We start from the raw sequence: 53,298 nt of genomic DNA on the forward strand, positions 1-53,298 counted from the left end.
CGTGTAAATGCCTTCAAGAACCATGCGAGTCTTCCTTTGCTTTCCATGGCTCGCGATCGACGCCGGGCAAGGTTCATGCCTTCGGGCGCAGCGACACGATCAGCTTGGCGATCATGCCGAACAGGGTCAGCAGGATCAGCGCCACCGAGATCGCCGCGATGACGGGATCGACGTTGTCTCGCAGCCCGGCCCAGATCATGCGCGGCAGGGTTACGATCTTGACCGAGGTGACGAACAGCGTGACCGCGATTTCCTCCCATGACCTCACGAAGGACAGGAAGGCTGCGGTCAGCACGCCGAAGCGGATATTGGGCAGGACCACCCAGAAGGTCGTCTGCCAGATCGAGGCGCCGAGGTTGCGCACGGCAAGTTCGATCCGGCGGTCGACCTGGCTCCGCGTGACCAGGAGCGCCACCACGGCATAGGGCACCGACATCACCGCATGCGAGATCACCACCCCCGGCAACGTGTCGAAGGTGTTGGTGGGGTGACGAGGAAATAGAGCGCCAGCGCCGAGATGATCGGCGGCACCGCCAGGGGCGCCAGCACGATGCCGATGAAAGCCGCGCCGTAGCGCGATTTCGCATACCCGATCCCAATGCAGAACAGCGTCGCGAAGACGGTCGCCAGCCCTGCGGCGAGCAGCGCCACCAAGGCGCTGGTCAGGATGCCGTCGTGCCATTGCGCGCTGGACATCAGCTCTTGGTAATGGCGCAGCGACCAGTCGCCGTCCGGCATCGACAGGAAATGCTTGGGCGTGAACGAGATCGGGATCACCGCCAGCAGCGGCGCGATCAGAAACAGCATCGCCGCATAAACGCAAAGGGTGCTGATCCGGCCGGGTTGATCGTTGCGCATGGTGGCTCTTTCTGGCTGGAAGCGACGGGGAATGGATCAGAGCAGCCGATCGAGCCGGACGATCCGCGACAGGATCCAGATCAGGCCGACGACCAGCACCAGCAACACCGCCGCCAGCGCCGAGCCGAGGCCTTCGAGCGCATCCACCGCTCGAACCTGATCGGCATGGGCATCCTGCCGCTGCGCCTGCCTGCGGGAACGACGCCGCAGTCGCTGGCGCTGACGGTCGCGGACCGGGTCGGGATCACGCTCGATCCATCGCGGCTGGAACCGCGCGGGCCTGTCCGCGTGGCGATCCACCGCGCCTCGGGCAGGGTCGAGGCGTTCGAGGCGAGCCGCCATCGAGACGAGCCTTGAGGTCGAGACCTGGCGAAAGGCGGGCTCATGCCGCTGATCCTCGACCGCGCGACCCGCGCCGAGGCGGCGAACCTTACCGCCGAATAGCTGCCGCTCATCGAAAGCGGAAGGGCGGGGTGTTCGAAGCCCTGGGCCCGACCGGGGCAGTCATCCCAGGGTACACGGATGCAGCCAGGGCCAGGATCAGGGCCGCAGACCGCACAGCGGCGCAGCACGGGGACGAGGTCCAGCGCCACGGCCGCCCCGACCCCCGGCGCCAGGGGTTGGGTTTATGGAATGTATACCGCCCTGAAGTCATTGACATTGGTCAGGGTCGGCCCGGTCTTGACCAGATCGCCGAGCCGCGCGAACAGGCTATAGCTGTCATGGCCCGCCAGCACCGCCGCCGGGTCCAGCCCGGCCGCGCGGGCGCGGGGCAGCGTGTCGGGGGCGATGATCGCGCCCGCCGCATCCTCGGTCCCGTCGATGCCGTCGGTGTCGCAGGCCAGCGCGTGGATCGAGCTGCCGTCCAACGCCAGCGCCATGGCCAGCAGGAACTCGGTATTGCGCCCGCCGCGGCCGGGCCTGGCCGCGCCGATGGTGACGGTGGTCTCGCCGCCCGACAGCAGCACGGCCGGGCCCCGGATCGGCTGGCCATGCAGCGCGGCGGATCGGGCGATGCCGGCCATGACCTGGCCCGCCGCGGCTGCCTCGCCCTCGATGGCGTCGCCGAGGATCAGGGGCGTCGCCCCCTCGGCGCGGGCGCGGGCCGCCGCCGCCTCAAGCGCCAGCATCGGGGTCGAGATCAGTCGGTAATCCGCCCCGAATGCCGGCAGGGGCTCGGGCGCTTCCAGCAGCAGGCGACGCGCCGGCTCGGGCAGGTCGGGGCCAAGCATCCGCACCACCTCGGACAGGTCCGCCCCCGCATCCGGGTCATGCACCGTCGGTCCCGAGGCGATGGCCAGCGGATCGTCCCCCGGCACGTCCGAGATCGCCAGCGTCACCACCCGCGCCGGCGCCGCCGCCAGCGCCAGCCGCCCGCCCTTGATGGCCGATAGCCGCCGCCGCACCCGGTTCATCACCGAAATCGGCGCCCCGGAGGCCAGAAGCAGGCGGTTCACCCGCATCTTGTCGTCCAGCGTCAGCCCCGGCGCAGGCGCGGTCATCAGCGCCGAGCCGCCGCCCGAGATCAGCGCCAGCACCAGATCCTCGGGGCCGAGCCCGCCGACGGCATCCAGGATGCGCCGCGCCGCCTGGGCGCCGTTCCGGTCGGGAACGGGATGCGCGGCCTCGATCACCTCGATCCGGCGGGTCGGCACGGCATGGCCGTAGCGGGTGACGACCACCCCCGACAGGTCCACGCCGGGCCAGGCCTCCTCGACCGCGCGGGCCATGGCGGCGGCGGACTTGCCCGCCCCCACCACGACGACCCGGCCGCGCGGCGGGTCCGGCAGATGGCGCGCGACCGTCTTCGCCGGATCGGCGCTGTCCACCGCCGCGGAAAACAGGCGCAGCAGGAAATCCCTGGGGTCGCGAGCCATCGCCTTGCCTCAGATATTGGCGCCGCGGATGGCCGCGCAGACGGCATCCGTGACCTGCTGCGTGGTGGCCGTCCCGCCCACGTCGGGGGTCATCACGCCATCGGCGCAGACCTGCTCGACCGCCGTCATCAGGCGCCTGGCCGCATCAGCCTCGCCCAGATGCTCCAGCATCTGCGCCGCGGTCCAGAAGGTCGCGACCGGGTTGGCGATGCCCTTGCCGGTGATGTCGAAGGCCGAGCCGTGGATCGGCTCGAACATCGACGGATAGCGCCGTTCCGGGTCGATATTGCCGGTGGGCGCCACGCCCAGGCTGCCGGCCAGCGCGCCCGCCAGATCCGACAGGATGTCCGCGTGCAGGTTCGTCGCGACGATGGTGTCGAGGCTTTGCGGGTTCTTGACCATGCGCACGGTCATCGCATCGACCAGCATCTTGTCCCAGGTCACGTCGGGGAATTCCCGCGAGACCTCGGCCGCGATCTCGTCCCACATCACCATGCCATGGCGCTGCGCATTGGACTTGGTGACCACCGTCAACAGCTTGCGCGGCCGGGACTGCGCCAGCTTGAAGGCATAGCGCATGATCCGGGTGACGCCGACGCGGGTGAAGATCGCGACCTCGGTGCCGACCTCTTCGGGCAGGCCCTTGTGGGCGCGGCCGCCATGGCCGGAATATTCCCCCTCGGAGTTCTCGCGCACGATCACCCAGTCCAGGTCGCCGGGGCCGACGCTTTCCAGCGGCGACCGGATGCCGGGCAGGATCTTGGTCGGGCGCACGTTGGCATATTGGTCGAAACCCTGGCAGATCGGCAGGCGCAGGCCCCAAAGCGTGATATGGTCGGGCACGTCCGGCGCACCCACCGCGCCGAAGAAGATGGCGTCGAAGGCCCGCAACTGCTCCGGCCCGTCCTCGGGCATCAGCGCGCCGGTCCTCTTGTAGCGGCCAGAGCCCCAGTCGAACTCGGTCACGTCAAAGCGGAAGGTGCCGTCGCGCCTGGCCAGCGCCTCCAGCGCTTGCAGGCCGGCGGCGATGACCTCGGGGCCGATCCCGTCGGCGGGAATGGCGGCAATGCGATAGGTGCGGGATTCGGTGGTCAGCTCTGACGCTTTCTGTGCAATGGTCATGGGGTTCAGCCTTTCTGGATGGCGTTGGACGAAAGGGCGGCCGAGCGGCGCGCCGTGCCGGCGATGATCAGGGTGACGACGGCCGACAGGATCAGCAGGCCGGCGACGAAATAGAGGCCCCATTCGAAGCTGCCGGTCGCCTGCTTGATCAGGCCGATGACATAGGGGCCGACGAAACCGCCAAGGTTGCCCAGCGAGTTGATCGTGGCGATGCCGGTGGCCGCGGCCGAGCCGGACAGGAACATGGTCGGCATCGACCACAGCGGCGGCTTGGCGGCGCTGACGCCGGCATTCACCACCACCAGCGCCAGGACGACGGCGGCCAGCGAGACGGCGAAGCCAGCAAAGAACAGGCCCACCCCGGCGGCGATGCAGGCCAGCGTCACATGCCAGGTGCGCTCGCCGGTGCGGTCGGAATGGCGCGACCACAGATACATGGCGACGACGGCAAAGATCGGCGGGATGGCGTTGACAAGGCCGGTCTGGAACGAGGTCAGGCCCAGCCCGTGCAGCATCTGCGGCGCCCAGATCCCCAGCGTGTAAAGCCCGGCCGAGGTGCCGAAATAGACCAGCGCCAGCGCCAGGACGCGCGGATCGGTCAGCCCCTTCAGGATCGAATGGCTGGCCCCGGCCTTGTCCTTGGCCGCGCGCTCGGCGTTCATGGTGCTGGCCAGCCATGCGCGTTCGTCGGCTGCCAGCCATTTCGCCTTTTCCGGCCGGTCGGTCAGGTAGAACAGCACCACGACACCCAGGATCAGCGCCGGCGCCGCCTCGAGCACGAACATCCACTGCCAGCCGTGCCAGCCCATCAGCCCCTCCATCTCCAGCAGCGCGCCCGAGATCGGCGAACCGAGCGCGACCGAGATCGGCGCCGCGGCCATGAACAGCGCCGTCACCTGCGCGCGGCTTTTCGCGGGGAACCAGTAGCTGAGATACAGGATGATGCCCGGAAAGAAGCCAGCCTCGGCCGCGCCCAGCAGGAAGCGCAGGATATAGAAGCTGGTCGGTCCCTGCACGAAGGCCATGGCGCCCGAGATCAGGCCCCAGGTCAGCATGACGCGGGCGATCCAGATCCGCGCGCCGAACCTTTCCAGCGCCAGGTTCGAGGGCACCTCGAACAGGAAATAGCCGATGAAGAACAGCCCGGCGCCGAAACCGAAGATGGCGGGCGACAGGCCCAGATCCTCGTTCATGTGGATGGCCGCGAAGCCCACGTTCACGCGGTCGAGGAACGCGATGAAATAAAGCAGCATGATGAAGGGTATGATGCGCCACGAGATCTTCCTCATGACGCGCTTTTCGAGCGCATCGCCCATCTGATCCTCCCCGATGTGACCGGTAAAGGCGCACTCCTCCGCGCCTCGGGAGAAATTACGGGCGTGGGGGCGCTGTTCTCAATCGTTCGTTGATTATATAATAAAATGGAACAATTAGGATGAGGCCGGCATGGAGCTTCGACAGTTGCGCTGCGCCGCCGCGGTGGCGGACGAGATGCATTTCGGGCGCGCCGCCGCCCGGCTCGAGATGCTGCCGGCCGCGCTTGGCCGCGCCGTGCGCCAGCTCGAGGACAGCCTGGGCGTGCAGATCTTCGAGCGCACGACGCGCTCGGTCGTCATCACCGCGGAAGGCATGCGCATCATCAAGGAGGCGCGCGCCCTGCTGGCCGAGGCGGACGCGGCCCAGGCACGCTGGCGCAGGCTGGGCCGCAAGGGCGGCCAGGTCCTGCGGCTGGGGGCCATCGACACCGCCGCCAGCGGCCTGGTGCCCGGCCTGCTCCAGGCGGTGCATGCCATCCTGCCGGACCTGAGGATCCAGCTGGTCGAGGAACGCTCGATCAAGCTGATCCCGCGGCTGCTGGCGGGCAATCTGGATCTGGCGCTGGTGCGGCCGGGGCTGAAGCCATTTCACCGCCGGCTGCGCGGGCATTTCCTGCTTAACGAATCCTCGGTCGTCGTCTTGCCGCCCGGCCATCCGCTTTCGGCCCGGCAGGAGGTCGATATTCCCAGCCTGCGCGACGTGCCGCTGATCGTGCCGGATCGCCGCTCGCGCCCGCATAGCCACGATCTGGTCCTGGCGCTTTTCGAGCATGCCGGGGTCGAGCCCCGCATCGTCCAGAACGCGGACGAGAAGCAGACGATGATGAACATGGTCGCCGCGGGGATCGGCGCGGCGATCGTGCCGCGCTGGTGGTCCGGGTTCGTGCCGCGCGACGTTCATGTCTGCGCGCTGGCCCTGCCCGACGACAGCCTGCGGCTGAAATTGCCGCTGCATGTGGTCTGGGCGCGGGATGTCCGCGATCCCACCAGGGACGCGGTGGTCGAGACCCTGCTTTCGCTGGTGGACCGTTACGCCGGGAAGGCATAGGCGAATTTCGCCGGCAGGCTCGCTTTCGAATGCACCATGCGGCGGCAAAGACATATACCGGGAAGCGGGTAGCGCTTCTCGGTATGGGGTGCAGGTCAATATGGATCGCAGGGCTTGCCCGAAAGGGACCATGCCAGAATGATTTTCCGACAGGGTCCGGGCAACCGATTATGGATGATGGCGTTCCTTCAAGCCGCCGGTATGGGGGTCTATTTCCTCAAAATGGCCATGCACTTCGATATCGTCCAACAGCCCCTTCCACAGCGATGCGCAAAGCCCGACCATGACCACGAGAAATGGCGCGGCCGCGATGATGGAGGCGGTCTGGAGGCCGCCCAGCCCGCCGACGACCAGCAGGATCGAGGCCGAGGCGCCGGCCAGCAATCCCCAAAGCACGACAATGCCGGCACGCGGATGGATCGTCCCGAACGAGGACAGCATTCCCATCACGACCGAAGCGGCATCGGCGCCCGATACGAAGAAGATGGCGACAAGGAACATCGCCACGGAAGAGGTAAAGGCATGCAGCGGATATTGCTCGAGCAAGGCAAAAAGGGAAACCTGCTCGCCTTTTCCGGCAATGGCCTCGACCAGCCCGCCCGGTCCGGTCAGTTCCGAGAAAAGCGCGCTGCCGCCCATGACGGTGAACCAGACGAAGGTCACGGCGCTGGGAATCAACAGAACCCCGACCACGAATTCCCGGATGGTGCGGCCGCGAGAAATCCGGGCGATGAATACGCCGACAAAAGGCGCCCAGGAAACCCACCAGGCCCAGTAGAAAATCGTCCAGCTTGCAAGCCATTTGCTGTCGCTGAAGGCCGAGGTTCGAAAGGACATGGAAACCAGATCGCTCATGTAAAGGCCCATTGCCTCGATCAGCGTATCCAGGATAAAGACCGTCGGCCCCAGCACAGCCAGGAACAGCAGCAACATAAGGGCCGCAACCATGTTGATATTGCTGAGAAACTGGATGCCTCGGCCCACGCCGGAGACCGCGGACAGGATGAACAGCACGGAAAGGACCGCGATGATGGTCAGCGCAATGGTCGGGGATTCTCCGGTATTCCAGAGATAGTTCATTCCGCTGTTGATCTGCTGCGCGCCAAGGCCAAGGGATGTCGCGGTTCCGAACAAGGTGGCGATGATCGCCAATATGTCGATCATGCGCCCGATCGGCCCATGGATGCGGTCCCCCAGCAAGGGGTGGAAAGCGCTGGAAACCAGCGTGGGAAGGTCGCGGCGATAGCTGAAATACGCCATTGCCAATCCAGCCATCGCATAGATTGCCCAAGGGTGCAGGGCCCAATGGAAATAGGCATATTGCATGGCCACCAGCGCGGCTTCCTGGGTCTGGGGCTCGGCCAGGCCGTGCGGGGGCGTGCCGAAATGGCTGATCGGCTCGGCCACGCCCCAGAACATGAGGCCGATGCCCATTCCGACGCTGAACATCATGCAAACCCATGACCGGGTGGAGAATTCGGGCTTTTCGTCATCGTGGCCCAGCTTGATCCGGCCAAATCGGCTGAATGCCAGGAATATCGCAAAGGCAAGGAAAAACGCCGTGGAAATCACGAAACTCCAGCCGAAAACCCGGATGATCCAATTCAATGTGGCAGATGCGACGGCAGCCAGGCTGTCTGGACCCAGGAATCCCCACGTCACGAATCCTCCCGCGACGGCCAACGCTGGCCAGAACACGCCAGGGTTTATCCTTCGTGATCCACTTGGTTGCATAGCTTCCTCCTCCAGAACTGAGCAACGATTTCTTGCCCACCCCCACTTCCTGAACGAAAATCGATAAATTTTCCTGCCTTACCGGCCGTTTCGTCGCAGTTTTACGGCTGTTGCGTCGCACCTATTTGGGCGATCCAAGGTCTTGGATTTCGCCCTCTCTCTCGCTTGAACTCGTTTCATGGCTGCAAGGCGATATGGACATGAAAAGGCTGCGCTTCGCTTATGGAAACGCAGCCTCCTTCAATTTTATTCAGCCGTCAGGCCGCTTTCAGCATGTCATGCGGATCAAGGACAAACTTGACGGCCGCGCCCTGATCGAAGGTTTCATAGCCCTGGGCCGCATCCTCCAGGGAAATGATCTTCGCATTGACGATATCGGCAATCGGCAGGCGGTCATGCAGGATCGCCTGCATCAGCTGGCGATTGTATTTCAGCACCGGGGTCTGCCCGGTATGGAACGACTGCGCCTTGGCCCAGCCCAGCCCGAAGCGGAGCGACAGGCTGCCCTGCCTGGCGGCGCTATCGACCGCGCCCGGATCCTCGGTCACATAGAGGCCGGGGATGCCGATCGAGCCGGCGGCGCGGGTGATCTCCATCATCTGGTTCAGCACGATGGCCGGCTGCTCGCCGCCGGAATGGCCGCGCGCCTCGAAGCCCACCGCGTCGATGGCGCTGTCCACCTCGTTCGTGCCGACCACATTCGCGATCAGGTCGCCCAGGCGGTCGCTTTTGCCCAGGTCGATCGGCTCGAAGCCCACCTTGGCGGCATGGGCCAGGCGGTCGGGGTTGAAATCGCCGATCATCACAACCGCCGCGCCAAGGATCCGGGCCGAGGCCGCCGCGGCCAGCCCGACCGGACCGGCACCGGCCACATAGACCACCGAGCCCACGCCGACGCCGGCCTTGACCGCACCGTGGAAGCCGGTGGGAAGGATGTCCGACAGCATCGTCAGGTCGCGGATCTTGGCCATCGCCCGGTCGCGATCGGGCAGCTTCAGCAGGTTGAAGTCCGCATAGGGCACCATCACGTAGCGGGCCTGCCCGCCGATCCAGCCGCCCATGTCCACATAGCCATAGGCGCCGCCGGCGCGCTCGGGGTTCACCGTCAGGCAGACACCCGTGTCCTGCGACTTGTAGGTGCGGCAGCGACCGCAGGCGACGTTGAAGGGAACCGAGACGATGTCGCCGATCTCCAGCATCTCGACATCGCTGCCCTTCTCGATCACCTCGCCGGTGATCTCATGGCCCAGCACCAGGCCCGGTTCGGCGGTGGTGCGGCCGCGCACCATATGCTGGTCCGAGCCGCAGATATTGGTCGAGATGACCTTCAGGATCACGCCATGCTCGATGCGGCGGCCGCTGGGTGCCTCCAGCCTTGGGTCCGCAATGTCCTGAACCTCGACCTTGCCGGGTTCCATGTAAACGACACCCCGATTTCTGCTCATGATCGCCCACTCCTCCATTGATCCAGGGTTGCGGCGGCACCTCTCCTCGCGCAGCGTCAGGCCACGCCCGCCAAGGCCGGGAAATGCGCGCGCCGAATGTCGTTACGTGACCACAGTCCGCGGGCCGGCGGCTATCACGATAGCGAAGTCGAATTTCGCGAATCTGGAATTCTCGCGCTGCCGGCGATCCCTTGCGCAGCCGCCGCATGTTCGCCCGCGCCGCCACGAAGCACGGGCCGGAACCCATCCGGCGACCTTCGGCGCGGCAGGGGCCACCTTCACGCCTCGACCTCAAGCTTTCCAAGCGGCCGCGAGCAGCAGGCAAGGATGTAGCCTTCCTCGATTTCCTCGTCGAGGATCCCGCCGTTGTGGTTTATTTCCACCTCGCCCGAGAGCTTCAGGATCTTGCAGGTTCCGCAAAGGCCGGATTCGCAAGCGGCGGGGATGCGCACCCCCGCCGCGCGCGCGGCCTGAAGAACGGTCTGCCCCGGAAGGCATTCGCCCTCGACCCCGGACATGGTGAAGCTGACCGCGGTGACGCCCGTGCCCTCGACGCCATCCACGCCATCGGGCGTGAAGACAACCGGCTCGGTGGGGGCCTCCTTGGGCGGCTCGCCGAAGCTTTCCTGGTGATAATGCGCCATGCCGAAACCGGCATCGCGCAGCAGATCCCGGATATCCTGCATGAAGGGTTCCGGGCCGCAGCAGAACACCTCGCGCTCAAGCAGGTCGGGCGCGAAAAGCGGCAGGCGGACCGCGTCGATCCGGCCCAGGTGCCCGGCCCAGCTTTTGTGAAGCGACCGCTCATGCACGATGAAGCCAAGCGACAGGGCGGGCATGCGATGGCTGAGCAGCTCAAGCTCCTGCCGGAAGATCAGCTCCTCGGGCCGCCGGGCGCAATTGACGAAGGCGACGTCGGTGCCCGGCGCGCAATCGGAAAGCCAGCGCAGCATGGACATCATCGGCGTGATGCCCGAACCGGCCGAGATGAACAGGTATTTCGAGGCGGAATGCGCGAAATGCGTGAAATGCCCCGCCGGCCCATAGGCCTTGACCAGGCTGCCGGGCTTGAGGTTCTGGAACATCCAGCGCGTGCCGATGCTGGTCGGCTGCGCCTTGACCGTGACCGAAATCGAAAACGGCCGCGAGGGCGTGGACGACAAGGTGTAGGTCCGCATCAGCGGACCGTCGTCGGCGGGCAGATCAAGGGTGATGAACTGTCCCGGCTTGTATTTGAACCAGGTCTGCGCATCGGACCGGAAGGTGAAGGTCTTCACCTCCGGCGCCTCGTCGGTGACGCTGACCACCTCCAGAACCTGGAGGCGGTCGTTCCACGGCGTCATCTCGTCGAGATGGCGATAGACGTGGTGATCCGTCGGTTGGCCTGCCTGCATCACGTTATGCGACACTCTTCAGGGACCTCGGGTCGCTGCCTTCCAGACGCGATCCCATGAAGGTCTTGTACCATTCGACGAACTGGATGACGCCGCCCTCGTGCAATTCGGAATAGGGGCCCGGCTCATAGGCGGGGGATTCGATGCCGCGGGCGTTTTCCTCGACGATCTGGCGGTCCTGGTCGTTGGTGTAGGTCCAGACATGGGTCAGGCGTTCGACGTCGTAGTCCACCCCCTCGACGGCATCCTTGTGGACCAGCCACTTGGTCGTGACCGCGGTCTGGTTCGGGCCGATCGGGGTGACGCGGAACGTCACCGCATGGTCCATCAGGACATGGTTCCAGGTGGTCGGATAATGAAACAGCATCAGCGCGCCGATATGGTCGGCCCGGACATCCGACAGCGTGCGGCCGACGGCGGGCTTGCCGTCCATGGTATAGCTGACCGCATCGCGCAGCAGCGGCGACCGGATCGCCCGGAACTGGCCGCTTTCATGCATGTGGAAACGCGCGGGCAGCCCCGCGGCCTCGCATTTGTCCCAATGCGCGGCCATTTCCGGGTCATCGGCGCCGCCGGATACGCCGGTGACGTTCGGCGCCTCGGGATAGGTGCGGCAAAGCTCAGGGTGGTTGGCCGCGCAATGATAGCATTCGCGGTTGTTTTCCCACACAAGCTTCCAGTTGCCTTCCTCGATGATGGTCGTCTCATGCGCGACCTTCGCCTCCAGCAGGTTGTGGGGGGCGAAGTAGGGCTCCATCAACGCGCGGAACGGCTGGAAGTCGGCCGGCTCCTTGGCAAGGCAGATGAAGATGTAGCCGGCCACGGTCTCGCAGGCGACCGGCTTGAGCGAATGCGCCGAGGTATCGAAGCCTTCCGCCATCTGGCGCGCGAAAAGCAGCTTGCCGTCCAGGTCGTAGGTCCATTGGTGATAGGGGCAGACCAGCTTGGCCGCAGTCCCCTTGGCCTGGGTGCAGACGCGGCTGCCGCGGTGGCGGCAGGCGTTGTGGAATGCACGGATGTCGCCGTTGCGGTCGCGCACGACGACGACCGGATAAGACCCGATCTGCAGGGTGAAATAATTGCCGGGCTTGGGAATTTCGCAGTTATGGCCGGCAAACAGCCAGTCACGATACCAGATCATCTCAAGATCGATCTGGAAAAACCCAGGATCCTTGTAAAAGGCCTGGGGCAAGGAATACCCGAATTGGTGCATTCGGATCATGTTCAGCATTTCACTTCGTATATCCATATCGTGGCTTCTCCCTGCACGACCATTCCCGCAAGCGCATGCAATGGGTAAATCCCGACACGAGCTTGCATTCCCCCGAGCGGCGCGGTTCATTCGCTGGCTGCTGGAAGGGAACTTACCCGATACGGAATCGGCAGGTTGGCATCTTAACGACGCAAGTCCGGCGCAAACATATCAGCGCGCCTTATCCGCCCCGGCCGCGATTCGCCGAAAGCGCGCGGCAGCAAGGCGGCGCGGCTAGAGCCCCTTGGGAACATGCGCGGGACCGTCCCCCTCGGGTGCCTCGCCCAGGCCCATGCTGCGCACGTCCTGGGGCGTGCAACCGTAGAGGCGGCGGAACATGCGGCTGAGGTGCGAGGAATCGCAAAAGCCGCATTCGACCGAGATCATGGCGATCGTCTTGTTGCTGGACACCAGCAGGTGCCGGGCCAGCGCCAGCCTGAGGCCCATGAACGCAGCCTGGGGCGAGGTGTCCAGCGCCGCGCGGAAATGCCGTTCCAGCCGGCGCTTGCTGTGCCCCATGCGCTGCGCGATCTCGGACACGGAAAGCGGCGTGTCGATGTGCTGCTGCATGATCAGCAGCGCGCGCTGGACCAGCGGATCATCGGTCCGCAGGCCGATGGGGATGCCCGGCTGGGGCTTGTCCGCCTGCAGGACGCCGTCGATGATCATGATGTGCAGGCTCTTGTTCGCCTGCGAGCGGCCGACGTGCTTTTCCACCAGATAGGCCGCAAGATGGGCGGAACTGGCCCCACCGGAACAGGTCAGCCTGTCGCGATCCACCACGAAGATCTGGTCCGAGACGTGATCCAGGCCCTGGAACTGTTCAAGGAAATCCGCGCTGTGGAACCAGCTCACGCAGCATTTGTAGCCATCGAGCAATCCCGCCCGGTGCAGCACGAAGGCGCCCGAGCAGACCCCGATCAGCGGCACGCCGGCGGCGGCCGCCCGGTGCAGATAGGTCTTGTAGGCATGGCTGACGTTCTCGAGCCCGTCGGTCAGGCCGCCGACCACGGCGATATAGTCGAATCGCGTCGGGTCGCCCAGCTTCTCGTGCGGCTGCACGGCGACGCCGCAACTGGACATCACCACGTCCATCGTGTCCGAAAGCACCGACCAGCGGCACAGGATGGGACGGCTGCGGTCCCCCTCGTCTGCGGCCAGCCGCAGCACGTCGACGAAGTTCGCAAAGGCGCATAGCGTGAACTGCCGGGTCAGGAGGAAGCCAACCGAAAGCCGGGGGCCAGCCTCCCTTGGCCGCAGGGATCCCTTGGCGACAGGGTAGGAACGGGAATGCCCTTCTCTCACGCCGACACCCATCTTCGATCTCCGATGATGCGCCCCATGGTTGGGTTTGTCGTAGCCATCTTGCTTGACCGGCGCAATTGTTCTTCTCGATCCCCGTTTTCGTCGCAATAGTCCGACGAACATTGCCGGGAACGCCACGGCCGCCACAGGGGATTCTGCACGAAAGGCAGGCCCGGCCGGCGACGGGGTGCCGCTTAGCTTCCGAAGCCGTCGGGAAGCAAGGGGAATCCGCGGCGGTCGGGAATGCGCAGCAAAGGGGGAACACTTGCGCTACAGGCTTCTACCCTATCCCGTGGCCGGGTCGTCCGGGCCGGCGGCCGCCGCCGCGGGGCCGGCCAGGCTTGCCGCAAGGGGCGCCTGCCCCGCCCTCCTCTGCCTCAACATCTGGGAAAGGACCGCAAGATGAAAGTATTGGTGCCCGTCAAGCGGGTGGTCGACTTCAACGTCAAGATCCGGGTCAAGGCCGATGGGACCGGGGTCGATCTGTCGAACGTGAAGATGTCGATGAACCCCTTCGACGAAATCGCCGTGGAAGAGGCGATCCGCCTGAAAGAGGCGGGCAAGGCCGAAGAGGTCGTCGTGGTCTCGATCGGCCCGGCGCAAGCCCAGGAGACGCTGCGCACGGCCCTGGCCATGGGCGCGGATCGCGCCATCCTGATCAAGGTCGAGGACATGGTCGAGCCCCTGGCCGTCGCCAAGCTGCTGAAGGCCGTGGCGGATGCCGAAGGCCCGCGGCTGGTCGTCCTGGGCAAGCAGGCCATCGACGACGACGCCAACCAGACCGGGCAGATGCTGTCGGCCCTGCTGGGCTGGTCGCAGGCGACCTTCGCCTCGGCGGTCGCGCTTGACGGCGACAAGGCCCGCGTCACGCGCGAGGTCGACGGCGGCCTGCAGGTGATCGAGGTCGCCCTGCCCGCGGTCGTCACCGCCGACCTGCGCCTGAACGAGCCGCGCTATGCCAGCCTGCCCAATATCATGAAGGCGAAGAAGAAGCCGCTCGAGGAAAAGACCCCGGCGGATTACGGCGTGAACGTCGACGCGCGCCTGAAGGTGCTGAAAACCGAGGAGCCGGGCACCCGCAAGGCCGGCGTCAAGGTCGCCAGCATCGCCGAGTTGCTGGACAAGCTGAAGAACGAAGCCGGCGTTCTGCAATTCTGATCGGAGAGAAATCCCATGGCCATCCTGCTTTTCGCCGAACACGACAACGCCGCCCTGTCCGACCAGACCGCGCGCACGCTGACCGCCGCCCGCCGGATCGGCGGCGAGATCGACATCCTGGTGGCCGGCAAGGGCGCCGCCGCCGTGGCCCAGGCCGCCTCGGCCTTCCAGGGGGTCCGCAAGATCCTGCTGGCCGAAGCCGATGCGCTGGAGCATCGCCTGGCCGAGCCCGCCGCCGCGCTGATCGTTTCGCTGGCCGGCGACTACGACACCGTGATCGCCCCGGCGACCACCACCGGCAAGAACGTCCTGCCGCGCGTGGCCGCGCTTCTGGACGTGATGCAGGTTTCGGAAATCGTCGAAGTCGTCTCGGCCGACACGTTCAAGCGGCCGATCTATGCCGGCAACGCCATCCAGACGGTGCAGGCGACCGACGGCAAGAAGATCATCACCGTGCGGACCTCGGGCTTCGAGGCGGCGCAGGCCGAGGGGGGCAGCGCCCCGGTCGAAACCATTGGCGAGACCGCCGACCCGCGTCTGTCCGGCTTTGTCGAAAACCGCCTCTCGGAAAGCGAGCGCCCCGAGCTGGCCTCGGCCCGCATCATCGTCTCGGGCGGCCGCGCCCTGGGCTCGGAAGAAAGGTTCCGCCAGGTGATCCTGCCTGTCGCCGACAAGCTCGGCGCCGCGGTCGGCGCCTCGCGCGCGGCTGTGGACGCGGGCTATGCCCCGAACGACTGGCAGGTCGGCCAGACCGGCAAGGTGGTCGCGCCCGAGCTTTACGTCGCCTGCGGCATTTCCGGCGCCATCCAGCACCTGGCCGGGATGAAGGACAGCAAGGTCATCGTCGCCATCAACAAGGACGAGGACGCCCCGATCTTCCAGGTTGCCGATTACGGCCTGGTCGCCGACATCTTCGATGCGCTGCCGAAGTTGGAGCGCGCGCTCTGACCCCGCCGGATCGCTTGGCACGAGGAGGATGCCCATGACGGCACAGACAATCGACGGGAAGGCCCACGCCGACGGCCTTGGCGCCCGGATCAGCGGCGCCATCCCCTCCTTTCGGGAACAGACGGGCCGGCCGCCGGGCCTTGCCGTGGTCCTGGTCGGCACCGATCCGGCCAGCGAGGTCTATGTCAGCAGCAAGGGCCGCATGGCCCGCAAGCTGGGCATGGCAAGCTTCGAGCATATCCTGCCCGAAGCCACCACCCAGCAACAGCTTCTGGACCTGATCGCGCAGTTGAACGCCGATGACAGCGTCGATGGCATCCTGGTCCAGTTGCCACTGCCCGCGCACCTGGATTCCCTGCCGGTGATCGAGGCGATCGATCCCGCCAAGGACGTGGACGGGCTGCACCCGTCCAGCGCGGGCCGCCTGGTGTCGGGGCTGCCCGGCCTCGTCTCATGCACGCCGCTGGGATGCCTGATGCTGCTCCGGTCGCAGCTTGGCAACCTTTCGGGGCTGGATGCCGTGGTGGTGGGCCGCTCGATCCTGGTGGGCAAGCCGATGGCGCAGCTGCTGCTGGCCGAGAACTGCACCGTGAGCATGGCCCATTCCCGCACCCGCGACCTGCCGGGAAAGATCCGCCAGGCCGACATCGTGGTCGCGGCCGCGGGCCAGGCCGAGATGATCAAGGGCGACTGGATCAAGCCGGGGGCGACGGTGATCGATGTCGGCACCAGCCGCATCGTCCGCGACGGCCGGAAGACGCTGGTGGGCGATGTCGAGTTCGCCTCGGCCCGCAGGGTCGCGGGGGCGATCACCCCGGTTCCCGGCGGCGTCGGCCCGATGACGATCATGTGCCTGATGCACAATACGCTGCTTGCCGCCTGTCGGCGCAAGGCGCTGGCCGAGCCACGGCTATGGTAGCGGCCCTGACGGCACATGCATCGACAACTGGACAAGGCATGACCCGCTTTGCGGGCCATGCCGTCGCATTTGGGCAGCCCGGCTGCGCCTGCTGGCGGTCACGGGAACCCTTTCGTCACAATCTCCCTTCAGACATCGAGAGGACAGAACATGTCGGGATTTCCTGATAGAGCGCGGGTGGTCATCGTCGGCCTTGGCGGCATCGTGGGCGCCTCGGTCGCGCATCACCTGATCGAGCGCGGCTGGGACGATATCGTCGGCATCGACAAGTCGGGCATCCCGACCGATATCGGCTCGACCGCGCATGCGTCGGATTTCTGCTTTGCGACCAGCCACGATTTCCTCAGCACCTGGACCACGCTCTATTCCATCGATTTCTTCGAGAAGATGGGCCATTACGCCAAGGTCGGCGGGATCGAGGTCGCGCGGGTGGGCGACGAGACGCGCATGAACGAACTCAAGCGCAAGGTCGCCTCGGGCAAGGCCTTCGGCACGCGGGCGACGATGATCAGCCCCGCCGAGGTCAAGGCGAAATTCCCGCTGGTCGAGGAAGACCAGATCCAGGGCGCGCTGTGGGATCCCGACGCGGGGCTGGTGGTGCCGCGCTCGCAGACCGTGGCGGGCAAGCTGGTCGACCAGGGCGTGGCCTCGGGCAAGCTGCGGGCCTTCGCCAATTGCCCGGCCACCTCGCTGGTGATCGAGGACGGGCGCATCCGGGGCGTCGTCACCCCGCGCGGCACCATCATGGCCGACCTGGTCATCGTCTGCGCCGGCCTCTGGGGCCGCCTGATCGCCGAGATGGCGGGCGAGGATCTGCCGGTCTTTCCGGTCGACCATCCGCTGACCTTCTTCGGGCCCTACGACGAGTTCGAGAATACCGGCAAGGAGATCGGCTATCCGCTGCTGCGCGATCAGGGCAACTCGGCCTATCTGCGCGATACGGGCGACCCCAAGACCACCGAGGGCGGCCAGATCGAATGGGGCTATTACTACGAATCGGACCCACGCCTCTGCCATCCTCGCGACATCCTGGAAAAGGAATACGCCCGCCTGTCGCCCTCGCAGCGCGACCTGGAGCTGGACGATGTGCTGTCGCCGCTGGAACGCGCCATCGAGCTGACCCCGATCCTGGGCGAGCTGGGCTATAACGAAAGCCATTCCTTCAACGGGCTGTTGCAGACCACCACCGACGGCGGGCCGTCCATCGGCGAAAGCCAGAAGGTGCGCGGACTGTGGTATGCCGTGGCGATCTGGGTCAAGGACGCGCCCGGCATGGCCAAGCTGGTGGTGGACTGGATCACCGACGGGCGCACCGGCATCGACCATGCCAGCATCGACTATTCCCGCTTCAACCCATTCGCATTGCAGGAAAAGTTCATCGAGGAACGCTGCATCGAGACGGCGGCCAAGATCTACAACCCGCCGGTCCACCCGCGCGAACCCTTCGCCGGCGGCCGCGGCATCCGCCGCTCGCCCTTCTACGAGCGCGAGGTGGAGCTGGGCGGCTACTTCATGGAGCTGGGCGGCTGGGAACGCGCCCATGGCTATGCCGCGAACGAACACCTGCTGGAGAAATACGCCGACCAGGTGCCGGTGCGCCAGCATGAATGGGACAACCGCCATTTCTGGCGCGTCTCGAATGCCGAGCATCTGGAGATGAGCGCGGATTGCGGCATCATCAACCTGTCGCATTTCCACATGACCGACATTGCCGGCCCCGATCACGTCGAACTGCTGGAATGGCTCTGCGCCGCCAAGATCGGCGGCGAGGGCAATATCGGCAAGGGGATCTACACGCATTTCCTCGATGACGAGGGCAATGTGCGCGCCGATTTCACCGTGTTCCGCCTGGCCGACCGCTGCCGGCTGGTCAACGGCGCCGATGCCGGGCCGCGCGACCTGAACTACATGCGCCGCGTGGCGCAGGACCGGGGCCTGGACGTCGCCATCGCCGACGTGACCGAGCAGTTCATCACCATCGGCATCTGGGGTCCGAACGCGCGGGTGAACCTGCAAAAGGTGGTCGAGGATCCGGCGGGGCTGGAAAAGGACGCCTTCCCCTTCGCCGCCATCAAGCCGATCCGCATCGCCGGCCGCGACGTGACCGCCTTCCGCATCTCCTATGTCGGCGAGCAGGGCTGGGAGCTGCACATGGCCTATGAGGACGGGCTGGCGGTCTGGGACGCCTTGCGGTCCACGGGCGTGATCGCGGTGGGGGTCGAGACCTACGCCAACTCGCGCCGGCTCGAAAAAAGCCTGCGGCTGCAGAACGCCGACCTGCGCACGGAATACAACCTCTACGAGGCCGACCTGGCCCGTCCCAAGGTCAAGGAGGCCGATTTCCGCGGCAAGGCCAAGCACCTGGAATATCGCGCCCGCGACCACCAGCCGGCGATGCTCTGCACCCTGGTCATGACCGACAACGTGGACAGCAACGGCATCGCCCGCTACCCGGTCGGCATCCTGCCGGTGCAGGATGCCGAGACGGGCGAGGTTCTGGTCGACACCCTGGGCCGGCGGTCCTGGACCAGCTCGATCGTCTACGGCCCGACCATCGGCAGGAACATCGCGCTGGCCTACCTGCCTTGGTCGCATTGCCAGGAAGGCCGCAAGCTGACGGTCGAATACATGGGCGAAACCTTCCCGGTCGAGGTCGCCGCCGTCGGCTACAAGCCCCTCTACGACCCCGAGAACCTGAAGCCCAGAAGCTGATACGCGCCAAGCAGAAGGACCGGGCGAATGCCCGGTCCCCTGATCGCCCGGCCCCTATTCGGCGCGAATGGGTAAAAGAAAATCTGCCGGGTCAGGATATCGGACGAACCCAAGACCGCATGACGAAAACCGGCCCGGCGCATTGCGCACCGGGCCGGTTTTTCATCTGGTCCTGAGCCCCGCGTTTGATTTCTTGCGCAAGCCGGGCGCTGGACGGAACCGTCAAGGCCAGAGAAACGAGCGGATCATCCCGCGTCGCTCCCTGGCCCTTTTCGTCATTATCCCATGCGCTCCGAGGCATATTCGCCCGGCGATGCGGGAAAGACGACGGTCTTGTTTCCGTTCAGGAAAACCCGGTGATGAATATGGGCATGAACCGCCCGAGCCAGCACCTGCGCCTCGACGTCGCGGCCAAGGCTGACATAATCGGCGGCGCTTTGGGCATGGGTGACGCGGATGATGTCCTGTTCGATGATCGGCCCCTCGTCCAGGTCGGCGGTCACGTAATGCGCCGTCGCCCCGATCAGCCGGACCCCGCACTCATAAGCCTGCTTGTAGGGGTTGGCGCCCTTGAAGCTGGGCAGGAAGGAATGGTGGATATTGATGATCCGGCCCGACATTTCGCGGCACATCTGGTCCGACAGCACCTGCATATAGCGCGCCAGCACGATCAGCTCGGCCCCGGTGTCGCGCACCACCTGCATGATGGCAGCCTCGGCCTCGGGCTTGGTTTCAGGCGTGACGCGGATGCAGTGAAACGGGATGTCCTCGTTCACCACCTGCCTCTGGTAATCGGTATGGTTCGAGATCACCGCAACGATTTCGACCGGCAGCGCCCCGATGCGCGAACGATACAGAAGGTCGTTGAGGCAATGGCCGAAACGCGACACCATCAGGACGACCCTGGCTTTTTGCGACAGGTCGCGGATTTCGCAATCCATCTGGAATTCGTGCGCCGTGGCGGCAAAGCCCTGCGCCAGCCCTTCGCCGTCCCGATCCGACTGAAAGCGCAGCCGCATGAAGAACCGGCCGTTTTCCTGATCGGTGAATTGCGAACTGTCCTGGATGTCGCAGCCGGCAGCGGCCAGATAGCCCGATACGCCGGCAACGATGCCCGCGCGCGTCGGACAGGAAACTTTCATCACGTGATTGGTCATATCTTTTCTCTCCCCCCGGAAATCAAGAGCCGGGCAAATCCACGGGAATGCCGCCCTGCTTGATTTCGAAGCATTTCAAGATCGTGCTGCGTCGGTTTCGCCCCAGGCCGCGGCGCAAGCCGCGCGACGCCATGAAGCAAGGCATGAAATGCTTCGAAACATGGCATGTCGCGACCCGGTGGTTATGGCGTGTCCGAAATGGTTACGGCCTGTCCGAATTTCGCGAAAGAACAACTGCGTCATCGAAACGTAACATTGCGCCGCGCTTTTGCGCGATATGGGCGGAAATGCCCTTGCCGCTTTGCCCCGCCGAACCGTGATTGCTATCCGGTTCGGCACGTCCCAAAATTACCGGCACGCCGTCGCAGATGTTATTGGACCCGCGCCGCCGTTAAATTACCTCCCTTGTCCTGGCTGACCCGGCATCTGCATATGCGGGGGTTGCCGTGGCCACGGGGCAACGTTTCACATGAACAAGTTGGCTAATAAAGAGAAAGCGTTCATATTCCTGCTCATGCCGGAATTCACGCTGCTTGCCTTTTCATCCGCCGTGGAAGCCCTGCGCATGGCGAATGCCGCCATCGGATACGATGTCTATACCTGGAAGGTCGTCGCGCCCCAAGGGGACGAGGTCCAGTCCAGTTGCGGCGTGCAAATCCATTGCGACAGCTCGGTCGCGGCTTTGCGTCGCTCGGTGAATGCCTCGATCCGCGATTCGACGGTCATCGTCTGCGGCGGCCTGAATATCCAGACCCATTCCGACAGGGCGACGGAGTCCTGGTTGCGCGAATGCAAGCAGAGCGGCTGCATGATCGGCAGCCTTTGCACCGGCGCATATATCCTGGGCCAGGCCAAGCTTCTGGGCGAAAGGAAATGCGTCATCCATTGGGAAAATGCCGCCAGCTTCGGCGAGCAATTCCATGACGCCTCGGTCCGTGCCGCCCTGTTCGAGATCGACAACGGGATCGCGACCTGCGCCGGTGGGATGGCCGCGTTCGACATGATGCTCTACCTGATCCAGCAGGAACATGGCGAGGAAATCGTCGCCGCGATCTGCGAGCGCGCGATTGTCGACCGCATCCGCAATCCGGGGGACCGGCAAAGATCCATTCTCACGTCGCATGTCAACAGGCAAAACCAGGTCGTGACAACCTTGATCGAGCGAATGCAGGAATCGCTGACCGATCCGATTCCCGTCAAGGACATATTGTCGGGCATCGGGTTGACGCGCCGCCAGGTCGAAAGGATCTTTCAGCAGGAGCTGCATATTTCCCCCGCCAAATATTACATGAAGCTCAGGCTGGAACGCGCCAGGCTTCTGCTGCACCAGACGAATACCCCGATCGTGGACATCGCCATGGCAAGCGGGTTTTCCTCGGCCTCGCATTTTTCCAAGGCCTATCGGGATTTTTACGGCCATTCGCCCCACAGGGCCCGCAAGGGCGCCGGGATCAGGAAGAATGAGCCGGACGGGTTCACGCCTGCCCGCCGGAAAGGGACGCCCTGACCGAAAGCCCGATCGACAGGAATACCATCGCCACGCCCAATCCCTGCTGCGCGTCCAGCGTCTCGTGCATGAGGCCGATGCCCAGAAGCAATGCCACCACCGGGCTAAGGAATGCCAGCACCGACACCCGGCTGCCCAGCCGCTGCACGCCGCCGACCCAGAGCCAATAGCCCAGGGCGGTCGCGAACAGCACCAGATAGCCCAGGCCCAGGCTGTTGCGCATGTCCCAATGCGCGGGCAGGCCCTCGACCAGCAGGGCAATGGGCAGGATCAGGGCGCCCCCGATCAGCAATTGCCATGCCGTCATCTGCACCGGCGGCGCAAGATCGCGCCAGCGCTCCATCAGCACGATGCCGAGCGCCATGGACAATGCCGCGCCGATACCCGCCAGGACGCCGGCCGGGTCGAAGGCGAGGCCGCCGTTCAGCACCATCAGCCCGACGCCGGCCATGCCCAGCACCGCCAGCGCGATCTGGCCCATCCCCGGCCGCCGCCCCAGCAACGGCCATGCCAGGAACGCGACCAGCAAGGGCTGGCAGGCGGCCAGCGTGGCGGTGATCCCGCCCGGCAGCCGGGCCGCGCTGATCAGCAGCAAGGCGAAGAACAGGCCGATATTGGTCAGCGCCAGCACGGTGACGGGAAACAGGATGCGGCGCGGCGGCAGGCGCCGGACCATAAGCAGCAGCAAGAGCCCCGCCGGCAACGCCCGCAGCGCCGAGATCAGCACCGGGTGATCCGTCGGCAATGTCCCGACGAAGACGACATAGGTCGTGCCCCAAAGCATCGGCCCGATGGCGGTGCCGATGAAGCGGCCGGCATTGTGGTCAGCCATGCCAATCCTCGCGGTCGGGATGATCCTTGCCGGCGCGCCGGTCAGCGCGCCAGTTCCGGCGTCCAGTCGCCGGGCTCGGGCTGGCGGGTCAGGTAGCTGATCACCATGTCGACCAGATGCGCCTGCCGATGCTCGATATTCTCGGGCGCGCTCAGCTTTCGGTTGAACAGCATCGACAGCGTGTGCTGGTTCGACAGGTAGAAATAGCCCAGGCCCGAGATCGAGATATACAGCTCGACCGGATCGACGCCCTTGCGGAACACGCCCTGCTCTTCCCCGGCCCGCAGGATCTCGCGCAGGTTTTCCGACAGCCGGTCATACATGCTGCGGATGATCGTGGACTTGGCGATATGCCGGGCACGATAGAGGTTTTCCGTGTTCAGCATCACGATCACGTCCGGCTCTTCGACGAAGACCCGGAAGGTGTTCTCGCAAAGCCGGATCATCGCGCTGAGCGGGTCGAGCCCGTTCACCGGAACGTCGCTCTGCCGGCGGCGAAGCGTCTCGTAGGTGCGTTCGAGGATGCGGATATACAGATCCTCCTTGCCGCGGAAATAGTGGTAGAGCAGGTTCTTGCTGACCTTGGCCCGCGCCACGATGGCGTCCACACGCGCGCCGTCATAGCCGCGGCGCGCGAATTCGGCCTGCGCCGCCGCGAGGATCTTTTCCTGCGTCCGTATCGCATCCCGGATAGCGGGTTTCTCCGCCATCTGCCCTCCTACCCCTTCCGGCACAGGGCCGTTCAGCACGGCACCTTCTGCCTTTCCCTCACAAAGGGCGCGCAACGCTCGACCGAAACGGCGACCGTTTCGTTGCCGTCGCGCAACCACCAGTCGAACTTCGAGAACAGCTCGATCTCGAAGGGACCGTCATAGCCGATCTCGTCGAGAAGCGCCTTGCACCCCGCGAAGTCGACCACGCCGTCGCCGATCATGCCCCTGTCATGGTATAGATCGCGGGTCGGCACAAGCCAGTCGCACAGATGGAAGGTCAGGATGTTTTCCGGCCCCGCCTGGCGCAGCCCCGGCAGGAAACCGGCGTCCCACCAGCAATGATAAGTGTCGGCGACGATGCCCGCACCGTCGCCCAGGCTGCGGCAAAGATCCAGGCAATGCGCAAAGCTGTTGAGACAGCTGCGATCGGCGGCATACATCGGATGCAGGGGCTCGAGGCCCAGCTTGACCCCGACCTGCCGGGCATGGGGCAAAAGCTCTTCCAGCGCGCCGATCACCCGCGACCGCGCCGCCGCCAGATCCTTTTCCCCCGTGGCCAGCCCGCCCGGCACCACGACCAGGCAGGGCGCGCCGATCTCGGCCGCCGCGTCCAGGCGACGGCGGTTTTCGGCAAGAGCGGCGGCAAAGCCGGCCTTGTCCGCGATATTGACCCAGGCGCTGGTGCAAAGGCAGGGCACGAACAGCCCGGCATCGCGGATCAGCCGGGCGCCCCGCCCGACCCCGGCGGCGTCCAGATAATCCATCCAGACCCCGATCCCGGCCACCCCCTGGCGGGCATAGCCATCGACCGCCTGTTCAAGGGTCCAGTCGCGCGTGGTGATCTGGTTGATCGCAAAGCGGCGCAGATCGGGCATCAGGCCATCTCCGGTTGCAGATTGCGCAGTTCGGCCGTCGCCTTTTCGTCGATCCGGTCCTCCTCGATCACGACGCGGTAATGCTCGCGGGCGAAGGCCGGGGTGATCTTGCCGTCCAGCGCATCCTCCAGCACCTGCTCCAGCGGGCGCTGCAACGGGTCGCCATAGCCGCCACCGCCGGCCTGTTCGTGGCGGATCACGTCGCCCCTGGTGACATTGCGCGTGACCTTGCTGTCCAGCAGCTCGAACGCGCCGCCGTTCAGGCTCAGCAGGTTGCGCGAGGACGCGGCCGGATTGCCGCCGAAGAGGCCATAGGGCCGATGCTGGTAACGGTCGGCACGCAGTTGCAGCACCGCATCCTCGGCCAGCAGGCGGTATTGCCGCACCACGCCCAGGCCGCCGCGCTGCCTGCCTGCACCGCAGGAATCGGTGCGCAGCGAATATTCCTCGATGCGGATCGGATAGGTCGATTCCATCAGCTCGACCGGCATGTTCGACATGTTCTGCGACGGGTTGGTGATCGCGTCGATGCCATCCTTGGTGGCACGCGCGCCCAGGGCGCCGTTGATCATGTCGACCATGACGAAGGGCTGGCGGGTTTGCCTGTCATAGCCGCCCAGGCAGACCACCGAATTGCCGCCCTCGCCCGCCGCCGCGACGCGGGTCGGCACGATCTTGGACAGCGCGCCCAGCACGGTATCGACCACGCGATAGCCGGTCAGGGCGCGCGCCGCGACCGGCGCCGGGAAATGCGGGTTCAGGAAGCAGCCCTTCGGCGCCGCGATGTCGATGGCGCGATACATGCCCGAATTGTTCGGCACCTCGCTGTCCAGCGTGCAGCGGATCGCCAGGTAGGTCGCCGATTTCACGAAGGACAGGGTCGAGTTGATGGCGCCCTTGACCTGGGGCGAGCTGCCGGTGAAGTCCACCTCCAGATGGTCGCCCTTGACGGAGATCGTCACCTTGATCGGGATCGGCGCCGGGTCGAAGCCGTCGCCGTCGATGTAATCGGTGAACTCGTAGCTGCCATCGGGCCACTTGGCGATCTCGTTGCGGGTCAGCCGCTCGCCATAGTCCAGGAAGTCGGCAAGGAACTGGTTGAAGACGGGCGCGCCGTATTTGTCGACGATGCGCAGCAATTCGCGCTCGCCAAGCGCACAGGTCGCCAGCTGCGCCTCGATGTCGCCGATGACCAGGTCCGGCAGGCGCACGTTGCGGCCGATGATGTCGAAAACGATGTCGTTGCGGACCCCGCGATCATAAAGCTTCAGCGGCGGCAGGCGCAGCCCCTCCTGGAATATCTCGGTCGAGTCGCTGGCGTTCGAGCCGGGCACGCGGCCGCCCACGTCGCAATGGTGGCAGATCACCACCGAGAAGCCGAGGTGTTCGTCGCCATGGAAGATCGGCTTGAACATGAAGATGTCGGGCAGGTGCATGCCGCCTTCATAGGGATCGTTGAAGATGATGACGTCGCCGGGGTGCAGGTCGCCCTGGAACCGCGCCAGCAGCGCCTCCATCGCGTCGGGCACGGCGCCCAGGTGCAGCGCCACGGTCTTGGCCTGCGCCAGGATGCGGCCCTTGGCGTCGCACATGGTGGTGGAATAATCCAGCACGTCGCGGACGATGGGCGAACGCGCGGTCCGCATCACCGTATAGGCCATGTCGTCGACGATGGATTCGACGGCGCTTTTCAGCACGGCGAAGGTGATCGGGTCGTTGGCGGAAATCTCGGCCATGACGGCGCTCCTTACGAAAGGCGGATGTGAAGGTTCAGGAAGTCGTCGCGCTCGACCGTGGCATCCGGCGGAACGACCACGGTCGAGTCGTTCGATTCCAGGACGACCGGGCCGGTCAGCTTGCGCGGCGAGCGGGTGCGGTCATAGACCGGGGTTTCGATCCAGCCGGCATCCTTGCCGAAATAGACCTTGCGCCGCGAGACCGGCCCCGCCTCTTCGTGATCCGGCGCCGAGAGCTTGCGGAAATCCAGCCGCCCCTGGCGCAGCCCGCGGCCGGTCATGCGGATGCCGACCACCTCGACCGCGTCGGACGACACATAGCTGTAGATCGAGCGATAGGTTTCCAGGAAATCCTCGCGCACGCGGGCCGGATCGAAGGGTTCGGCAAAGGGGATCGCCAGCGACATTTCCTGGCCGCGAAAGCGCATGTTCGCCTCGGGCAGCAGTTCCATCGCCTCCTCGGGGATGCCCTCCTCGCGCAGGTTGGCGATGGCCTGCCGGCGCAGATCCGCGGTCGCGGCGGCAAGGTCTTGCAGGTCCACATCCTCGACCACCCGACCGATGGGGGCGGTGAAATAGCGCTCGATGTCGCCCGAAAGCATGCCCATGGCGGTAAAGACGCCGGGCGTGGCCGGGATCAGCAGCTTGTCCATCGACAGAAGCGAGGCGATGGCGGCGGCATGCACGGGGCCCGAGCCGCCGATGGCGACCAGGGTGAAGTCGCGCGGGTCCACGCCGCGTTCGACGGTCACGGCGCGGATGGCGCGGGCCATGTTGGCGTTCACCACCTCGCGGATGCCATGGGCGGCCTCGGTCGCCTCAAGGCCAAGCGCGTCGCCGAGCCGGGCGGCGATGGCGGCCTCGGACGCGGCCTTGTCCAGGTGGCGCGCACCGCCGGCCAGTTCCTCGGGCAGGTAGCCCAGCACCAGGTTCGCGTCCGTCACCGTCGGCGCCTCGCCGCCAAGGCCGTAGCAGACCGGCCCCGGATCCGCCCCGGCCGAAAGCGGGCCGACCCGGATCAGCCCGGCGCTGTCCAGCGCCGCGATCGAGCCCGCGCCGCTGCCCACCTCGGCCACGTCGACGGTCGGCACGCTCATCATGTAGCCGCCGGCCTTGATGAAGCGCGAAGGCGTCGAGATCCCGGCGCGGAACTCGTATTCGCTGACCCGGCTCAACTCGCCGCCATTGACCAGCGTGGCCGAGGCGGTGGTGCCGCCCATGTCGAAGATGACCAGGTTTTCCTGGGCCAACGCCTCGCCCAGGCGGGCGCCGCCGACGGCGCCGGCCGCCCGTCCCGACGAGATGAAGAACACCGGCTTCTCGCAGGCCGTCTCGGCCGAGGCCAGCGCGCCGTTCGAGTTGCTGACCAGCAGCGGCGCATTCACGCCCAGCCTTCTGATGCCGGTCTGCAGGCGCTGCAGATAGGCGGCCAGGACCGGCCCGACATAGGCGTTCACCACCGTGGTGCTGGTGCGCTCGTATTCCTTGGCCTCGGGCAGGACCGAGACCGAGGTGGTGATCTGGACCTTGGGGAAGCGCGCGCGGATCAGTTCCTCGGCGCGCTGTTCATGGACGGGATTGCGATAGCTGTTCAGGAAGCAGACGGCGATGGAGTCCACCCCCGCCTCGACCAGGGCGGCGGCGGCGGCGATGACGCTTGCCTCGTCCAGCGGCGTGATGACGGTGCCGTCGGCGGCGATGCGCTCCTGCGCCTCCAGCCGGTGCCGGCGCGGGATCAGCGGCGCGGGCTTGTCCCATTGCAGGTCGAACATGTTCGGCGTGCGCAGCCGGCCGATCTCCAGCACGTCGCGGAATCCGGCCGTGGTGATCAGGCCGGCCCGCGCGCCGACCTTTTGCAGCAGCGTGTTCGAGCCGACGGTGGTGCCATGCACGATCTCGCGCACATCGGCGACCGAGATGCCCGAATCCCGCACCAGGTCCGAGATGCCGGCGATCACCGCCTCCTCGGGCGCCGCGGGGGTCGAGGGCACCTTGGCATGATAGAGCCGCCCGTCGCCCTCGATCATCACGAGATCGGTGAAGGTGCCGCCGATGTCGACGCCGATTCGCGCAGTTCTGGTCGTTGAAACCGTCATGATTCCCATCCTTGTTGGACTAGTTGGTTAGTTTAGTAACACGCAGGTTTCCGAACCGACAAGCGATTTTTTATTCTATATATTCCAGTATTTTACTGATGTTTTTCGCCGGATGCGCTAAAGAAACTTGATTACAATTGGACTAGTAGTGCTATTAATCATCTTGGAAACAAGAACACCCGCGGGCGATTCGCCGCAGGCCGCACAACAGGAGAGGACGAATGAGAAAGATGCAGATCTTGCCGCCAGCCGCCGCCGCTGCGCTGCTGATCCTGGCCGGGCCCGGCCTGGCGCAGGACAGGCTGACCGTGCGGCTGGACTTCTCGCCATGGGGCAGCCATGCCGCCATGCACCTGGCCCAGCAGCAGGGCTGGTTCAAGGAAGCCGGGCTGGATGTGGACGTGCAGGACGGGCGCGGCTCGGGCAATACCTTGCAGCTGGTCAACGCCGGCCAGGTCGATGTCGGCCAGATCCAGCTGGGCCTGGTCCCGGCGGCGCGCCAGGGCGGCGCCAAGGTCAAGGGCATCGCCGGCTGGGACCGCCGCACCGATCTTTGCGTGCTGGTCGACAAGGATGCGCCGGTCGAGCAGATCGCGGATCTCAAGGGCAAGAAGATCGTCGTCTTCGCCGCCAGCCCCTGGGCGCCCTATATCGACACCTTCCTGGCCGCCGGCGGGCTGGATCGCAACAACACCCCCATCGAGTTCGTCGATGCCTCGGCCTTGTGGGGCACCTATACCTCGGGGCGGGCGGACGGGATGATGTCCACCGTCGCCTCGGCCCTGCCGTTGGCCGAGGCGCAGCGGCCGTCGAAATGCCTGACCTCGGATTCGGCCGACCTGTTCTTTCCCAGCTACGGCCTGGTCGCCTCGGACGACACGATCGCCAACCGGGCGGAGGCGCTGGAGAAGCTGGTCGCGGTCCAGCAGCGCGCCTGGGCGGAAATCGCCAAAAATCCCGACCTGGGCGTCGAGGCGATGCAGGCCCAGCGTCCCGATGCCATGCTGAACCCGGACGTCCTGCGCGAGCAGATCCGCCTGACCGTGGAATATTTCGACACGCCCGCGACCCAGGGCAAGCCGCTGGGCTGGCAGGCGGACGAGGATTGGGAAGCCGCGCTGAAGGGCATGGAGCGTGCCGGCGTGGTCAATCCCGGCTGGCAGGTCGCCGACTATTTCACCAACGACCTGATCCCGGAATGAGGCGGTGGGCATGAACATGATGGCCGGCACCACCCCCGACACCTATCTGCGCATCAAGGGGGCGGGCAAGACCTACCCCTCGCAGCACGGGCCCGTCGTCGCGCTCAGCGACATCAACCTGGACGTGCGTCCGGGCGAGTTCCTCAGCATCGTCGGGCCCAGCGGCTGCGGCAAGAGCACGCTGCTGAAATGCCTTGCCGGGCTGGAAGACATCACCTCGGGCGGCATCACCGTTTCCGGCAAGCCGCTGGCCGGGCCGCCGGACCGCATGGGCGTGGTGTTCCAGCGCGACGTCCTGCTGGACTGGCGCACCATCCTGGACAACGTGCTGTTGCAGGCCGAATTCCTAGGCCACCCGCGCGAGCAATACCGCGACCGCGCCTTGCAGCTGCTGGAACGTTTCGGGCTCAAGGGCTATGAAAAGCGCCATCCTTGGGAGCTGTCGGGCGGCATGCGGCAGCGCGCCTCGATCTGCCGGGCGCTGCTGTGCGATCCCGACCTGCTGCTGATGGACGAGCCCTTCGGCGCGCTGGACGCGATGACCCGCGACGACCTGAACGTCGAACTGGCCCGCATGTGGCAAGAGACCAGCAAGACGGTGATCTTCATCACCCATTCGATCTCCGAGGCGGTCTTTCTGGCCGACCGCGTGGTGATGATGTCGCGCGGGCCGGGCCGCATCGTCGATGTCTTCGACGTGGACCTGCCCCGGCCGCGCCCGCTGTCGGTGCGCGAATCCGATGCCTTCGGCGTCTATGCCCAGCGTATCCGCCATCATTTCGCCGAATTGGGAGTGCTCAAGGAATGAAAGACAGCCTCATCGCGAAAATCATGCGGGACAATCGCTCGCTCGACATCGTCCTGGTGCTGCTGGGAACGATCCTGCTGTGGGAACTGGGGGTGCGGCTGTTCAATCCGCCGGCCATCATCCTGCCCGCGCCCTCGGCGATCTGGGCGGCCTTCATGCAAAGCCCCTGGGTGTTCATCCGCAACATGCTTTATACGCTGATGACCACGGGCCTGGCCTTCGTCATCTCGGTGGTGCTGGGCGTGATCATGGCCGTCGGCATCGTGCAGTCGAAATTCCTCGAGCGCACGGTCTACACCCTGCTCATCGCCATCAACTCGGTGCCCAAGGTGGCGCTGGCGCCGCTGTTCGTTATCTGGCTGGGCACCGGCGTATCCTCGCAACTGGCGGTGGCGGTGATGCTGGCGATCTTTCCCATCGTCATCAACACCGTCCTGGGCCTGCGCTCGGTCGATCCCGACATGCTGAACCTCGCCAAGGCGACGCGGGCCTCGAAATTCGACATCATCTACAAGATCCGGGTGCCGAACGCCCTGCCCTCGCTGTTCTCGGGCATGAAAGTGGGCATCTCCTTCGCGCTGGTCGGCGCCATCGTCGGAGAATTCGTCGCCGGCGGCCGCGGCCTGGGCTTCTTGGTGCTGACCGCGCAGGGCCAGTTCGACACCACGCGCGTCTTCGTCTCGCTGGTGCTGCTCGGGGTGATGGGCACGATCCTGTTCTATGCCGTCGACGTGATGGAGCGGATCGCCCTGCCCTGGCACAGCTCGCAACGCCAGCCCAATGCCTGAGCCAGGGGGCCGTCCAGCCCCCTTTTCCCAGCCGATCCGAAAGACATCCCATGTCCTCAACCAATCTGCTATGCGCCGGCGGCCTTGCCACGCCGTTCCGCTCGATCCCCGCCGACGAGGCGCTGGCGGTGCTGGAGACGCATTACGGCCTGACCGGCACCCTGCAACGCCTGGACACCGAAAAGGACGACACCTTCCGGCTGGCCACGCCCAGGGGGGAACGCTTCATCGCCAAGTTCTCGAACCCCGACGAGGATCCGGCCGAGTTGTCGCTGCAAACCGACCTGCTGGACCATCTGGCGCGCGTCGATCCCGGCCTGCCGGTGCCGCGCGTGGTGCGCAGCCGCGACGGCCTGGGCTTCTTCACCGTCACCGACAGCCACGGCCAGCCGCGCATGGTGCGGATGCTGACCTATCTGGAGGGCACGCCGCTGGACCGGATCGATCCCACCCCGGAGGAGCGCTTTCGGCTGGGTGCCACGCTTGCCCGGCTGCGGTTGGCCATGGCCGGATTTTCGCATCCGCACGAGGCGCGTGAGATCGCATGGGATGTCCAGCACCTGCCGAAGCTCGCCTTCCTGCTGGACGGCGTGACCGATCCCGACCACCGCGCCATGCTGGCCGAAGGGATGGCGCGCTTTCGCCAGATCGAAGGCAGGCTGCGGACCTGCCGGCGCCAGGTGCTGCACAACGATTTCAATCGCTCGAACGTGGTCGTGGACCGCAGCGACCCGGCTTTCGTCACCGGGGTGATCGACTTCGGCGATGCCGTGCGCACCCATATCGTCATCGACCTCTCGACCGCGCTGCTGGCCTATCTCGAACCCGAGGGCGGGCCGGCGATGTTCGACCGCGGCCGCGACCTGCTGGCCGGCTATCTCTCGGTCGCCGACCTGACCCCGGACGAGCTGGAAGTCCTGCCGCATCTGGTCATGGCCCGCGTCATCGCCCGCGCGCTGATCACGACATGGCGGGCCCGTCAGTTCCCGGATAATGAGCCCTATATCATGCGAAACACCCATCAGGGCTGGCAGCAGCTTCGGCAGTTCCTCAGCCTGCCGCCGGACCAGATCAGCCGGACATTCGCCCCAGGCGCCGCAAGCCAGGCGGCCCGCAAGACAGAGGAAGCACGGATATGAATGCGCAGGACAAGCCCCTGATCAACGTGGGCATGGTGAACGGCTTCGACCCGGACGACATGAACAGGCTCGATCCGGCGATGCAGGATCTGATCCGCCGGCGCCGCAGCCTGCTGGGCCCGGCCTATCGCCTGATGTATGCCGATCCGGTGCAGATCAGCCGCGCCCTGGGCACGAAGATGTGGGACCGCGACGGCAAGGAATATCTGGACGCCTACAACAACGTCGTCTCGGTCGGCCATTGCAACCCGCGCGTGGTCGAGGCGGTGCATCGGCAGATGCAGACGCTCTGCACCCATACCCGCTACGTGCAGGACGGCATCCTGGAATTCGCCGAGCAGATCGTGCCGACCTTTGGCGCACCGATCGAACATGTCATGTTCACCTGCACCGGCTCCGAGGCGAACGACCTGGCGCTGCGCATCGCCATGCACCAGACCGGGCGCAAGGGCATCGTCATCACCTCGGAAGCCTATACCGGCAACTCGCACCTGACGGCGGGCCTGTCGCCCTCGCTGGGCAGGAAAAGCCCGCTGGGGCAATGGGTGCGCCGCATTCCCGCGCCCGATTCCTATCGCATGGAGCCCTCCGAGATCGGCGCCTTCCTGGCCCGCCGGGTCCGGCACGAGATCGACGAGCTGGAACGTCGCGGCGAAGGCATCGCCGCCTTCATCGCGGATTCGCTGTTCTCCTCGGACGGGATCTATGCCCATCCGACCGACATCCTCCAGCAGATCGCCGAGGCCGTCCATGCCGCCGGCGGCGTCGTGATCGCCGACGAGGTGCAGGCGGGCTTCGGCCGCTCGGGCGACCGGCTCTGGGGGTTCCAGCGCCACGGCCAGCACCCCGACATCGTCACCATGGGCAAGCCGATGGGTAACGGCTTCCCGGTCGCGGCAGTCGCCGTGCGCAGCGAGGCGGTCGAGCGTTTCGGCAGCGAGATGCGCTATTTCAACACCTTCGGCGGCAATACCGTGGCCATCGCCGCGGCGCAGGCGACCTTCGACGTGATCCGCGACGACAGGCTGCAGGAAAACGCCGCCCGCATCGGCGCGATGATCCAGGACGGCTTGCGCGAGATCGCCCAAGAGGACGGGCGCATCGGCGACGTGCGCGGCGCGGGCCTTTATATCGGGGTCGAATTCGTCAAGGACCGGGACGGCAAGGAACCGGATTCGGCCACGGCCCTGGCGGTCGTGGACGGGCTGCGGCAGCGGCGGGTGCTGATCTCGGCCACCGGCCATCACGCCAATACGCTGAAGATCCGTCCGCCGCTGGTATTCTCGGAAAGCGACGTGGACCGGCTGCTGACCGAGACGCGCAACACGCTGGCCGCGATCTGACGAAGCGCCGCAGACGGCAGGACGAACCCAAGGGAACAGGACAGATGATCACCGGCAACACCCGGATCTTCTTCATGCTTGCAGACCCGATCCACCATGTCCGCACCCCCGAAGTCCTGAACCCCTTGTTCAGGGCGCGGGGCATCGACGCGGTCATGGTGCCGGTCCATCATGCGCCTGCGGATTTCGCCGCCGCCTGGCAGGCGATGAAGCGGATGCGCAACCTGGGCGGTATGGTGGTCAGCGTGCCGCTGAAGGAACAGGCGCTTGAACTGGCCGATCGCGTCGGCGCCGAGGCGCAGGAGCTGGGGGCCGCGAATACCGTCCGCCGCGAAGCAGACGGAACCATGGTGGCCGAGAATTTCGACGGCCGCGGCTTCCTGCAGGGGCTGCTGGGCGGCGGCGCCGATGCCCAGGGGCGCGAGGCGTTGCTTCTGGGCGCCGGCGGCGCCGGGCGGGCCATCGCCTTCGGCCTTGCCCGCAGCGGCGTGGCCTCGTTGCGCGTGCATGACCCCGACGCGGCCCGCGCGCAATCGCTGGCCGACAGGATCGCCGCCGGCTATCCGCAGCTGCGCGTCAGCGCAGGGCCGAACGACCTGGACGGGGTCGACCTGCTGGTCAATGCCTCGCCCTGCGGGCTGCACCCCGAAACCGACCCGGCGCCGGTCGACCTGTCCCGGTTGCGCCCCGAGATCCTGGTCGCCGACATCATCATGAAGCCGCGCGAAACCCCGCTGCTGCGCGCCGCGCAGGACAAGGGCTGCCAGGTCCGCCATGGCGCGCCGATGCTGGACTGCCAGCTTGAGCTGATGCTGGAGTTCTTCGGGCTCTAAGCCGGCCTCTGCGGCATCAAAGCCCCCCGCCAGGCGTCACCCCCGGCCGAACGGCTATTTCCCGACGAAGGAGAAGTTCTGCGAATAGTTTTCCTTCATGAACTCGATGAAGTTGTCGCGGAATTGCCGGGTATGGGCATGGGCCAGCGCATCCGCCCGCTCGACGTCCCGCGCCCGGATCGCCTCCAGCATCTCGCTATGCTCGTCCGTCAGCAAATAGCTGTCGTTGCTGCGCTCGATATAGTCGAAATGCAGGTGCAGCATGCGGCGGCCCTGGTTCAGCAGCCGCTCGTAGAAGGCGGCCAGATAGGGGTTCCGGCCGGCGCTGGCGATGGCCATGTGGAACTGCTTGTTCGCCTCGGACATCAGCAGGTGGTTGCCGTTCTTGACCGCCGCCTCGAACTCGGCCTGGCGCGCGGCAATGGCCTTCAGGTCGGCCTCGCTGCGCAGCTCGGCGGCCAGGCGCGTGTTCATGCGCTGCGCCACGTCCAGCGCCTCGACATATTTCGGAAAGCTCAGCACGTCGATCGGCGCCACGATGGTCGAGCGGTTGGACAGCGTCACCACCAGGTCGTCGCCCGACAGCCGGATCAGCGCCTCGCGGATGGGCGAGCGGGACATGCCGAATCGCTCGGCCAAGGTCGTCTCGTCCAGAAGCGCCCCCGGCTCCAGGACCAGGGACAGGATTTCGTCGTGCAAGGTCTGGTAGACAAAGCGCCAGCCCGTCCCCTTGGCATGCCTGATCTCAGCTTCGTCGGCCAAACGCGTTCTCCTGCCGGTGTTTTCTGCACCCGATGATAGGGCCAGGCGAAAGCCGATGTCGACACAAAGTTTTTGTTGACGTGTCGTCATTGTGTCGCCATGCTGGATTCATGTCGGCACAATGTTGACAAAAAGAATGCCGCAGAGACGACAAGCCAAAGACCAACACACCGGGAGACTGACATGCTGATGAAGAAAATCTCGAAACCTGCGACAATCATGGCCCTGGCGGTCGCGCTCTCGGCGGGCGCCGCCCCTGCCCAGGAGGCGGGCGGCTATTGGCAGAAGGTTCAAAGTGCCGGCAAGCTGCGTTGCGGCGCCGCCGTCGCCCCGCCCTATGTGATGCGCGACCCGGCGACGGGCGAATATTCCGGCTTCTATGCCGATCTCTGCCGCGAATTCGCCGCCGTGCTGGAGGTGCAGCCCGAGTTCGTCGACACCACCTGGGACAATATCGTGGCCGGGCTTCAGGCCGGGAAATGGGACATGTCGCTGGCGCTGAACCGCACGCCGGTGCGCGCCATGGCGGTGCAGTTCTCGATCCCGGCGATGGAATACCAGATCTCGCTCGTCTACAACAAGGACAACCCCAAGATCCCCGCGAACCCGGTTTCGGTCGCCGATGTCGACGTGGCCGACGTCACCATGGCGGTCATGTCCGGCACCGCCCAGGACAAGGCGATCTCGGCGGCGGTCAAGAACGCGACGATCCTGCGCCTTCCCTCGGCCGACGAGACGCGCCTGGCCGTGCAGTCGCGCCGCGCCGACATCATCGTGGATGCCTCGGACACCAACCTGCTGTTCACCCAGGCGAACCCGGACTGGGCGGTCGCCCTGAACCCCGAACCGGCGCTGGCCAAGCAGGGCGTGTCCTTCGGCCTGCCGCTGAACCTGCGCGCCTCGGACGTGGCGGTCGTGGACATCTTCCTGGAGGAAAGGGTCGCCACCGGCGCCGTCGATGCGCTGATCTCGAAGGCGGCCGACGAGGTCCTGGCCGCGGCCGGGAACTAAGACCTGCCCCACACGACAAGAACTGCTCAACGAACCGGCGCGGGAGGCGGCGGTTCGCGGAAAAGCCATATTCGGGAGTAAGGCTTATGGCGGATATGCGGGACGGGTCTGCGCTGGTCGAGATCCGCGACCTTCACAAGAGCTATGGTCCGAACATCCAGGTTCTCAAGGGCCTGGACATCCAGATGATGCCGGGCGAGCGGGTGGTGGTGATCGGCCCCTCGGGCGGCGGCAAGTCGACCCTGCTGCGCGTGGTCATGGGGCTGGAGCAGATCCAGGGCGGCTCGGTCCGCTTCGGCGGCAAGCCCTATATCTCGGCCAAGGGCGACAAGACCGTCATCGACACCGAGCTGCGCAAGCAGATCGGCATGGTCTTCCAGCACTACACCCTGTTCCCGCACCTCAGCATCATGGAGAACCTGATCCTCGCCCCGCGCAAGGTCCACGGTGAAAGCCGCGCCTCGGCCCGCGAACGCGGCCAGAAGATCCTGGAACGCTTCGGCCTGGGCGCCAAGGCCGACGCCTATCCCAGCCAGCTGTCCGGCGGCCAGAAGCAGCGCGTCGCCATTGCCCGCGCGCTGATGCTGGACCCCAAGCTGATGCTGTTCGACGAAGTGACCTCGGCGCTCGACCCGGAACTGGTGGCCGAGGTCGAGGCGGTGATCCTGCAACTCGCGGAAAGCGGCATGCCGATGATGATGGTCACGCATGACATGTGGTTCGCCAGGAATGTCGCCAGCCGGGTGATCTTCTGCGCCGGCGGCGTGGTGGTCGAGGACGGCCCGCCCGAACAGGTGCTGGGCGACCCGCGCGAAGAGCGCACCCGCGAGTTCATCAACCGCGTCTTCCACATCAAGGCCTGAGGCGCGCCATGGATTACACACTCGACTTGGGGGCGGTGACCCGGAACATGGGCCCGCTGATGGACGGGCTTTGGGTGACGCTGCAACTGACGCTGGCCGCCAATGCCATCGGCGTCGTCGCCGGTTTCGCGCTGGCCCTGCTGACCACCAGCAAGCTCGCCGTCCTGCGGCTTCCCGCGATGCTGTTCGTGGAGTTCTTCCGCTGCACCCCGGCCATCGTCCAGATCGTCTGGTTCTTCTATTGCGTGCCGATGATCTTCAACGTGTTCTGGGGCCCGGTCTTCATGGGCATCATCGCCCTGGGCCTGAACCTGACCGCCTTCAATGCCGAAGCCTATCGCGCCTCGATCCAGGCGGTGCCGCGCGAGCATCTGGACGCCGGCATCGCGCTGGGTCTGTCGCCGACGCAGCGGATCCTGAACATCGTGCTGCCGCAGGCCCTGCGCAATTCGGTGCCGGTGCTCTTGACCAACGGCATCGGCATCTTCCAGCAAAGCGCGCTGGTCGCCATCGTCGGCGTCGCCGACCTGATGTATCAGGGCAAGACGCTGGCCACGGCCACCTATCGCCCGATCGAGACCTTCACGGTCGTCGCCCTGATCTATCTCGCCATCTCCTACCCGGTCGGCCAGTTCGTGAACTGGCTCGAGCGCCGGCAGAGCTATTCCTAAGGGGGACGGGTCATGGGTATGACACTGGATTTCTCGATCCTGCTGCGCTTTACCGACGCGCTGGCGCTGGGGCTGTGGACGACGCTCAGGCTGACCTTGCTGTGCATCGTCCTGGGCACCACGCTGGGCTTCGTCATCGGGTTGCTGCGCAGCAGCGGCAATGCCGTCGTCCGCGGCCTGCTGGGCCTTTATGTCGAACTGTTCCGCGGCACGCCGGTGCTGATCCAGCTGTTCTGGATCTTCTTCTGCCTGCCGCTGATCCTGGGGGTCGAGTTCTCGAACTTCGTCTCGGCCACCATCGCGCTGACGCTCTACATGGGCGCGATCACCTCCGAGACCTTCCGCGCCTCGCTGCGTTCGGTGGGCCGCGAGCAGATGGATGCCTGCGTGGCGCTTGGCCTGCCGCGCCGGGCGCAGATCGTCAACGTGATCCTGCCGCAGGCGGTGCTGCGCGCCGTGCCGACGCTGCTGTCGAACGCCGTCTCGCTGTTCAAGGAAAGCGCGCTGGTCTCGGCAGTGGGCATGGCCGACCTGATGTTCATCGGCCAGAACATCTCGAACAACACCGCCCATCCGGTCGAGGTGCTGACCGTGGTCGCCGCCATCTACTTCGTCATCGCCTTCCCCCTGACACGGGCCGTCACCGTGGTCGAGCAGAAGCTGCTTCGCAAATTTTCTGCATAATTATCTGGAAAGAAAGGAAACACCATGAAACTGCAAGGTGTCATGCCCGCGCTGGTCACGCCCTTCGATGCGGCCGGCAAGATCGACTTCGCCGCTTTCGAAAAACTGCTGACCAACCTGCGCGAAGCCGGCGTCTCGGGCTGGGTGCCCTGCGGCTCGTCGGGCGAATACAACTTCATGTCGGATGAGGAACGCGACAGCGTGCTGCAATTCGTGAAGAATTTCGCCAAGCCGGGCGAGATCCTGATCGCCGGCACCAACGCCCCCTCGACCGCCGGCGTCATCGCCAATACGCTGCGCGCCAAGGAAATGGGCTATGATGCCGTGCTGCTGGCAACGCCCTTCTACACCAAGCCGACCCAGGCCGAGCTGATCCGGCATTTCCAGGCGGTGCTGGACGCCACCGACATGCCCATCGTGCTTTACAGCTATCCCGACAAGGACGGCATCGAGCTGGGCTGGGAGGTGCTGGACGCGCTGGCCGACGATCCGCGCGTCATCGGCATCAAGGAAAGCTCGGGCTCGCTGCAGCGCGCCATCGGCATCGCCACCCGCTACAAGGACCGCATCCAGCTGGTCTCGGGCTCGGACGACATCGCGCTGGACTTCATGCTCTGGGGCGCCGACGCCTGGATCTGTGGCCCGGCCAACTGCATGGCCAGGGCGGTCTGCGACCTGGACCGCAGCTATCGCTCGGGCGATCTCGACAAGGCGCTCGAACAGATGGCGACGCTTTATACTGCCATGAACATCCTGGAATCGGGCAAGTTCGTGCAGAAGCTGAAATACGGCTGCGAGATCCAGGGGATGCCGGTCGGCGAATGCCGCGCGCCGCTGGGTCCGCTGACCGACCAGGAAAAGGCCGATTTCCGCGCCGCGATGGAGCCGATCCTGAACTGGTAAGCCAACCTGGCCGGGCGACGAGCACCGCCCGGCCACCACGAGATCAAGGGAGAGGGACACAGCATGACCACCGTGGTTGTCGGCGCCGGCATCATCGGGACCAGCCTGGCCTATGAGCTGCAAAAGCGTGGCCGGCAGGTCGTCCTGCTGGACAAGGGCGAGGTCGGGCGCGGCGCCTCCTATGGCAACATGGCCTCGATCGCGGTGACGGAATTCATGCCCGCCTCGCGCCCCTCGGTCTGGCGGCAGATCCCCGGCTGGATGCTGGACCCCGAAGGTCCGGTCCGCATCCGCCCCTCCTACATGCCCAGGCTGGTGCCCTGGTTCGCCCGCTTCGTCGCCGCCTCGCGCCCCTCGAAGCTGCGCGCCCTTGAGGCGCAGGGCGCGGCGCTGTGCTTGCGCGTCTATGACGACCTCTTGCCGCTTTTGCACGAGACCGGGCTGACCGGCGAGCTGACCGAGGAAGGCTGCCTGTCGCTTTACAGCGACGAGGCCGAATTCCGCGCCGACCGCGAGCATATCGGGATCCTCGAACGCTTCGGCTTTCCGCACCAACGCCTGACCGGCGCCGAGGCGCGCGAACTGGAGCCGGAACTGTCGGACCGCATCGGCATCGCCGTGCTGTTTCCGCAGAACCGCAGCCTGCGCGACCCGTATCGGCTGGTCGTGGCCCTTGCCGACCGCTTCGCCGCCCTGGGCGGGCGCATCGAGCGGGGCGAGGTCGCGGGCTTCGACCGCAGCGACCGCGTCACCGCGGTGCGGCTGGCGGACGGCCGCACCATCCCTGCCGCCGAGGTGGCGATCTGCGCCGGCGCCCATAGCGCGCGGCTGTCGAAACTGCTGGGCGAGCCGATGCCGCTGGAGACCGAGCGCGGCTATCACACCCAGATCATGGCGCCCGGCATCGCCATGCGGCATTCGATCATCTGGCCCGCCCGCGCCTTCATGGTCACGCCCACCGCGGGCGGCATCCGCGTCGGCGGCACGGTCGAGATGGGGGGGCTGGACGCAGCCCCCGACTATCGGCGCAGCAAGATCACCGTGAAACGCGCGCGCGAGGCGCTGCCGAACCTGGCTTGCGAGGATTTCACCGAATGGATGGGCCACCGGCCGGCCTTCCCCGATACCGTGCCGGTCATGTCGGCCTCGGCCAGGGTGCCGGGCGTGTTCTACGCCACCGGCCACGGCCACCTGGGCGTGACCTATGCCGCGACCAATGCAAGGCTGATGGGCGACCTGATCACCGGGGCGCCCCCGCCCATCGACATGCGCCCCTATCGCATCGACCGTTTCTGAAAGGGAGTCCCCATGACCCAGAAGGTTTGTCTGATCACCGGCGGCGGCCGCGGCATGGGCGCCGCGGTGGCGCGAGAGATGCATGCCCGCGGCTACCGGCTGGCGCTGATGTCGCCCTCGGACAGCTGCGAGACGCTGGCGGCGGAACTGGACGGCGTGGCCCGGCGCGGGGTCGCGCAAAGCGCCGACGACCTCAAGGGCATCGTCGATCTGGCGATGTCCAGCTATGGCCGCATCGACGCGGTTCTGAACCACACCGGCCATCCGCCGAAAGGCGACCTGCTTGAGATCACGGATGAAAACTGGGATCTCGCCAACGACATGATCGTGAAGTCGGTCGTCCGCATGGTGCGGCTGGTGACGCCGATCATGCAGGCGCAGGGCGGCGGCGCGATCGTCAACATCACCACCTATGCGGCCTTCGAGCCCTCGCTGTGGTTCCCGGCCTCCTGCGTCTATCGCGCCGGGGTGTCGTCCTTCACCAAGCTTTATTCCGACCGCTACGGCCCGGACAACATCCGCATGAACTGCCTGCTGCCCGGCTTCACCGACAGCCTGGACGTCGGGAAATTCGGCGATCTGACGGCGCTCAAGCGCATCGGCAAGGTCGAGGAACAGGCCAAGGCCGCCGCTTTCCTGCTGACCGACGATTCAAGCTACATCACCGGCCAAAGCCTTCGGGTCGATGGCGGTCTGACCCGGCACATGTGAGGAACAAGATGCAGACCAGACTTTATATCAACGGCGAATGGGTGGCCCCGGCCGAGGGCGGGACGCTGCCGGTCATCGACCCGGCGACCGAGGAGGTGTTCCACCACATTCCCGCCGCCACCGCCCCCGATGCCGAGGCCGCCGTCGCCGCCGCGCGCGAGGCTTTCGACAACGGCCCCTGGCCGCGCATGACCGGCGCCGAGCGCGCGAAATACCTGCGCGCCATCGCCCAGGGCATCCGCGACCGGCTGCCGGAACTGGCGCATATGGAGACGCGCGACAACGGCAAGCCGCTGCCCGAATCCGAATGGGATCTGTCGGATGCGGCCGGCTGCTTCGACTTCTACGCCGATCTGGCCGAGGAACTGGACGGCGAGGTCGAGGAGATCGCGCTGGCCGACGACCGTTTCACCGCAAAGGCGGTGCGCGAGCCGCTGGGCGTCGCGGTCGCCATCGTGCCCTGGAACTATCCGCTGCTCATGGCCTCGTGGAAGGTCGCCCCGGCGCTGGCGGCAGGCTGCACCATGATCCTGAAGCCGGCCGAGACCACCTCGCTCACCGCGCTGGAACTGGGTGCCATCGCCGAGGCGGCGGGCCTGCCCAAGGGGGTGCTGAACATCCTGTCCGGCAAGGGCTCGGTCGTCGGCCAGGCGCTGGTCGAGCATCCGCAGGTCGACAAGGTGGCCTTCACCGGCTCGGGCCCGGTCGGCTCGCGGATCATGGCGACGGGCGCCCGCGACATCAAGCGCATCAGCCTGGAGCTGGGCGGCAAGTCGCCCTTTGTCGTCTTCGCCGACAGCGAGATCGAAAAGGCGGTCGAATGGATCATGTTCGGCATCTTCTGGAACCAGGGCCAGGTCTGCTCGGCCACCTCGCGCGTGCTGGTCGAGGCGCCGCTTTATCCCCGCCTGCTGGAGCGGCTGGTCGAGGAAGCGCAGAAGATCAGGATCGGCAACGGTCTGGACGAGGGCACGCTGCTTGGCCCGCTGGTCAACAAGAGCCAGTATGAGGACGTCCTGCGCCATATCGACCGCGCCGTCGAACAAGGCGCCACCGTCGCCTGTGGCGGCCGGCATGACGGCTTCGACAAGGGCTTCTGGGTCGCGCCCACCATCCTGACCGACACGGCCCTGGACAGCGACGCCTGGGTCGAGGAGATCTTCGGTCCCGTCGTCTGCATCCGCCCCTTCGACACCGAGGACGAGGCGATCCGGCTGGCCAACGACTCGCGCTTCGGCCTGGCCGCCGCGGTGATGTCCGCCGACGAGGCGCGCTGCGAGCGCGTCGCCCGCGCCTTCCGCGCCGGCATCGTCTGGATCAACTGCAGCCAGCCCACCTTCACCGAGGCGCCCTGGGGCGGCTACAAGCAATCCGGCATCGGCCGCGAACTGGGCCGCTGGGGCCTGGATAACTATCTGGAAACCAAGCAGATCACCAGCTTTGTCAGCAAGGAACCCTGGGGATGGTATCTGAAATGAGCTTCGAGAAATCCCTCGACATCCTGCTGGTGCATTGCCAGGGCGAAAGCGGCAACGTGCTGGTCGGCGGCGCGCCCGAGATTCCGGGCGCCACCATCCTCGACAAGATGAACCACCTCAATCATGTGGACCCTTCGCTGCGGCTGTTCCTGACGCGCGAGCCCCGCGCGCAGGTGGTCCATACCACCAACCTGCTGCTGGCGCCGACGCGACCCGATGCCGATGCGGGCTTCATCGTGCTGCAACCGGATCGCGCCCATCCCATGTCGGGCTCGAACTGCATCTGCGTGGTGACGGCGCTGCTGGAAACCGGGCGGGTGAAGATGGTCGAGCCGGAAACCGTGGTGCGGCTGGACACCGCCGCCGGGCTGATCCTGGCCCGCGCGCGATGCGAGAACGGGCGCTGCCTGTCGGTCAGCCTCGACAACGTGCCGGCCTTCGTCCAGCAGCTCGACGTCCCGGTCTCGACCCCGCAATGGGGCACGATCCGGGCCGACATCGCCTTCGGCGGCGTCTTCTATGCCCAGATCGACGTGGACCAGGTCGGCCTGCGCATCGTCCCCGAGGCGGCCCGCGCCCTGGCCGAGGCCGGGACCGAGATCAAGGCGCTCTTGGCCGAGCAGGTCGCGGTCCAGCACCCCGAGATCCCCAGCCTGGACGAGATCGCCTATGTGATGTTCCGCGACTACCGGCCCGACGGCTCGGTCGTGACCTGCACCACGCTGAAGCCGGGACGGGTGGACCGCTCGCCCTGCGGCACCGGCTCGTCGGCCAATCTGGCGGTGCTGCATGCGCGCGGGCTGGCCAGGACCGGCGACAGGCGGCTGTCGCGCAGCATTATCGGCGGCACCTTCACGGCCGAGATCCTGGGCGAGACCACCGTCGGCGACCGCCCCGCCATCCTGCCCCGCATCACCGGGCAGGGCTATGTCTTCGGCCGCCAGCAATTGCGGCTGGACCCGCAGGATCCCTTTGCCCAGGGCTTTGCCCTGTCGGACACCTGGGGCCCGCAGGTGGGTGAGCTATGACGCTTTCCGGGCAATCCATCCTCGTGACCGGCGCGACCGGCGCCATCGGCCGGGCGATCTGCCATGCGCTGGTCGCCGAAGGCGCGCGGGTCGTCATCCATTACGGCCGCAACCGCGACGCGGCGCAGGCGCTGCTGGCCGCGCTGGACGGGCGGGGCTGGTGCCTACCGGCCGACCTGTCCGACCCCGCCGCGCCGCAGGCGCTTTGGGATCGGGCGGTGGCAGCGGCGGGCCGGCTGACCGGGCTGGTCAACAATGCCGGCATCCGTTCCGAGGTCGCGGTCGATGCGCCGATGGACGAATGGCAGCGGGTTTGGGCGCGCGAGATCCGGGTGAACTTCCTGTCGGCCGTGGACCTGTCGAAGCTGGCAATCCGGCACTTTCGCGACAATGGCGGCGGGCGCATCCTCAACATGGCCAGCCGCGCCGGCCAGCGCGGCTATGCCTCGAATGCCATGGCCTATGGCGCCTCCAAGGCCGCGCTGATCAACCTGACCAAATCCATCGCGCAAAGCCATGGCCACGAAGGCGTGACCGCGGTCGCGCTGGCGCCGGGCTGGGTGCGCACCGACATGGCCGAGGCCTATGTCGCCCGGCACGGCGAGGCAGCGGCGCTGGCCGGCATCCCCATCGGCCGGATGGCCGCGCCCGAGGAGATCGGCGAACTCGCCGCCTTTGCCTTCCGTCCCTCGCAGGCATCGCTGAACGGTGCGGTTCTGGATATAAACGGCGGCAGCTATCTGAGGTAAAACCATGCGCTTCAAGGACAAAACCGTCATCGTCACCGGCGCTGCGGGCGGCATCGGCTCGGCCATCGCGCGGCGCTTCGCCGCCGAGGGCGCCCGCGTCGTCATCACCGACGTGAACGCCGAAGGGGCCGAGGCGACCGCCGCCGCCATCCCCGGCAGCCGGGCCCTGGCCAGCGACATCTCGCAGCCCGAGGGTTGCCGGGCGATCATCGAAAACGTCATCGCCACCGAAGGCGCCATCGACGTGCTGTGCAACAATGCCGGCATCAACCGGCGCGGCAACCTGCTGGCGCTGACGCCCGAGGACTGGCGGCTGTCCTTCGCCATCAACGTCGATGCGATGTTCCACCTGTGCCAGGCCGCCCTGCCGCATATGATCGCGGCCGGCGGCGGCGCCATCGTCAACACCGCCTCGCAATGGGGGCTGCACCCGGCGCCGAACCACATCGCCTATAACGTGACCAAGGCGGCGGTGGCGAGCTTTACCCAGAACCTGGCCCGCGACTATGCGCCCCAGAAGATCCGCGTGAACGCCGTCTGCCCCGGCGAGATCCACACGCCCATGCTCGAGGCGGGGGTCAGGCGCGCGGGCCGCACCATCGCCGACCTGGACCGGCTGGTGCCCTTCGGCCGCATCGGCAAGCCCGAGGAGGTGGCGGCGCTGGTCGCCTTCCTGGCCTCGGACGAGGCGGCGTTCATGTGCGGCTCGCTGGTCGAGATCACCGGCGCGCAGGCCGTGGCCTGACGGCCGCCAGAGGCAAGGCCCCTTGCAGCAGGCGGGCGGCATTCGCGGCAAACCCGCAGCGCGCACGGAACTGGAACCAAGGCTTGCGGGTTTCCCGTCCTGGCAGCGGGGAAACCGAACAAGCCGACCGGGCCGATGCGGGCCGGCATCCATGCACCGGCTGCGCGCTCACTGCAAAGGAAACGACATGCTGAAACCTGTCCCGCTGGCAATCATCGCCCTTGCCGCCGGTCTTGGCACCGCCCATGCGCAAGTCGTCGTGTCGTCCAAGATCGACACCGAAGGCGGGGTGCTGGGCCAGATCATCCTGCAACTGCTGGACCACGCCGGCATCCCGACCCGCGACCGCATCCAGCTGGGCGGCACCCCCATCCTGCGCGAGGCGATCCTGGCCGGCGAGATCGACATCTATCCCGAATATACCGGCAACGCCGCCTTCTTCTTCAATCGCGCCGACGAGCCGATCTGGCAGGATGCCGCCGCCGGCTACCAGGCCGCCAGGCAGCTGGACGAAGAGGCCAACGACATCGTCTGGCTGGCCCCCGCGCCCGCCAACAACACCTGGGGCGTCGCCCTCCGCTCGGAGGTGGCCGAGCAGGCGGGGGTCAGCACCTTCTCGCAATTCGGGGAATGGGTGTCGGGCGGCGGCGAGGTCAAGCTGGTCGCCTCGGCCGAATTCGTCAACTCGGCCCCGGCGCTGCCGGCCTTCCAGCGGGCCTATGGCTTTACGCTGGATCAGGACCAGCTGCTGGTGCTGTCGGGCGGCGATACCGCCGCCACGATCCAGGCGGCGGCGAACGGGACCAGCGGGGCCAATGCGGCCATGGTCTATGGCACGGACGGCGCCCTTGCCTTTTCCGGGCTGACGGTGCTCGAGGACGACAAGAACGTCCAGCCGGTCTACCAGCCCGCGCCCATCGTCCGCGCCGAGATCCTGGCCGAATATCCGCAGATCGCCGAGCTTCTGGAACCGGCCTTCGCCGGGCTGGACCTGGAGGTTCTGCAAAGGCTGAACGGCCAGGTCCAGGTCGAGGGCCTGCCCGCCGCCGAGGTGGCGCAGGCCTACCTGACCGAGGCCGGGCTGCTCGACTGAGGATGCCCAGGCCGCGCATCGACCGGCTGTCGGCCGTCCTGGCGCTGCCGCTGCTGGCGGCGCCGGCGCTTTCGGCATTCGGCCTGCGGCCCAACCGGATCGCGCAGCCCCAGGCCCTTGGCTGGGCCGAGGCGTTCGGGGCGCCCACGGCCGCCGCGCTTGCCGCCGGCACCCTGCTGCTCGTGGTCGCGCTGCTGCTGCTGCGCCGGCCGGGACTGCGGATGCTGCTTCTGGCCGCGGCGCTGGCCGGGCTGATCCTTATGCTGGGACGGGGCGCTGCCGTCCTGCTGGAACAGGCGGCCCCTGCGGCGCGGGTCTCGCCCGGCCTGGGCTTCTGGCTGGCCGCCGGGGTGCTGGTGCTGCTGCTGGTGGACGCCTTTGCGCGCATGCAGCCCGGCCCCGCGCCCCGCGCCGCGCTGCTGGCCGCCACCCTGGCGGCGGTGGCGGCGCTTCTGGGCTCGGGCGTGCTGGCCGATCTTTCGGTCGCGGCCGAGTTCCGGCTGCGCGCCGCCGCCTTCCACAAGGCCACGGCGGATCACCTGGTCCTGGCCTTCGGCTCGTTTCTGGCCGCGCTGGCCGTGGGCCTGCCGGCGGGGCTGGCCGTCCAGCGCCATAGGGCCCTGCGCGCCCCGGTGCTGAACCTGCTGACGCTGATCCAGACCATCCCCTCGATCGCGCTGTTCGGGATGCTGATCGTGCCGCTGGCCTGGATCGCCGCCCATGTCCCCGCCGCGGCCGAGGCCGGGATCAGGGGCATCGGCATGGCGCCGGCGCTGGTGGCGCTGTTTCTCTATTCGCTGCTGCCCATCGTCGCCAATACCGTGGCCGGGGTCGATGCCGTGCCGCCGGCGGTGGCCGAGGCCGCGGCCGGCATGGGCATGACCGGCGCCCAGCGGCTGCGGATGGTCGATCTGCCGCTGGCCCTGCCCGTCATCCTTGCCGCCGCGCGGATCGTGCTGGTGCAGAATATCGGGCTGGCCACGGTGGGGGCGCTGATCGGCTCGGGCGGATATGGAACCTTCATCTTCCAGGGCATCGGCCAGACGGCGACCGACCTGATCCTGCTGGGCGTGCTGCCGACGGTGGCGCTGGCCTTCCTGACCTCGGCGGTGCTGGACCTGGTGATCGCCTCCTTCAGGATGCAGCCGCCATGATCGAGATCGAGGCCCTGACCAAGACCTACGGCGGCAGGCCCGTCGTGGACGGCGTCACCGCCCGCTTCGCGCGCGGCACGTTGACCGCGATCGTCGGCAGCTCGGGCTCGGGCAAGACGACGCTGCTGCGGATGATCAACCGCCTGGTCGAGCCAAGCGCGGGCCGGGTCCTGATCGACGGCAAGGACGTCGCCCGCATCCCCGAGGTGTCGCTGCGCCAGGGCATCGGCTATGTCATCCAGGGCTACGGGCTGTTCCCGCACTGGACCGCGGCGCGCAATATCGGTGTCGTCCCCACCCTGCTGGGATGGCCCAGGGCGCGGATCAAGGCCCGCACCCAGGAATTGCTGCACATGCTGCAACTGGACCCGGCCGAGATCGGCCCCCGCTATCCGCATCAGCTGTCCGGCGGGCAGGCGCAGCGGATCGGCGTCGCACGCGCGCTGGCCGCCCGGCCCGAGGTGCTGCTGATGGACGAGCCCTTTGGCGCGCTGGACCCGCTGATCCGCCGGCAGGCGCAGCGCGACCTGACGCGGATCCGCCGCCAGCTGGGCACCACCGTCGTGCTGGTCACGCATGACATGAACGAGGCGCTGTATCTGGGCGACGCCATCGCCGTGATGCGCGACGGACGCTTCGAGCAGTTCGGCCCGCCCGAGGACATCGTCCGCGCCCCCGCCACCCCCTTCGTGGCCGACCTGGTGGGCGAGACGGGCCGCGCGCTGCGCCTGCTGGCGCTGAAGCCGGTCGGCACGCTCCTGCGCGCGGGCCAGGCCCAGGGCGATCCGGTCGATGCCGCCGCCTCGCTCTCGGACGCCCTGGCCGAGATGATCTGGACCGGCCGCGACCGGCTGCCGGTGGTGGACGGCCGGGGGCAAGGGCTGGGCATCGTCACGCGCGACGACATCCTGGCCGCGGGCCGACAGGCCCCGCCGGCATGACCGCGCTGCGCTGGATCGTTCTGGTCGGCATGACGGGCGCGCTGGTCCTGTTCCCCGCCCTGTTCGAGCCCGTCCTGCGCCCCTTTGCGCCCGCCGGCGGGCCGGTCATCTATGACCGCGCCACGCTGGCCGGACTGACCGCATCGCATCTGATGCTGGTGATGCTGGCGATGGTGCCCTCGACCCTCATCGCGCTGGCGCTGGCCATCCTCGTCACCCGCCCCGCCGGGGCCGAGTTCCTGCCCACCGCCCGGATGCTGGCCAATATCGGCCAGACCTTCCCGCCGGTCGCCGTGCTGGCGCTGTCGGTGCCGCTCTTGGGCTTCGGCACCCGGCCGACGGTCCTTGCCCTGTTTCTCTATGGCCTGCTGCCGATCTTCGAGAACGCGCTGGCGGGGCTGCGGGGGGTGCCCGGCTCGGTCCTGCTGTCCGCCAGGGCCGTCGGCATGACCCCGCGCCAGATGCTGGTGCAGGTCGAGATGCCGCTGGCCCTGCCGCTGATCCTGGAGGGCATCCGCATCTCGGTCGTCATCGCGCTGTCCACGGCGACCATCGGCTCGACCGTGGCCGCGCGCAGCCTGGGCGAGGTGATCATCGCCGGGCTGACCTCGAACAACCCGGCCTTCGTCATCCAGGGCGGGGTGCTGACCGGCTGCATCGCCGTGCTGGTCTATGATGTCTTCGGCCTGCTGATCCTTGCGGCAAGGCGGCCCGCGGCCACGGCAAGGATCAGAAGCCGAGGCTGAAATGCTCTCCCATGTCCGGCTTGTCGCCGGTGATCTTGGCCTTGGCCATCTGGTAGAGAAAGGACAGGCTGCCCCCCGTCACCCAGACCTCGGCATCGGCAAGGTCGAAGCGCAGAAGCTGGACATCCTCGTCCTGCTTGCCGTCCTCGAACCAGCTCGAAGCCACGGCGTTCCACAGCTCGTCAAGCTTGGCGCGGTCGTCGGACAGGGACAGCGTGCCGTGGATGCGGGCGAAGAGCCCCTTCCCTTCGTCGGCGACCACATGCACCGCATCCTTGCCGCCGGCGGCCAGGGACCGGGCCAGGTCGGTTCCCTTGGCGGTGATGAACCACAGCCTGCCGGCCTCCGCGTCGGCATAATGCGACATGGGCACGAGCCGCGCGTCCTCGGTCAGGCCCAGCATGCCGGAGTTGATGCCCCCGAGCCGGCTCCAGAATTTCTCCACGTGATCGTCATGGTCGGTCATGCTCGCCTCCTGTTGATCCCGGACAACGAAGGGCATCGGGAAATGTTCCTGCCGGGATGCGCGCCGCCCCTTCTGCGCGCACCGGCGGGATTGGCGGATCGCGATGGCGATCGGCCCCTCTTGCCCCTGCCAACCTCCCTGCCAAACCCACGCCGGGGCTTGACAGAATCGGGCCGTGAGCTATCGTAAATGTGATAATGGACGGGGAACGACACCCTCTGCCATTGGGGCCGTCATTCTGGGGCCCTTGCCCCGAAAACGACAGGATATGAAGTGCTTCGGCCGCTCCGGGACACCGGAAGACCGCCGATCACGCTTCCGCGCAAGCGCCGGCCGGAAGGACTGCTTTTCAGGCGCCCGACCCCTGGGTCGGAAAGCAAGGCCGGACAATCGAATTTCTCTGGGTCGGGAACGGCGCGGACAGGTGGAGAGACCGTCTCCGCTTCTGAATATTCTGTCCCCGGACCGCTGCCGACAAGCAGCAAGGATCATGCATCATGACTACGCCTCTCACGCCGGGGGTCTATGTTCGCGAGGCGCCCGGCGGCGCGCGCGCGATCGAGGCCGCGCCGACCGCCGTCACCATCCTTGTCGGCGAAACCGAACGCGGCCCGACCGGCCCGACGCCGATCTCGTCCGAGATCCAGTTCCAGCGCATCTTCGGCGGCTATTTCCGCAACGAAGGCGACGCGGGCACGGCGCGGCTGTTGCTGCCCTATGCGATCAAGGGCTTTTTCGAGAACGGCGGTCCCCGCGCCTATGTCCTGCGCCTGGCCGCCGGCGTCGGCAATGCGCCGGCGACCGTGGCCAGCCTGCCCGTCGATGCCGAACGCGCGATCACCGTCAGCGATGCGGGCGGGGCGACGGCGCGGATCGTGCAGGCGCGCGCGCCCGCCGCGGATGAGCAGATCCAGGTCGTCATCGCCAATGCGGCCGACGGGGATGCGGCGCATTTCAACCTGACGGTCCGCGTCTCGACCAACAACGGCGCGAGTTTCGCCAACCGCGCGCCCAACCCGACGCTGACCAACCTGACGACCGCCGACGGCGACCCCAACAACGTCATCACCCGACTGGCCGCGGACCCCGACATCCGCTGGGCCGGCCCGGCCATCCGGCCCGTCAACATGCCCGCCGGCCCCGAGGGCATCCTGCTGGGCGCGGGCGGCACGACGGCCGGCTCGACCCTGCGGGCGCGGGGCGCGGGGGCCTGGGGCAACGCGCTGCGCGTGGCCATCGCCGACAGCACCGATGCCGACCCCGCCCGCTTCAACCTCGTCGTCTTCTACCGCCCCGTCGGAGAGGCGAACTTTGCCGAGGTCGAGCGGTTCGAGGGCCTGTCCCCCGATCCGGCGGACGAGAAATACATGCCGGACCAGCTTGCCCGCTCGGCCTACCTGGCCTGGGCCGATGTCGAGCCGCCCATCGCCTTCCGCCCGCGCAACCAGGGGGCGCTGACCGGGGCCACGCCGGGCACGGCGCTGGCCGGGGGCACCGGCGGCAACGCCACCTTTCCCGCGGCCGGCTACGGCGCGGCGCTGACCGCGCTGGACGGGATCGACGATGCGGCGCTGATCGTCTGCGCCTCGGACGGGCTGCTGAGCGCGACGACCAACGCGCAGCATGCCGGCTTCGTCAACGCCGTGCTGGCCTATGTCGAGGCGCGCCCGCAGCGCGACCTGTTCCTGGTCGCCGATGCGCCGCGCTCGACCGCGGCCGAGGATCCCGTGGGCAATGCGGTGGACCAGGCGCGCAACGGCATCACCGGCTCGGATTTCCGCGCGCTCTACTGGCCGCGGATCGTGGTTCCCGATCCCGCGGGCCTTGGCCGCGATCCGGTGCGGGCGATCCCGGCGGCCGGCCATGTCGCCGGGCTTTACGGGCGCACCGACGGGCGGCGCGGCGTCTGGAAGGTGGCGGCGGGGCTGGAAGCCGCGCTGTCGGGCACGGTGGGCCTGGATTTCCAGGTGCTGGACCGCGACCAGGACCGCATGAACCCGCACGGGCTGAATGCGCTGCGCACGGTGCCGGGCGCGGGCCGCGTGGTCTGGGGCGCGCGCACCGGGCGGCCGACCACGGAATGGCGTTATATCAACGTCCGCCGCACCGCGATGTTCCTGCGCAGGTCGATCTTCAACGGCATCCAATGGGCCGTGTTCGAAGGCAATGACGAACGGCTCTGGGCCGCGCTGCGCGCCACCATCGGCGCCTTCATGGAGGCCCAGTTCCGCAACGGCGCCTTTGCCGGGGCGACCAGCCGCGAGGCGTATTTCGTCAAATGCGACAGCGACACCACCACGCCGGACGACCAGGCGGCGGGGGTGGTCAATGTCCAGGTCGGCTTCGCGCCGCTGCGCCCGGCCGAATTCGTCATCGTAACACTCAGCCAGATGACCCGCCGCTAGGCGCGGGCTGATCGAAAAGGAGGCAGCCCATGCCGATGTTCAACGTGAACGCCCATCGCATCGACCCCTACAAGAACTTCCGCTTCCGGGTGACATGGGACGGGCGCGTCGTCGCCGCCCTGTCCAAGATGTCGGCGATCAAGAAGACGACCGAGGCGATCGAATGGCGCGTCGCCGCCGATGCCGGCATCGTGCGCAAGATGCCCGGCCGCACCAAGTTCGAGCCGGTGACATTCGAATCCGGCCTGACCCATGACCGGCAGTTCCTGGAATGGGCCAACCAGGTCAACAACCCGCAGGGCGAGGCGGCCAACAGCCTGGTCAACTATCGCAAATCCGTCCGGGTCGAGGTGCTGAACATGCAGGGCGCCCCGGTCATGGCCTTCAACCTGATGCGGGCCTGGGCCAGCGAATTCCAGGCCCTGCCGGAAATGGACGCCAACGCCAACGCCGTCGCCATCCAGACGCTGAAGGTCGAATACGAGAACTTCGTCCTCGACGAGGCCGTGACCGAGCCTGCCGAAACCTGACCGGCCACCGGATCGCCGGAAGACTGGACCGCCGGGAAAGGAGCAAGCCGTGCGCGCTTTGACGGGACAGGATGAAATCGCCTTCCACGCCCCCGCGGACGGGCCCCACGGGCGGCTGGCCGCGCTGGCCGCCGCGGTCGGGGGCCGCGGAATCGAGGCGCTCTCCGCCCTGACCCTGCCCGAATGGGAAGAGGCGCTGCTGGCCCTGCGCCGCGCTCTGATCGGCCCGCACATCGAATCCGAGACCGATTGCACCGGCTGCGGCGCCGGCAATGCGCTGGCCTTTTCCCTGGACGACCTGCCCCGCGAACCCGCGGCGCCGCTGCCGCTGGACGGCGTGCCGCTGAGGCTCCTGCGGCTTGGCGATCTCATCGCGCTGGAACGGCGGGGGCTTCGCGGAGAGGCGGCGCTGGCCGCGCTGCTTTCACTGGCGGCGGGAATGGAGCCCGCCCAGGCCGAGGCGCGGCTGGCCGGTCCCGACCGCGAAACCGTCATCGCCGCGCTGGAAAGCGCGGTGGCCGGGCTGGGGCTGGAAATCGGCACCGCCTGCACGGATTGCGGCGCGGCGCTGGTCCTGCCGCTGGATGTGGCCGAGTTCCTCGACACCGAGTTACGCAGCCGCGCGGCAACGCTGCTGGACGAGATCCACCTGATCGCGATGAGCTATCACTGGTCCGAGACCGAGATCCTCTCCCTGCCCGTTTCGCGCCGGCAGGACTATCTGCGCCGCATCCTTGCCGCGCGGACGCTGGCGGAGGAGCCGTGATGCGCGCGCCCAGGCTGACATCGCTGGTCGGTCCCCTCGCCGGTGCGGGCGATCCCCAGCCCCGGCTGCGCCCCGCAACCGGACCGCAACCGGCGCCCGAGTCCGCGGGGATCCCCGTGATGGAGCAGGCCGCGCCCCTGCCCCCGGCAGCGCCCCCCTCGCCGCCGCGCGCGCCTGCG

49 protein-coding genes are annotated in these 53,298 nt (G+C 66.9%); 31 read left to right on the forward strand and 18 right to left on the reverse strand.

From position 1 onward, the window contains the following. Positions 1-73 precede the first annotated feature (73 nt). Positions 74-457, reverse strand: a complete 384-nt coding sequence (locus tag FE811_RS28225; protein ID WP_255469701.1) for an ABC transporter permease — start codon at positions 455-457, stop codon at positions 74-76. Next, entirely contained in the window at positions 451-858 is a 408-nt protein-coding gene (locus tag FE811_RS28230; RefSeq protein ID WP_208021278.1) for an ABC transporter permease, read from the reverse strand. Before FE811_RS28230 ends, FE811_RS28225 begins: the two co-directional genes overlap by 7 nt. Between FE811_RS28230 and FE811_RS28620 the strand changes: the two genes are divergently transcribed. Next, positions 748-1,215, forward strand: coding sequence for a hypothetical protein (locus FE811_RS28620; RefSeq protein ID WP_140847300.1), 468 nt, complete (start codon positions 748-750; stop codon positions 1,213-1,215). The two genes, FE811_RS28230 and FE811_RS28620, sit on opposite strands and share 111 nt — an antisense overlap. Positions 1,216-1,484: 269 nt before the next feature. On the opposite strand, the gene FE811_RS09935 is transcribed toward FE811_RS28620, so the two are convergent. From FE811_RS09935 to FE811_RS09945, 3 genes are read right to left on the reverse strand one after another with little or no spacing between them, the layout of a single operon-like run. Further along, entirely contained in the window at positions 1,485-2,735 is a 1,251-nt protein-coding gene (locus FE811_RS09935) for a glycerate kinase (protein WP_140847303.1), read from the reverse strand. Positions 2,736-2,744: 9 nt separating this feature from the next. Continuing rightward, a complete protein-coding gene (locus tag FE811_RS09940; RefSeq protein ID WP_140847306.1) occupies positions 2,745-3,857 on the reverse strand; it encodes a tartrate dehydrogenase in 1,113 nt (370 codons plus the stop codon). Positions 3,858-3,862: 5 nt separating this feature from the next. After that, the gene (locus FE811_RS09945; RefSeq protein WP_140847309.1) at positions 3,863-5,173 is read right to left on the reverse strand and encodes an MFS transporter; all 1,311 of its coding nucleotides are present in this window, start codon (positions 5,171-5,173) and stop codon (positions 3,863-3,865) included. Between the two features lie 130 nt (positions 5,174-5,303). On the opposite strand from FE811_RS09945, the gene FE811_RS09950 reads away from it, so the two are divergent. Next, positions 5,304-6,221, forward strand: coding sequence for a LysR family transcriptional regulator (locus tag FE811_RS09950; protein ID WP_140847312.1), 918 nt, complete (start codon positions 5,304-5,306; stop codon positions 6,219-6,221). 168 nt (positions 6,222-6,389) lie between these two features. Here the strand turns inward: FE811_RS09950 and FE811_RS09955 are convergent, their stop codons facing one another. The 5 genes from FE811_RS09955 to FE811_RS09975 form a co-directional block, all read right to left on the reverse strand. Further along, on the reverse strand, positions 6,390-7,919 hold the full coding sequence (locus FE811_RS09955; protein WP_255469702.1) for a BCCT family transporter: 1,530 nt from the start codon (positions 7,917-7,919) through the stop codon (positions 6,390-6,392). A 293-nt stretch (positions 7,920-8,212) separates the two neighbouring features. After that, positions 8,213-9,400 carry a formaldehyde dehydrogenase, glutathione-independent gene (fdhA, locus tag FE811_RS09960; RefSeq protein ID WP_140847316.1) on the reverse strand — a complete coding sequence of 396 codons (1,188 nt, stop codon included), beginning with the start codon at positions 9,398-9,400 and terminating at the stop codon, positions 8,213-8,215. Between the two features lie 278 nt (positions 9,401-9,678). Continuing rightward, the gene (locus tag FE811_RS09965) at positions 9,679-10,794 is read right to left on the reverse strand and encodes a hybrid-cluster NAD(P)-dependent oxidoreductase (protein ID WP_140847319.1); all 1,116 of its coding nucleotides are present in this window, start codon (positions 10,792-10,794) and stop codon (positions 9,679-9,681) included. A gap of 4 nt (positions 10,795-10,798) precedes the next feature. Next, positions 10,799-11,935, reverse strand: a complete 1,137-nt coding sequence (locus FE811_RS09970) for an aromatic ring-hydroxylating dioxygenase subunit alpha (RefSeq protein ID WP_370362671.1) — start codon at positions 11,933-11,935, stop codon at positions 10,799-10,801. Between the two features lie 345 nt (positions 11,936-12,280). Then, entirely contained in the window at positions 12,281-13,216 is a 936-nt protein-coding gene (locus FE811_RS09975; protein ID WP_370362672.1) for a GlxA family transcriptional regulator, read from the reverse strand. Between the two features lie 537 nt (positions 13,217-13,753). Here FE811_RS09975 and FE811_RS09980 point away from each other — a divergent pair. The 4 genes from FE811_RS09980 to FE811_RS09995 all read left to right on the forward strand — a co-directional run bounded on the left by FE811_RS09980 (position 13,754) and on the right by FE811_RS09995 (position 19,088). Continuing rightward, the gene (locus FE811_RS09980; protein WP_140847325.1) at positions 13,754-14,509 is read left to right on the forward strand and encodes an electron transfer flavoprotein subunit beta/FixA family protein; all 756 of its coding nucleotides are present in this window, start codon (positions 13,754-13,756) and stop codon (positions 14,507-14,509) included. A gap of 15 nt (positions 14,510-14,524) precedes the next feature. After that, the gene (locus tag FE811_RS09985) at positions 14,525-15,457 is read left to right on the forward strand and encodes an electron transfer flavoprotein subunit alpha/FixB family protein (protein WP_140847327.1); all 933 of its coding nucleotides are present in this window, start codon (positions 14,525-14,527) and stop codon (positions 15,455-15,457) included. Positions 15,458-15,491: 34 nt separating this feature from the next. Next, the gene (gene folD, locus FE811_RS09990; RefSeq protein ID WP_140847330.1) at positions 15,492-16,376 is read left to right on the forward strand and encodes a bifunctional methylenetetrahydrofolate dehydrogenase/methenyltetrahydrofolate cyclohydrolase FolD; all 885 of its coding nucleotides are present in this window, start codon (positions 15,492-15,494) and stop codon (positions 16,374-16,376) included. 150 nt (positions 16,377-16,526) lie between these two features. Beyond that, positions 16,527-19,088 (forward strand): FAD-dependent oxidoreductase, encoded by a 2,562-nt coding sequence (locus tag FE811_RS09995; protein ID WP_140847333.1) that lies wholly within the window; start codon positions 16,527-16,529, stop codon positions 19,086-19,088. A gap of 278 nt (positions 19,089-19,366) precedes the next feature. Here the strand turns inward: FE811_RS09995 and purU are convergent, their stop codons facing one another. Further along, complete coding sequence (gene purU / locus FE811_RS10000) at positions 19,367-20,245, reverse strand: formyltetrahydrofolate deformylase (RefSeq protein ID WP_140847336.1); 879 nt, start codon at positions 20,243-20,245, stop codon at positions 19,367-19,369. 514 nt (positions 20,246-20,759) lie between these two features. Between purU and FE811_RS10005 the strand changes: the two genes are divergently transcribed. Beyond that, on the forward strand, positions 20,760-21,752 hold the full coding sequence (locus tag FE811_RS10005) for a GlxA family transcriptional regulator (protein WP_219848872.1): 993 nt from the start codon (positions 20,760-20,762) through the stop codon (positions 21,750-21,752). Here the strand turns inward: FE811_RS10005 and FE811_RS10010 are convergent. Genes FE811_RS10010 through FE811_RS10030 form a run of 5 tightly spaced genes read right to left on the reverse strand, consistent with a single transcriptional unit; the run spans position 21,721 to position 28,004 of the window. Continuing rightward, the gene (locus tag FE811_RS10010; RefSeq protein WP_140847342.1) at positions 21,721-22,584 is read right to left on the reverse strand and encodes an EamA family transporter; all 864 of its coding nucleotides are present in this window, start codon (positions 22,582-22,584) and stop codon (positions 21,721-21,723) included. The genes FE811_RS10005 and FE811_RS10010 overlap by 32 nt on opposite strands. Before the next feature lie 41 nt (positions 22,585-22,625). After that, complete coding sequence (locus tag FE811_RS10015; protein ID WP_052096120.1) at positions 22,626-23,294, reverse strand: TetR/AcrR family transcriptional regulator; 669 nt, start codon at positions 23,292-23,294, stop codon at positions 22,626-22,628. 32 nt (positions 23,295-23,326) lie between these two features. Next, positions 23,327-24,172 (reverse strand): sugar phosphate isomerase/epimerase, encoded by an 846-nt coding sequence (locus tag FE811_RS10020; protein ID WP_072461307.1) that lies wholly within the window; start codon positions 24,170-24,172, stop codon positions 23,327-23,329. After that, positions 24,172-25,908 (reverse strand): hydantoinase B/oxoprolinase family protein, encoded by a 1,737-nt coding sequence (locus FE811_RS10025; protein ID WP_140847345.1) that lies wholly within the window; start codon positions 25,906-25,908, stop codon positions 24,172-24,174. Before FE811_RS10025 ends, FE811_RS10020 begins: the two co-directional genes overlap by 1 nt. 11 nt (positions 25,909-25,919) lie before the next feature. Further along, positions 25,920-28,004, reverse strand: a complete 2,085-nt coding sequence (locus FE811_RS10030) for a hydantoinase/oxoprolinase family protein (protein ID WP_219848873.1) — start codon at positions 28,002-28,004, stop codon at positions 25,920-25,922. A 221-nt stretch (positions 28,005-28,225) separates the two neighbouring features. Between FE811_RS10030 and FE811_RS10035 the strand changes: the two genes are divergently transcribed. From FE811_RS10035 to FE811_RS10060, 6 genes are read left to right on the forward strand one after another with little or no spacing between them, the layout of a single operon-like run. Continuing rightward, positions 28,226-29,206 carry an ABC transporter substrate-binding protein gene (locus FE811_RS10035; RefSeq protein ID WP_140847351.1) on the forward strand — a complete coding sequence of 327 codons (981 nt, stop codon included), beginning with the start codon at positions 28,226-28,228 and terminating at the stop codon, positions 29,204-29,206. Positions 29,207-29,216: 10 nt separating this feature from the next. Further along, positions 29,217-30,014 carry an ABC transporter ATP-binding protein gene (locus FE811_RS10040; protein WP_072461305.1) on the forward strand — a complete coding sequence of 266 codons (798 nt, stop codon included), beginning with the start codon at positions 29,217-29,219 and terminating at the stop codon, positions 30,012-30,014. Further along, positions 30,011-30,802, forward strand: coding sequence for an ABC transporter permease (locus FE811_RS10045; RefSeq protein ID WP_072461304.1), 792 nt, complete (start codon positions 30,011-30,013; stop codon positions 30,800-30,802). The genes FE811_RS10040 and FE811_RS10045 overlap by 4 nt, the downstream gene beginning before the upstream one ends. A gap of 50 nt (positions 30,803-30,852) precedes the next feature. Then, positions 30,853-31,941 (forward strand): phosphotransferase, encoded by a 1,089-nt coding sequence (locus FE811_RS10050; protein WP_140847354.1) that lies wholly within the window; start codon positions 30,853-30,855, stop codon positions 31,939-31,941. Then, on the forward strand, positions 31,938-33,284 hold the full coding sequence (locus FE811_RS10055; RefSeq protein ID WP_255469703.1) for an aspartate aminotransferase family protein: 1,347 nt from the start codon (positions 31,938-31,940) through the stop codon (positions 33,282-33,284). The genes FE811_RS10050 and FE811_RS10055 overlap by 4 nt, the downstream gene beginning before the upstream one ends. A gap of 44 nt (positions 33,285-33,328) precedes the next feature. Further along, positions 33,329-34,117, forward strand: a complete 789-nt coding sequence (locus FE811_RS10060) for a shikimate dehydrogenase (protein ID WP_140847356.1) — start codon at positions 33,329-33,331, stop codon at positions 34,115-34,117. Positions 34,118-34,171: 54 nt separating this feature from the next. On the opposite strand, the gene FE811_RS10065 is transcribed toward FE811_RS10060, so the two are convergent. Continuing rightward, on the reverse strand, positions 34,172-34,879 hold the full coding sequence (locus tag FE811_RS10065; RefSeq protein ID WP_036758008.1) for a GntR family transcriptional regulator: 708 nt from the start codon (positions 34,877-34,879) through the stop codon (positions 34,172-34,174). Between the two features lie 183 nt (positions 34,880-35,062). On the opposite strand from FE811_RS10065, the gene FE811_RS10070 reads away from it, so the two are divergent. The 15 genes from FE811_RS10070 (at position 35,063) to FE811_RS10140 (ending at position 48,952) form a co-directional block, all read left to right on the forward strand. Beyond that, positions 35,063-35,890 carry an ABC transporter substrate-binding protein gene (locus tag FE811_RS10070; RefSeq protein WP_140847359.1) on the forward strand — a complete coding sequence of 276 codons (828 nt, stop codon included), beginning with the start codon at positions 35,063-35,065 and terminating at the stop codon, positions 35,888-35,890. 86 nt (positions 35,891-35,976) lie between these two features. Continuing rightward, on the forward strand, positions 35,977-36,753 hold the full coding sequence (locus tag FE811_RS10075; protein ID WP_305034186.1) for an amino acid ABC transporter ATP-binding protein: 777 nt from the start codon (positions 35,977-35,979) through the stop codon (positions 36,751-36,753). A gap of 8 nt (positions 36,754-36,761) precedes the next feature. Next, positions 36,762-37,424 carry an amino acid ABC transporter permease gene (locus FE811_RS10080; protein ID WP_140847360.1) on the forward strand — a complete coding sequence of 221 codons (663 nt, stop codon included), beginning with the start codon at positions 36,762-36,764 and terminating at the stop codon, positions 37,422-37,424. A gap of 12 nt (positions 37,425-37,436) precedes the next feature. Continuing rightward, positions 37,437-38,108, forward strand: a complete 672-nt coding sequence (locus tag FE811_RS10085) for an amino acid ABC transporter permease (protein WP_219848874.1) — start codon at positions 37,437-37,439, stop codon at positions 38,106-38,108. A gap of 24 nt (positions 38,109-38,132) precedes the next feature. Next, positions 38,133-39,011, forward strand: coding sequence for a dihydrodipicolinate synthase family protein (locus tag FE811_RS10090; RefSeq protein ID WP_140847363.1), 879 nt, complete (start codon positions 38,133-38,135; stop codon positions 39,009-39,011). Between the two features lie 63 nt (positions 39,012-39,074). Then, positions 39,075-40,307 carry an FAD-binding oxidoreductase gene (locus FE811_RS10095; protein WP_140847366.1) on the forward strand — a complete coding sequence of 411 codons (1,233 nt, stop codon included), beginning with the start codon at positions 39,075-39,077 and terminating at the stop codon, positions 40,305-40,307. Positions 40,308-40,319: 12 nt separating this feature from the next. Beyond that, positions 40,320-41,018, forward strand: coding sequence for an SDR family oxidoreductase (locus tag FE811_RS10100; RefSeq protein ID WP_140847369.1), 699 nt, complete (start codon positions 40,320-40,322; stop codon positions 41,016-41,018). 8 nt (positions 41,019-41,026) lie between these two features. Beyond that, a complete protein-coding gene (locus FE811_RS10105) occupies positions 41,027-42,496 on the forward strand; it encodes an aldehyde dehydrogenase family protein (RefSeq protein ID WP_140847372.1) in 1,470 nt (489 codons plus the stop codon). Further along, entirely contained in the window at positions 42,481-43,524 is a 1,044-nt protein-coding gene (locus FE811_RS10110) for a proline racemase family protein (RefSeq protein ID WP_255469704.1), read from the forward strand. Before FE811_RS10105 ends, FE811_RS10110 begins: the two co-directional genes overlap by 16 nt. Further along, a complete protein-coding gene (locus FE811_RS10115) occupies positions 43,521-44,273 on the forward strand; it encodes an SDR family NAD(P)-dependent oxidoreductase (protein WP_140847375.1) in 753 nt (250 codons plus the stop codon). Before FE811_RS10110 ends, FE811_RS10115 begins: the two co-directional genes overlap by 4 nt. A 4-nt stretch (positions 44,274-44,277) precedes the next feature. Next, entirely contained in the window at positions 44,278-45,018 is a 741-nt protein-coding gene (locus FE811_RS10120; RefSeq protein WP_140847378.1) for an SDR family NAD(P)-dependent oxidoreductase, read from the forward strand. Between the two features lie 187 nt (positions 45,019-45,205). Next, a complete protein-coding gene (locus FE811_RS10125) occupies positions 45,206-46,111 on the forward strand; it encodes an ABC transporter substrate-binding protein (RefSeq protein ID WP_072461287.1) in 906 nt (301 codons plus the stop codon). A gap of 2 nt (positions 46,112-46,113) precedes the next feature. Beyond that, positions 46,114-47,265 (forward strand): ABC transporter permease, encoded by a 1,152-nt coding sequence (locus tag FE811_RS10130; protein WP_140847381.1) that lies wholly within the window; start codon positions 46,114-46,116, stop codon positions 47,263-47,265. Beyond that, positions 47,262-48,206: an ABC transporter ATP-binding protein gene (locus tag FE811_RS10135; protein WP_114536790.1), complete on the forward strand. Its 945-nt coding sequence runs from the start codon at positions 47,262-47,264 to the stop codon at positions 48,204-48,206. Before FE811_RS10130 ends, FE811_RS10135 begins: the two co-directional genes overlap by 4 nt. Beyond that, a complete protein-coding gene (locus FE811_RS10140; RefSeq protein WP_036757983.1) occupies positions 48,203-48,952 on the forward strand; it encodes an ABC transporter permease in 750 nt (249 codons plus the stop codon). Before FE811_RS10135 ends, FE811_RS10140 begins: the two co-directional genes overlap by 4 nt. Here the strand turns inward: FE811_RS10140 and FE811_RS10145 are convergent. Next, positions 48,936-49,418 carry a pyridoxamine 5'-phosphate oxidase family protein gene (locus FE811_RS10145; RefSeq protein ID WP_114536823.1) on the reverse strand — a complete coding sequence of 161 codons (483 nt, stop codon included), beginning with the start codon at positions 49,416-49,418 and terminating at the stop codon, positions 48,936-48,938. The two genes, FE811_RS10140 and FE811_RS10145, sit on opposite strands and share 17 nt — an antisense overlap. A gap of 497 nt (positions 49,419-49,915) precedes the next feature. Between FE811_RS10145 and FE811_RS10150 the strand changes: the two genes are divergently transcribed. The 3 genes from FE811_RS10150 to FE811_RS10160 are packed head-to-tail and all read left to right on the forward strand — an operon-like array spanning position 49,916 to position 53,119. Beyond that, a complete protein-coding gene (locus FE811_RS10150; RefSeq protein ID WP_140847384.1) occupies positions 49,916-51,823 on the forward strand; it encodes a phage tail sheath C-terminal domain-containing protein in 1,908 nt (635 codons plus the stop codon). Positions 51,824-51,852: 29 nt separating this feature from the next. Continuing rightward, positions 51,853-52,353, forward strand: coding sequence for a phage tail protein (locus FE811_RS10155; protein WP_036757981.1), 501 nt, complete (start codon positions 51,853-51,855; stop codon positions 52,351-52,353). Positions 52,354-52,402: 49 nt separating this feature from the next. After that, positions 52,403-53,119, forward strand: a complete 717-nt coding sequence (locus FE811_RS10160; RefSeq protein WP_140847387.1) for a hypothetical protein — start codon at positions 52,403-52,405, stop codon at positions 53,117-53,119. Positions 53,120-53,298 lie beyond the last annotated feature (179 nt).

This window comes from Paracoccus sp. FO-3 (assembly GCF_006386455.1).
Lineage (GTDB): Bacteria > Pseudomonadota > Alphaproteobacteria > Rhodobacterales > Rhodobacteraceae > Paracoccus > Paracoccus versutus.

Coding starts and splice junctions, on each gene's coding strand:
- FE811_RS10095 (WP_140847366.1), top strand. CDS start 39,075: ATGACCACCGTGGTTGTCGGCGCCGGCATCATCGGGACCAGCCTGGCC.
- FE811_RS10155 (WP_036757981.1), top strand. CDS start 51,853: ATGCCGATGTTCAACGTGAACGCCCATCGCATCGACCCCTACAAGAAC.
- FE811_RS10010 (WP_140847342.1), bottom strand. CDS start 22,584: ATGGCTGACCACAATGCCGGCCGCTTCATCGGCACCGCCATCGGGCCG.
- purU (WP_140847336.1), bottom strand. CDS start 20,245: ATGACCAATCACGTGATGAAAGTTTCCTGTCCGACGCGCGCGGGCATC.
- FE811_RS10140 (WP_036757983.1), top strand. CDS start 48,203: ATGACCGCGCTGCGCTGGATCGTTCTGGTCGGCATGACGGGCGCGCTG.
- FE811_RS10105 (WP_140847372.1), top strand. CDS start 41,027: ATGCAGACCAGACTTTATATCAACGGCGAATGGGTGGCCCCGGCCGAG.
- FE811_RS10005 (WP_219848872.1), top strand. CDS start 20,760: ATGCCGGAATTCACGCTGCTTGCCTTTTCATCCGCCGTGGAAGCCCTG.
- fdhA (WP_140847316.1), bottom strand. CDS start 9,400: ATGAGCAGAAATCGGGGTGTCGTTTACATGGAACCCGGCAAGGTCGAG.
- FE811_RS10115 (WP_140847375.1), top strand. CDS start 43,521: ATGACGCTTTCCGGGCAATCCATCCTCGTGACCGGCGCGACCGGCGCC.
- FE811_RS10015 (WP_052096120.1), bottom strand. CDS start 23,294: ATGGCGGAGAAACCCGCTATCCGGGATGCGATACGGACGCAGGAAAAG.
- FE811_RS09970 (WP_370362671.1), bottom strand. CDS start 11,935: ATGATCTGGTATCGTGACTGGCTGTTTGCCGGCCATAACTGCGAAATT.
- FE811_RS10070 (WP_140847359.1), top strand. CDS start 35,063: ATGCTGATGAAGAAAATCTCGAAACCTGCGACAATCATGGCCCTGGCG.
- FE811_RS10075 (WP_305034186.1), top strand. CDS start 35,977: ATGGCGGATATGCGGGACGGGTCTGCGCTGGTCGAGATCCGCGACCTT.
- FE811_RS10055 (WP_255469703.1), top strand. CDS start 31,938: ATGAATGCGCAGGACAAGCCCCTGATCAACGTGGGCATGGTGAACGGC.
- FE811_RS10150 (WP_140847384.1), top strand. CDS start 49,916: ATGACTACGCCTCTCACGCCGGGGGTCTATGTTCGCGAGGCGCCCGGC.
- FE811_RS10080 (WP_140847360.1), top strand. CDS start 36,762: ATGGATTACACACTCGACTTGGGGGCGGTGACCCGGAACATGGGCCCG.
- FE811_RS10045 (WP_072461304.1), top strand. CDS start 30,011: ATGAAAGACAGCCTCATCGCGAAAATCATGCGGGACAATCGCTCGCTC.
- FE811_RS10060 (WP_140847356.1), top strand. CDS start 33,329: ATGATCACCGGCAACACCCGGATCTTCTTCATGCTTGCAGACCCGATC.
- FE811_RS10050 (WP_140847354.1), top strand. CDS start 30,853: ATGTCCTCAACCAATCTGCTATGCGCCGGCGGCCTTGCCACGCCGTTC.
- FE811_RS10145 (WP_114536823.1), bottom strand. CDS start 49,418: ATGACCGACCATGACGATCACGTGGAGAAATTCTGGAGCCGGCTCGGG.
- FE811_RS10120 (WP_140847378.1), top strand. CDS start 44,278: ATGCGCTTCAAGGACAAAACCGTCATCGTCACCGGCGCTGCGGGCGGC.
- FE811_RS10110 (WP_255469704.1), top strand. CDS start 42,481: ATGGTATCTGAAATGAGCTTCGAGAAATCCCTCGACATCCTGCTGGTG.
- FE811_RS10030 (WP_219848873.1), bottom strand. CDS start 28,004: ATGACGGTTTCAACGACCAGAACTGCGCGAATCGGCGTCGACATCGGC.
- FE811_RS28230 (WP_208021278.1), bottom strand. CDS start 858: ATGCGCAACGATCAACCCGGCCGGATCAGCACCCTTTGCGTTTATGCG.
- FE811_RS10040 (WP_072461305.1), top strand. CDS start 29,217: ATGAACATGATGGCCGGCACCACCCCCGACACCTATCTGCGCATCAAG.
- FE811_RS09945 (WP_140847309.1), bottom strand. CDS start 5,173: ATGGGCGATGCGCTCGAAAAGCGCGTCATGAGGAAGATCTCGTGGCGC.
- FE811_RS10035 (WP_140847351.1), top strand. CDS start 28,226: ATGAGAAAGATGCAGATCTTGCCGCCAGCCGCCGCCGCTGCGCTGCTG.
- FE811_RS09985 (WP_140847327.1), top strand. CDS start 14,525: ATGGCCATCCTGCTTTTCGCCGAACACGACAACGCCGCCCTGTCCGAC.
- FE811_RS09935 (WP_140847303.1), bottom strand. CDS start 2,735: ATGGCTCGCGACCCCAGGGATTTCCTGCTGCGCCTGTTTTCCGCGGCG.
- FE811_RS10090 (WP_140847363.1), top strand. CDS start 38,133: ATGAAACTGCAAGGTGTCATGCCCGCGCTGGTCACGCCCTTCGATGCG.
- FE811_RS10125 (WP_072461287.1), top strand. CDS start 45,206: ATGCTGAAACCTGTCCCGCTGGCAATCATCGCCCTTGCCGCCGGTCTT.
- FE811_RS10085 (WP_219848874.1), top strand. CDS start 37,437: ATGGGTATGACACTGGATTTCTCGATCCTGCTGCGCTTTACCGACGCG.
- FE811_RS10100 (WP_140847369.1), top strand. CDS start 40,320: ATGACCCAGAAGGTTTGTCTGATCACCGGCGGCGGCCGCGGCATGGGC.
- FE811_RS09995 (WP_140847333.1), top strand. CDS start 16,527: ATGTCGGGATTTCCTGATAGAGCGCGGGTGGTCATCGTCGGCCTTGGC.
- FE811_RS09950 (WP_140847312.1), top strand. CDS start 5,304: ATGGAGCTTCGACAGTTGCGCTGCGCCGCCGCGGTGGCGGACGAGATG.
- FE811_RS09980 (WP_140847325.1), top strand. CDS start 13,754: ATGAAAGTATTGGTGCCCGTCAAGCGGGTGGTCGACTTCAACGTCAAG.
- FE811_RS28620 (WP_140847300.1), top strand. CDS start 748: ATGCTTGGGCGTGAACGAGATCGGGATCACCGCCAGCAGCGGCGCGAT.
- FE811_RS10135 (WP_114536790.1), top strand. CDS start 47,262: ATGATCGAGATCGAGGCCCTGACCAAGACCTACGGCGGCAGGCCCGTC.
- FE811_RS10130 (WP_140847381.1), top strand. CDS start 46,114: ATGCCCAGGCCGCGCATCGACCGGCTGTCGGCCGTCCTGGCGCTGCCG.
- FE811_RS09940 (WP_140847306.1), bottom strand. CDS start 3,857: ATGACCATTGCACAGAAAGCGTCAGAGCTGACCACCGAATCCCGCACC.
- FE811_RS10025 (WP_140847345.1), bottom strand. CDS start 25,908: ATGGCCGAGATTTCCGCCAACGACCCGATCACCTTCGCCGTGCTGAAA.
- FE811_RS09965 (WP_140847319.1), bottom strand. CDS start 10,794: ATGCAGGCAGGCCAACCGACGGATCACCACGTCTATCGCCATCTCGAC.
- folD (WP_140847330.1), top strand. CDS start 15,492: ATGACGGCACAGACAATCGACGGGAAGGCCCACGCCGACGGCCTTGGC.
- FE811_RS10020 (WP_072461307.1), bottom strand. CDS start 24,172: ATGCCCGATCTGCGCCGCTTTGCGATCAACCAGATCACCACGCGCGAC.